The organism is Pseudoalteromonas sp. SIMBA_162, assembly GCF_046535955.1.
GTDB classification, from domain to species: domain Bacteria; phylum Pseudomonadota; class Gammaproteobacteria; order Enterobacterales; family Alteromonadaceae; genus Pseudoalteromonas; species Pseudoalteromonas marina.
In genome coordinates, this window is sequence record NZ_JAWJBQ010000011.1 from 1 (window position 1) to 57,671 (window position 57,671).

46 protein-coding genes (1 of these 46 running past the window's edge) are annotated in these 57,671 nt (G+C 40.0%); 28 read left to right on the forward strand and 18 right to left on the reverse strand.

What is annotated here, in order from left to right:
* Nucleotides 1–553: 553 nt before the first annotated feature.
* From R0J88_RS09755 to R0J88_RS09770, 4 genes are all read left to right on the forward strand, one after another.
* Nucleotides 554–1,330, forward strand: coding sequence for a VOC family protein (locus tag R0J88_RS09755; RefSeq protein ID WP_410899789.1), 777 nt, complete (start codon nucleotides 554–556; stop codon nucleotides 1,328–1,330).
* A 135-nt stretch (nucleotides 1,331–1,465) separates the two neighbouring features.
* Entirely contained in the window at nucleotides 1,466–1,828 is a 363-nt protein-coding gene (locus R0J88_RS09760; protein WP_203985838.1) for a hypothetical protein, read from the forward strand.
* Nucleotides 1,825–4,155 carry a fatty acid cis/trans isomerase gene (locus tag R0J88_RS09765; protein ID WP_410899790.1) on the forward strand — a complete coding sequence of 777 codons (2,331 nt, stop codon included), beginning with the start codon at nucleotides 1,825–1,827 and terminating at the stop codon, nucleotides 4,153–4,155. Before R0J88_RS09760 ends, R0J88_RS09765 begins: the two co-directional genes overlap by 4 nt.
* Before the next feature lie 109 nt (nucleotides 4,156–4,264).
* On the forward strand, nucleotides 4,265–5,986 hold the full coding sequence (locus tag R0J88_RS09770) for a response regulator (RefSeq protein WP_410899791.1): 1,722 nt from the start codon (nucleotides 4,265–4,267) through the stop codon (nucleotides 5,984–5,986).
* Between the two features lie 392 nt (nucleotides 5,987–6,378).
* Here R0J88_RS09770 and R0J88_RS09775 read toward each other — a convergent pair whose 3' ends face one another.
* Nucleotides 6,379–7,257: a TraB/GumN family protein gene (locus R0J88_RS09775; protein WP_410899792.1), complete on the reverse strand. Its 879-nt coding sequence runs from the start codon at nucleotides 7,255–7,257 to the stop codon at nucleotides 6,379–6,381.
* A gap of 669 nt (nucleotides 7,258–7,926) precedes the next feature.
* Here R0J88_RS09775 and ilvG point away from each other — a divergent pair.
* From ilvG to R0J88_RS09815, 8 genes are all read left to right on the forward strand, one after another.
* On the forward strand, nucleotides 7,927–9,576 hold the full coding sequence (gene ilvG / locus R0J88_RS09780) for an acetolactate synthase 2 catalytic subunit (RefSeq protein ID WP_276753544.1): 1,650 nt from the start codon (nucleotides 7,927–7,929) through the stop codon (nucleotides 9,574–9,576).
* The gene (gene ilvM, locus R0J88_RS09785) at nucleotides 9,573–9,815 is read left to right on the forward strand and encodes an acetolactate synthase 2 small subunit (RefSeq protein ID WP_006793049.1); all 243 of its coding nucleotides are present in this window, start codon (nucleotides 9,573–9,575) and stop codon (nucleotides 9,813–9,815) included. The genes ilvG and ilvM overlap by 4 nt, the downstream gene beginning before the upstream one ends.
* A 98-nt stretch (nucleotides 9,816–9,913) precedes the next feature.
* Nucleotides 9,914–11,770, forward strand: coding sequence for a dihydroxy-acid dehydratase (gene ilvD / locus R0J88_RS09790; protein WP_008133264.1), 1,857 nt, complete (start codon nucleotides 9,914–9,916; stop codon nucleotides 11,768–11,770).
* A 2-nt stretch (nucleotides 11,771–11,772) separates the two neighbouring features.
* Entirely contained in the window at nucleotides 11,773–13,326 is a 1,554-nt protein-coding gene (ilvA, locus tag R0J88_RS09795; protein WP_203985843.1) for a threonine ammonia-lyase, biosynthetic, read from the forward strand.
* Between the two features lie 95 nt (nucleotides 13,327–13,421).
* Entirely contained in the window at nucleotides 13,422–14,465 is a 1,044-nt protein-coding gene (locus R0J88_RS09800) for an ABC transporter substrate-binding protein (RefSeq protein WP_006793052.1), read from the forward strand.
* A 53-nt stretch (nucleotides 14,466–14,518) separates the two neighbouring features.
* On the forward strand, nucleotides 14,519–15,709 hold the full coding sequence (locus R0J88_RS09805; protein WP_410899793.1) for a methyltransferase: 1,191 nt from the start codon (nucleotides 14,519–14,521) through the stop codon (nucleotides 15,707–15,709).
* Between the two features lie 25 nt (nucleotides 15,710–15,734).
* On the forward strand, nucleotides 15,735–16,394 hold the full coding sequence (gene can / locus R0J88_RS09810) for a carbonate dehydratase (RefSeq protein WP_039036235.1): 660 nt from the start codon (nucleotides 15,735–15,737) through the stop codon (nucleotides 16,392–16,394).
* 4 nt (nucleotides 16,395–16,398) lie between these two features.
* Nucleotides 16,399–17,043 carry a short chain dehydrogenase gene (locus tag R0J88_RS09815; RefSeq protein ID WP_410899794.1) on the forward strand — a complete coding sequence of 215 codons (645 nt, stop codon included), beginning with the start codon at nucleotides 16,399–16,401 and terminating at the stop codon, nucleotides 17,041–17,043.
* A 55-nt stretch (nucleotides 17,044–17,098) separates the two neighbouring features.
* Here the strand turns inward: R0J88_RS09815 and ubiK are convergent, their stop codons facing one another.
* Nucleotides 17,099–17,362 (reverse strand): ubiquinone biosynthesis accessory factor UbiK, encoded by a 264-nt coding sequence (gene ubiK, locus R0J88_RS09820; protein WP_006793056.1) that lies wholly within the window; start codon nucleotides 17,360–17,362, stop codon nucleotides 17,099–17,101.
* 161 nt (nucleotides 17,363–17,523) lie between these two features.
* Between ubiK and rep the strand changes: the two genes are divergently transcribed.
* A complete protein-coding gene (gene rep / locus R0J88_RS09825) occupies nucleotides 17,524–19,542 on the forward strand; it encodes a DNA helicase Rep (protein ID WP_010557996.1) in 2,019 nt (672 codons plus the stop codon).
* Between the two features lie 9 nt (nucleotides 19,543–19,551).
* Here the strand turns inward: rep and R0J88_RS09830 are convergent, their stop codons facing one another.
* From R0J88_RS09830 to elbB, 3 genes are all read right to left on the reverse strand, one after another.
* Nucleotides 19,552–22,116 carry a diguanylate cyclase domain-containing protein gene (locus R0J88_RS09830; protein ID WP_410899795.1) on the reverse strand — a complete coding sequence of 855 codons (2,565 nt, stop codon included), beginning with the start codon at nucleotides 22,114–22,116 and terminating at the stop codon, nucleotides 19,552–19,554.
* Nucleotides 22,117–22,277: 161 nt separating this feature from the next.
* Nucleotides 22,278–22,673 carry a c-type cytochrome gene (locus tag R0J88_RS09835; protein ID WP_006793059.1) on the reverse strand — a complete coding sequence of 132 codons (396 nt, stop codon included), beginning with the start codon at nucleotides 22,671–22,673 and terminating at the stop codon, nucleotides 22,278–22,280.
* A 216-nt stretch (nucleotides 22,674–22,889) separates the two neighbouring features.
* Nucleotides 22,890–23,537, reverse strand: a complete 648-nt coding sequence (gene elbB / locus R0J88_RS09840) for an isoprenoid biosynthesis glyoxalase ElbB (RefSeq protein WP_410899796.1) — start codon at nucleotides 23,535–23,537, stop codon at nucleotides 22,890–22,892.
* Between the two features lie 523 nt (nucleotides 23,538–24,060).
* Between elbB and polA the strand changes: the two genes are divergently transcribed.
* From polA to R0J88_RS09855, 3 genes are all read left to right on the forward strand, one after another.
* Nucleotides 24,061–26,796, forward strand: a complete 2,736-nt coding sequence (gene polA, locus R0J88_RS09845) for a DNA polymerase I (protein ID WP_410899797.1) — start codon at nucleotides 24,061–24,063, stop codon at nucleotides 26,794–26,796.
* Nucleotides 26,797–27,313: 517 nt separating this feature from the next.
* Entirely contained in the window at nucleotides 27,314–27,901 is a 588-nt protein-coding gene (locus tag R0J88_RS09850; protein WP_410899798.1) for a YceI family protein, read from the forward strand.
* Nucleotides 27,898–28,416: a DUF1285 domain-containing protein gene (locus R0J88_RS09855; RefSeq protein WP_410899799.1), complete on the forward strand. Its 519-nt coding sequence runs from the start codon at nucleotides 27,898–27,900 to the stop codon at nucleotides 28,414–28,416. The genes R0J88_RS09850 and R0J88_RS09855 overlap by 4 nt, the downstream gene beginning before the upstream one ends.
* Here the strand turns inward: R0J88_RS09855 and yihA are convergent.
* Nucleotides 28,413–29,084 (reverse strand): ribosome biogenesis GTP-binding protein YihA/YsxC, encoded by a 672-nt coding sequence (gene yihA / locus R0J88_RS09860; RefSeq protein WP_410899800.1) that lies wholly within the window; start codon nucleotides 29,082–29,084, stop codon nucleotides 28,413–28,415. The two genes, R0J88_RS09855 and yihA, sit on opposite strands and share 4 nt — an antisense overlap.
* Nucleotides 29,085–29,364: 280 nt before the next feature.
* Between yihA and R0J88_RS09865 the strand changes: the two genes are divergently transcribed.
* The 3 genes from R0J88_RS09865 (at nucleotide 29,365) to R0J88_RS09875 (ending at nucleotide 31,861) form a co-directional block, all read left to right on the forward strand.
* Nucleotides 29,365–29,997: a c-type cytochrome gene (locus tag R0J88_RS09865; RefSeq protein WP_006793065.1), complete on the forward strand. Its 633-nt coding sequence runs from the start codon at nucleotides 29,365–29,367 to the stop codon at nucleotides 29,995–29,997.
* A gap of 741 nt (nucleotides 29,998–30,738) precedes the next feature.
* The gene (gene yihI / locus R0J88_RS09870) at nucleotides 30,739–31,332 is read left to right on the forward strand and encodes a Der GTPase-activating protein YihI (protein WP_008133239.1); all 594 of its coding nucleotides are present in this window, start codon (nucleotides 30,739–30,741) and stop codon (nucleotides 31,330–31,332) included.
* Between the two features lie 13 nt (nucleotides 31,333–31,345).
* A complete protein-coding gene (locus R0J88_RS09875) occupies nucleotides 31,346–31,861 on the forward strand; it encodes a DUF2489 domain-containing protein (RefSeq protein WP_058428231.1) in 516 nt (171 codons plus the stop codon).
* 73 nt (nucleotides 31,862–31,934) lie between these two features.
* Here R0J88_RS09875 and hemN read toward each other — a convergent pair whose 3' ends face one another.
* Both hemN and yjgA read right to left on the reverse strand, forming a co-directional pair.
* Nucleotides 31,935–33,308, reverse strand: coding sequence for an oxygen-independent coproporphyrinogen III oxidase (hemN, locus tag R0J88_RS09880; protein WP_410899801.1), 1,374 nt, complete (start codon nucleotides 33,306–33,308; stop codon nucleotides 31,935–31,937).
* 114 nt (nucleotides 33,309–33,422) lie between these two features.
* The gene (gene yjgA / locus R0J88_RS09885) at nucleotides 33,423–33,956 is read right to left on the reverse strand and encodes a ribosome biogenesis factor YjgA (RefSeq protein WP_006793069.1); all 534 of its coding nucleotides are present in this window, start codon (nucleotides 33,954–33,956) and stop codon (nucleotides 33,423–33,425) included.
* 144 nt (nucleotides 33,957–34,100) lie between these two features.
* Here yjgA and pmbA point away from each other — a divergent pair, with 144 nt between their 5' ends.
* The 3 genes from pmbA (at nucleotide 34,101) to R0J88_RS09900 (ending at nucleotide 38,339) form a co-directional block, all read left to right on the forward strand.
* Nucleotides 34,101–35,450 (forward strand): metalloprotease PmbA, encoded by a 1,350-nt coding sequence (gene pmbA, locus R0J88_RS09890; RefSeq protein ID WP_203985863.1) that lies wholly within the window; start codon nucleotides 34,101–34,103, stop codon nucleotides 35,448–35,450.
* A 91-nt stretch (nucleotides 35,451–35,541) separates the two neighbouring features.
* Nucleotides 35,542–36,021 (forward strand): DUF721 domain-containing protein, encoded by a 480-nt coding sequence (locus tag R0J88_RS09895; protein ID WP_006793071.1) that lies wholly within the window; start codon nucleotides 35,542–35,544, stop codon nucleotides 36,019–36,021.
* 242 nt (nucleotides 36,022–36,263) lie between these two features.
* Nucleotides 36,264–38,339 (forward strand): M13 family metallopeptidase, encoded by a 2,076-nt coding sequence (locus tag R0J88_RS09900; RefSeq protein WP_008133226.1) that lies wholly within the window; start codon nucleotides 36,264–36,266, stop codon nucleotides 38,337–38,339.
* A gap of 256 nt (nucleotides 38,340–38,595) precedes the next feature.
* Here R0J88_RS09900 and R0J88_RS09905 read toward each other — a convergent pair whose 3' ends face one another.
* Genes R0J88_RS09905 through secA form a run of 3 tightly spaced genes read right to left on the reverse strand, consistent with a single transcriptional unit; the run spans nucleotide 38,596 to nucleotide 42,848 of the window.
* Nucleotides 38,596–39,666 carry a phosphotransferase enzyme family protein gene (locus tag R0J88_RS09905; protein WP_410899802.1) on the reverse strand — a complete coding sequence of 357 codons (1,071 nt, stop codon included), beginning with the start codon at nucleotides 39,664–39,666 and terminating at the stop codon, nucleotides 38,596–38,598.
* 14 nt (nucleotides 39,667–39,680) lie between these two features.
* On the reverse strand, nucleotides 39,681–40,079 hold the full coding sequence (mutT, locus tag R0J88_RS09910) for an 8-oxo-dGTP diphosphatase MutT (protein ID WP_008128201.1): 399 nt from the start codon (nucleotides 40,077–40,079) through the stop codon (nucleotides 39,681–39,683).
* Between the two features lie 60 nt (nucleotides 40,080–40,139).
* Nucleotides 40,140–42,848 carry a preprotein translocase subunit SecA gene (secA, locus tag R0J88_RS09915; RefSeq protein ID WP_410899803.1) on the reverse strand — a complete coding sequence of 903 codons (2,709 nt, stop codon included), beginning with the start codon at nucleotides 42,846–42,848 and terminating at the stop codon, nucleotides 40,140–40,142.
* 406 nt (nucleotides 42,849–43,254) lie between these two features.
* On the opposite strand from secA, the gene R0J88_RS09920 reads away from it, so the two are divergent.
* Complete coding sequence (locus tag R0J88_RS09920) at nucleotides 43,255–44,025, forward strand: NADP-binding protein (protein ID WP_410899804.1); 771 nt, start codon at nucleotides 43,255–43,257, stop codon at nucleotides 44,023–44,025.
* Nucleotides 44,026–44,033: 8 nt separating this feature from the next.
* On the opposite strand, the gene hutH is transcribed toward R0J88_RS09920, so the two are convergent.
* The 3 genes from hutH to hutC all read right to left on the reverse strand — a co-directional run bounded on the left by hutH (nucleotide 44,034) and on the right by hutC (nucleotide 48,020).
* On the reverse strand, nucleotides 44,034–45,566 hold the full coding sequence (gene hutH, locus R0J88_RS09925; RefSeq protein WP_410899805.1) for a histidine ammonia-lyase: 1,533 nt from the start codon (nucleotides 45,564–45,566) through the stop codon (nucleotides 44,034–44,036).
* A gap of 2 nt (nucleotides 45,567–45,568) precedes the next feature.
* Complete coding sequence (gene hutU / locus R0J88_RS09930) at nucleotides 45,569–47,242, reverse strand: urocanate hydratase (protein ID WP_006793078.1); 1,674 nt, start codon at nucleotides 47,240–47,242, stop codon at nucleotides 45,569–45,571.
* Between the two features lie 70 nt (nucleotides 47,243–47,312).
* Nucleotides 47,313–48,020 (reverse strand): histidine utilization repressor, encoded by a 708-nt coding sequence (gene hutC / locus R0J88_RS09935; protein ID WP_203985887.1) that lies wholly within the window; start codon nucleotides 48,018–48,020, stop codon nucleotides 47,313–47,315.
* Between the two features lie 120 nt (nucleotides 48,021–48,140).
* Between hutC and hutI the strand changes: the two genes are divergently transcribed.
* Together hutI and R0J88_RS09945 are read left to right on the forward strand one after the other, a co-directional pair.
* Nucleotides 48,141–49,388 (forward strand): imidazolonepropionase, encoded by a 1,248-nt coding sequence (gene hutI, locus R0J88_RS09940; RefSeq protein ID WP_410899806.1) that lies wholly within the window; start codon nucleotides 48,141–48,143, stop codon nucleotides 49,386–49,388.
* Nucleotides 49,389–49,512: 124 nt separating this feature from the next.
* The gene (locus R0J88_RS09945) at nucleotides 49,513–51,174 is read left to right on the forward strand and encodes an EAL domain-containing protein (RefSeq protein WP_410899807.1); all 1,662 of its coding nucleotides are present in this window, start codon (nucleotides 49,513–49,515) and stop codon (nucleotides 51,172–51,174) included.
* Between the two features lie 125 nt (nucleotides 51,175–51,299).
* Here R0J88_RS09945 and R0J88_RS09950 read toward each other — a convergent pair whose 3' ends face one another.
* Nucleotides 51,300–52,361: a formimidoylglutamase gene (locus R0J88_RS09950; RefSeq protein WP_410899808.1), complete on the reverse strand. Its 1,062-nt coding sequence runs from the start codon at nucleotides 52,359–52,361 to the stop codon at nucleotides 51,300–51,302.
* Nucleotide 52,362: 1 nt separating this feature from the next.
* Nucleotides 52,363–52,860, reverse strand: a complete 498-nt coding sequence (gene rraA, locus R0J88_RS09955) for a ribonuclease E activity regulator RraA (RefSeq protein ID WP_006793083.1) — start codon at nucleotides 52,858–52,860, stop codon at nucleotides 52,363–52,365.
* Between the two features lie 205 nt (nucleotides 52,861–53,065).
* On the opposite strand from rraA, the gene R0J88_RS09960 reads away from it, so the two are divergent.
* The 3 genes from R0J88_RS09960 to R0J88_RS09970 all read left to right on the forward strand — a co-directional run bounded on the left by R0J88_RS09960 (nucleotide 53,066) and on the right by R0J88_RS09970 (nucleotide 56,622).
* Nucleotides 53,066–53,605, forward strand: coding sequence for a phosphatase PAP2 family protein (locus tag R0J88_RS09960; protein WP_006793084.1), 540 nt, complete (start codon nucleotides 53,066–53,068; stop codon nucleotides 53,603–53,605).
* A complete protein-coding gene (locus R0J88_RS09965) occupies nucleotides 53,602–54,633 on the forward strand; it encodes an MJ1255/VC2487 family glycosyltransferase (RefSeq protein ID WP_006793085.1) in 1,032 nt (343 codons plus the stop codon). The genes R0J88_RS09960 and R0J88_RS09965 overlap by 4 nt, the downstream gene beginning before the upstream one ends.
* A gap of 108 nt (nucleotides 54,634–54,741) precedes the next feature.
* Nucleotides 54,742–56,622 (forward strand): methyl-accepting chemotaxis protein, encoded by a 1,881-nt coding sequence (locus R0J88_RS09970; protein ID WP_410899809.1) that lies wholly within the window; start codon nucleotides 54,742–54,744, stop codon nucleotides 56,620–56,622.
* 23 nt (nucleotides 56,623–56,645) lie between these two features.
* Here the strand turns inward: R0J88_RS09970 and R0J88_RS09975 are convergent, their stop codons facing one another.
* Together R0J88_RS09975 and hslU are read right to left on the reverse strand one after the other, a co-directional pair.
* The gene (locus tag R0J88_RS09975; protein WP_058428244.1) at nucleotides 56,646–57,020 is read right to left on the reverse strand and encodes a gamma-butyrobetaine hydroxylase-like domain-containing protein; all 375 of its coding nucleotides are present in this window, start codon (nucleotides 57,018–57,020) and stop codon (nucleotides 56,646–56,648) included.
* Between the two features lie 64 nt (nucleotides 57,021–57,084).
* Nucleotides 57,085–57,671 carry the end of an HslU--HslV peptidase ATPase subunit gene (hslU, locus tag R0J88_RS09980; RefSeq protein ID WP_006793088.1) on the reverse strand. It continues 742 nt past the right edge of the window, so only the last 587 of its 1,329 coding nucleotides appear in the window; the start codon falls outside the window, past its right edge; the stop codon is at nucleotides 57,085–57,087.

The following is a 57,671-nucleotide window of genomic DNA, read 5'->3' on the forward strand; positions in this document are numbered from 1 at the left end:
ACGAAACAGCGCCGATGATAGTGTAGCATTTGCTATGTGAAAGTAGGACATTACCAGGCTTCAAATTGTAGAAAGCCGCTTCAGAGATGAAGCGGCTTTTTTACGTCTGCAGAAAAGTAATCTTCAGTATTCCCTTCTCTAAAGCGAAGCGCCTCTTTGTGAACAGTGTTTTGGTTATTAGTAGCACACCGACTTCAAATAAGAAAAACTCGTTAAATCAATGTGATGTTTTTTACTGTCTGGGGTTTAGTAAATTCACTATCCCTATACTTGATCAACTATTTTTTCATGGCTATCTGATAAATAACGTAATTAGATATACAGTATTACCCTAGTAAGCTCATTTTGCCCAATTTTCTTAATACACGGAGCTAATAACCTAGATGGTATTCAGAAATACAGCCCCTGTTTTAGATCGCATCATTTAGATTTCAGCAAGTTCCTTATATCTCTCATCGACTCTTAATAGTTATTGATCTAAGCTAATTAAAAGATAATCTTGCGTACTATATTTCAAGAGTATGTTTAATATAAAAATAACAAAGGCTTTAATATGGATAATTATCCTCAGGGTATTTTTTGTTGGTCAGAACTTTGCACACATAATTGGAAAGAAGGTAAAGCTTTTTATACCTCTTTATTTGATTGGGGTCATGATGATCAGCCAATTGGCGATGGTATTTTTTACACTATGCTCCAGAAAGAGGGTGACGACATTGCCGCTATGTACGAAATGCCAAAAGAGCAAATTCAGGAGGGTGTTCCAAGCAGTTGGTTAACTTACATTGCTGTAGATGATGTAGAGCATTGTGCAATTAAAGCAAAAGAGCTTGGTGCTAAAATAATTGCGGGTCCGCACAATGTTATGGATGCAGGTCGTATGCTGATGTTTACTGATCCGGGGGGAGCAACCGTTGCATTATGGCAAGGAAAAGATCATAAAGGATGTAAACGTTTATCAGAGCTATCAACGCCTTATTGGCATGAGTTAGCGACGCGAAATAGCAAAGTAAGTAATGAGTTTTACTGTGCTTTACTAGGTTGGAAGAGCGAAGTAAAACCTATGGACAACATGGAATATACTTTATTTTTGGTAGACGGTAAGCCAATTGCTGGAATGCTGGAAATGAGTAGCGAATGGCCTGATGATGTCCCACCTCATTGGATGATTTACTTTGCAGTTGACGACTGTGATTCTGCCCTTAATAAGGCGAAAAAGCTGGGAGCCCAAGTATGTGTACCTTCTACTACAGTACCAGACGTTGGCCGATTTGGTGTTCTTTGTGATCCTCAAGGTGCTGTTTTTTCGGTGATCCAAACGAAGGATTAAAGCGTTTACAACATGCTGATAAGTGCATGAGAGAGTTGTCTTGCACTTAGCTACTTTGGTTATTGGCATTAACGTTTAATTTTTTGTTATTTTGTTATAATGCCAGTTATATAAATTATGCATGTTGAGTAGACCATGGAATTTGAACAAGATAGCAATTTAACGCTGCCGTTATTTTTATTAAACGAGTCCTTAAGTGAAAGGGATGTAGAGCAGCCTGATTTTGAAATATCAGTAGCGCTCGATGATGAGTTACTTGCTCAAATTTGCCAAAATCCCTCAGAAGACAGCAGCATAGCTATTACAATAACAAGTTATGAGCTGTTAATAGCCGATCCTTCTTACAAATATATGTTAGAACAATCACACCACGCGCAAATAACTTTAAATCATGGCCCTCTATTGAGTGTTGTACTAAATACTGAGAATCAAGATGTATTTATATCTCCGCAAATGGATATGATGCCGACCTTTGATTTAGGTGATGAAGGCGAATGAATAAACTCATAGGCATCGTTACATTAGTTGTTTTAAGTGGTTGTGCATACTTAGGTAATGCTCATTACAATGAGCTATTTGGCACTGAGCAGGCCCAGCAGCGTATCGTATCTCATACTACTGGCGAAGGGGCTAATTTTTTACAGAATGTGAAGCCGGTGCTCGATACTCGTTGTGTTGTGTGTCATGGTTGTTACGATGCACCTTGTCAGTTAAAGCTATCATCCCCTGAAGGAATAGATAGAGGGGTAAGCAAAGACCTTGTCTACGACGGAACTCGTTTACTTGCTACAAAGCCGAGTCGATTGTTATTTGATGCTACAACCACAGAGCAATGGCGAGAAAAGAACTTTACTCCTGTTTTAAATGAGCGAGTACAAACTGAGGAAGCTAACTTAGCTGGTAGCGTCTTGTTTAATAGTTTAGTACTGAAACAAAGCCATGAATTGCCTGCAAATGAAATATTAAATAATGAATTTGATTTTTCGCTGAGCCGCTCTCAAACCTGTGCCACTATGGGAGAATTTGATCAATTAGCGGGTGAGCAACCTCATGCTGGTATGCCTTATGGATTACCGGGCGTATCCCGTGATGAATTTAATCATTTGCAGAAGTGGCTCAAAGCAGGCGGTAAAATGGCGCATATTGACCCGCCAACAGAGTTTGAACTTGAGCAGGTTAAGCGTTGGGAAGCATTTTTAAACCAAGATGATTTGAAGTATCAGTTATCGGCTCGCTATATATACGAGCATTGGTTTTTAGCTCACATATATTTTGATCAAAAGACCCCTGATAACTTTTTTAAGCTCGTCCGTTCGAACACACCTCCAGGCGAAAAAATAAAATTAATAAGCACACGTCGACCTTATGACGACCCTAAAGTTAACCGTGTTTACTACCGATTTTTGCATGATCGCAGCACTGTTTTATCTAAAACTCACTTACCTCTTAAGCTAAATGATGAAAAGTTGACGCGCTTGTACCAACAGTTCATTGCACCAGAGTATACGGTTAAAAGTATGCCTAGCTACAAGGCAGAGTCTGCATCTAATCCGTTTAAAACGTTTGAAGTGATCCCAATTAATTCTAAATATCAGTTTATGCTTGATGAAGCGGAGTTGATTATTATGGGCTTTATTAAAGGGCCTGTCTGTCGTGGTCAGATAGCGTTAAATGTGATTAACGACCACTTTTGGGTTGCTTTTGCTGATCCAAATAAAGTGGCCACCCCAGCGGTTGGACAAATGATAATGCAGCATGAAGACGCACTTGAATTACCAGCTGCAGAAGAAAGTAATGCGTTCCCTATTGCTAATTGGGTTAAATACTCAGCTCTGGAGCAAAAATATTTAAAAGCAAAGGTCAATTTAGCGAATGAGATGTTTAAAGGCGGTGAGCATTTAACTACAGATTTATTGTGGAAAGGAGATGGCCATAATAAAAATGCAGCACTGACTATTTTTCGTCATTTTGACAGTGCCACTGTGGTGAAGGGTTTCATTGGCCAAGAGCCAAAAACAACTTGGATTTTAGATTATGCCTTATTCGAGCGTATACATTATTTACTGGTTGCTGGTTTTGATGTTTACGGCAATATTGGGCACCAGTTAGTTACGCGTTTATATATGGACTTTTTACGCCTAGAAGGAGAACAAAACTTCTTAGCATTATTACCAGAAAACAAACGAGATAAAATCAAAGGCCAGTGGTATCGCAAATCACCACCAAGTCTTGCTGAGTTTTTTAAAAATAACCGTGAGTTTAGTCAGCCAAGCGGAATAACTTATAAAACAAACACCCCTCAAAAAGAATTGTATGCATTAATGAAAGAGGCGCTAAGTCCAGTGCTAAGTGAGCACTACGATTATAAGCAAGTACCTAAATCGTTAAGTGCCATTAATGCTATGCCGGCAAAAGCAGTAAATTTATTACCGCAGTTATCGTTTGTATTAGTAAAGAAAGATGACGATAGCCATAAGGCTTACACGATTATTCATCATAACGCGCATTACAATATTTCGAGCTTATTAAATGAAGACGGCCAACGAGCTTTTGAAGAAGACACTGCAACAATCGTCCCTGGTTTTATAGGTGACTACCCAGCCTCTATTTGGTATTTAAATAATGAACAACAGGTTGAGGCTTTTGCTGAACAGTTACCTATGATGCAAGTAGAAGCTGATTACGCAGCCTTAAAAACTAAATTTGGAATTAGACGTTCTCATCCACAGTTTTGGCAATACAGCGATATTTTACACGCTACAGCAAAAAAATACCGTGGTGTTGAATATGGCTTGTTCGATTACAACCGTTTAGAAAATAGATAGTAAACCCTCTTATATAGCCCAGCTTTGAGTTGGGCTTTTTTATATTTATAGATTAAGTATAGATATTGATGTAATTGGACTACACTTAAACCAAAAAGTTAGGCTAACTATGTTTGAAGTTGTCGCAAATATTCGCCTACGTAATCGGTGGGCATTAATCGCTATTGCGCTATTAATTAGTGTTTCTGTATCACTAATGCAGTACTTTTTTTCAGTACAAAAAAATGATGCAAACATTATTAACATTGCTGGTAAACAGCGAATGCTGTCGCAAAAAATTGCATGGCATGGTGATAAGTTATTAACCTCGCAAGTTCCTAGTACTAGTCATCAGCAGTCTTTAGATGCATCGCTCAGTCTATTTAAAGCAAACCATCAATATTTATTGTTAAAAAACGATAATGGTCAATATAAATACCTCAGCCCTGAGCTTATAAAGCTATATATACAATCACCTATTGAGCTAGATTTGCGCGTGCAAAAATTTATCCAACAGGTAGAAGGGCTGCTGTATAAACAGGAAAAAATAAACCCCAATGTGTTTTCTGTTAAGCGCATGGAAGAGTTACTAAAGTATTTAGATCAAGCTGTTGGCTTATTTGAAAAAGCGTCCGTTAAAAAAGTGGCGTGGGTGTCTTCAGCCGAGCTATTTTTTTGGTTGCTAACTATGTTATTGCTTATTGGTGTATTACGTTTTGTGTTCATACCGATGGAAAAGCAGATCACTAAGGCGTTATCAAAGTATCAACAGCAAAAAGATTTTGCGCAGCAAGTGAGTAAAAATAAAGAACACTTTATAGCTCGAGCAAGTCATGAGTTTAGAACGCCCCTACAAGGTTTTGTTACCTCGATTGATTCGTTAGAGGTCAGTCATAGCCAAAAATCGATTAAAACACAGGCCTCTTATTGCGCATCAAGAATAATAGCAATGCTTGACGAACTTCAAGATTTACAGGCGCTTAGTTTGGGCCGTTGGGCATTAAAACCGTCAAATGAAAACTTACTTCAGTCATTCAATAAAGTGCTTTTAGGGTATGAATTTGGTTACAACCAAAAAGGCATTGCCTTAGTTAGAGCACTTGATTCGACACTTGACCAAGCTATAAAACTAGATCATCAACGCTTTCAGCAAGTGTTAGCTGAGTTAGTTGGCAACGCATTAAAGTTTACAGAAGAGGGTTCTGTTACTGTTAAGGCTTGTGTTAACAATAAGCAATTAACAGTAACAATAACGGATACAGGTTCAGGATTAACCAAGCCAGTCAGCAGGTTAACCTTTGATTCATCTAATCAAAATAATCACTTTCAAGGGTTAAGAACAGGCCTTGCAAGGGTGCAGTACATTGTTGATGCTTTTGACGGAAATATTGTGTTTGAAAATACATCGCCAAATGGGGTGTGCGTTACGCTGAAAATGCCCGTTGTGATTGATGAAAGTGCACCTTCGTTAAGTGCACTGTTACCTAAAAATATGCATTGTTTAGTTGTTGAAGATAACCCGTTAAACATGCACATTTTAACCCGTATTCTTTCACAGCTTAACTACAGCTATGAATGTGCAAAAAACGGAAAGGTCGCATGCGAGATGGCAACTAAAAACGAATACCAAGTCATTTTTATGGATTTAAATATGCCAATAATGGATGGCTTTGAGGCTATTAAAAAAATACGCATTTTTGACGCTAATACGCCTATTATTGTGGTTACCGCTAATACATCAGAAAGTGATATTGCAATTACCACTCAATTAGGTGCAAATGGGCATGTTTTTAAACCTATCAGCACGCAAGCGTTAGCTGAAGTGTTAATAGGTAGCTTAAACCCTAAATAATAAATTGATTATATAGCGTTATTTTCAGCGTTAATTTAGTAAAAATTATTTGCAATAGGTAATCTAAAACGCTCAATTGGTCTTTTTCAAAGAGAGGTTCTATTTGAGAAAATTACATGTATTTTTTCTGTAAGTGGGATACCAATCCGCCATCGTACTTAATCATCTTGTGGGGCTAAGCGTGTCGCCTTCTGCGCTATAAAACGCCTATTTAGAAAAATTGAACAACGAAAACTCAACTTGTTATCAACAGTGTTTTTTAAATCAAAATCGGTTTCTTAATTAGTATTTGTTGAACTTAGCGCATTGATTTACGTTTTTTAATAGAGCTTAAACTAATAATATTAGCAACCCTTAGGGTAATTAATATCACCCTAGGTATAACAATGAGGTTAGAGTCGAGTAACACTGAAACCTTTATCTTTTAACTGCTTTATTAAACCATGCTGCTCTGGTAAGTGCAGCGCGCCTACTGCAATAAATAGCTTTTCGTTATTTAAGCGAGGAACTAGTTGCTCTACCCATTTGTTATTACGGTTTATTAGCATGACTTGCTCGCTTATTTCACCATAATTACTCTCGTCAAAACTCATGTTGTAGTAATCGGTAAGGGTATCCATATCGCCATTTTTCCATGCGTTTACTAGCTTAATAAAGTATGTATTAATATCGCTAAGCTGTTCAAAGGTTTCTTCAATCATTTCATTACTTAATAGCGCCATACCATCAAACATTTGTAACTGCTGCTCTAGGGTTTCTAGTTCACCAATTTTAATGTTGTGCTCTTTAGCGTAAGCAAGTACTTGCTTGTCTATGCCTGTTTGATCAGAAAAGCCTGCACTTTGAAACTCAATTTGCATCATAGTCACCATTACAGCCCAAGGTTTGAAGTTGCTAAACATAGCAATATCAATCGATTTTTTTGCAAAGTAATTTTTAAGCTTATTGTAATTTTGTTTTGATAGTTCTGTTTGTAATGTTTTACCATTTTTTAGCATCATTAATGGCATTGAGCGCTGTTGCATTTGAAATGGAGTCAGTTTGCTAATATCCACTTCTACAATAACGTGTTCGCTCTCATCAATCGCTTTGGTAACGTTTGCTGGTAAGCCTTTCATGCTGGCGTCACCTACGTGTACGGTGCCAAACAAATACGAGCTAGTGCCATTTTTTTCTACTTTATATAAAGCTGGTGCCGCAACGTTATTAAAACTAACTACTGTAAATAGCACCATAATAAAAAAATGACTAATACGAGGTATCGCTTTCATGGTTTGTCCTTCAAATCCTGTTGTTGAGTTACACAAATACTAACCTAAATTTGCCTATACAGCAGTGCTAAATTTAGTATTTATCAATCGTCTTTTGTGAGGTTATTGGTACTAATATGTGCGCTCAGTGGAGTATTTGTTCTATTTACGTTTTTTGATTTAGTACAGTCGCAAACCATGATTATTAAAACTATTCGGAAGGTCTAAATACTATCTGTATAAAAAAATTAATTTAATTTTTACTAAAACTCAAAAATTAATCAAACCATAAATGGGGAATATAAGAATAGTGAATTTCTATACTTTAAATTAAAACATAAAAATTCCTTTATGGTTGCATTTAGTGAATTTTAAAACCACTTAATTTGGTTTTTCGTGCTTTTTTTGAATTGAGTTTGGTGTTGACTTAAGCCGCTTAGCGCGGTACTAATACATAACAGAGCGAAAGATGAACTTTCGCAACAGATTATTTAAATTTGGTGTCAATTACATGCTTACAACTGCACTTAAACTAGTCCTGATTATTATCGTGGTGATTATTCCCGCGAGGGCTTTGTAGTGCTATAAACTTGAGCATTAAAAAGCCCTCCGCACTTAACAGTTCGGAGGGCTTTTTAGTTTTAAGGTTAAAAATTAATTAGGTTGTCACTGAAGAATGAGGATTTATTAATGACAGGCGCAGAACTCACAATCGACTTATTAGCCAAACACGGCGTAAAAGAGGTATTTGGCTACCCTGGTGGAGCCATTATGCCAATTTACGATGCGCTGTATGGTGCGCCAGTCAAGCATTACCTCACTCGCCACGAGCAAGGTGCTGGTTTTGCTGCTGTAGGTTATGCCCGCAGCACAGGTAAATTAGGTGTATGTTTAGCAACATCAGGCCCTGGGGCTACTAACTTAATAACAGCACTTGCAGATGCAATGATGGACTCAGTGCCATTATTAGCAATTACCGGCCAAGTACCGACTGCCGCTATTGGCTCAGACGCATTTCAAGAAGTCGATGTACTAGGTATGTCGCTTTCATGTACTAAACACAGTTACATGGTGGAGCGAGCAGAAGATTTAGCCGAAATACTACAAGAGGCCATGCACTTAGCCCAAAGTGGTCGCCCAGGTCCTGTGCTTGTTGATATTCCAAAAGATATTCAAATGGCGCAAGTGCCGTTTAAACCTTGGTTAGCCGCTGATGAGTATTTACCGCAGCTTGATTTAAACCAAGTAGCCATTGCCAATCAGTTATTAAGCGAAGCAAAGCAACCTGTGGCGTATGTAGGTGGTGGTGTACAAGCCGCTGATGCGCAAAATGAGTTAATGCAGTTTTTAAATAAAACGCAGATGCCTGCGGTATCAACACTTAAAGCGTTAGGTAGCGTATTACCAGATTACGAACACTACCTAGGCATGCTAGGCATGCACGGTACACAAGCCGCTAATATAGCGGTGCAAGAGTGTGATGTTTTAGTGTGTATAGGCGCTCGCTTTGATGACCGCGTAACAGGTAACTTAGCTAAATTTGCAGCCAAAGCAAAAGTAATCCATTTAGATATTGACGCGGCTGAAGTAGGTAAACGTAAACCAGCTAAAGCCTCATTAATTGCTGACTTAAAAACGTCATTACCGGCACTTGAGTGCTTTGTAACCTCTAAAGCATGGTGCGATATAAATAAGCAGTTAAGCGTAAAACATGCGTGGCGCTACGATTACCCAGGCGAAAAAGTATTTGCCCCGTATTTATTGAACCAATTAAGCCAGCGTATGCCAAAAACAGGCGTAGTGTGCTGTGATGTGGGTCAGCATCAAATGTGGGTAGCGCAACACATGAAATTTAGCCACCCGAGCAACCATTTAAGTAGTGGTGGCGCAGGCACTATGGGCTTTGGTTTACCAGCGGCTATTGGCGCACAAATAGCACGCCCAGACGATTTTGTAATAACGGTGTCGGGTGATGGCTCAATCATGATGAACATTCAAGAGCTTGCGACTATTCGCCGTAACAATTTACCAGTAAAAATACTAATATTAGATAACCAACGCTTAGGTATGGTTCGCCAATGGCAGGAGCTATTTTTTGAAGGACGTTACTCTGAAACAAACCTTTCAGATAACCCTGATTTTGTTCAGTTAGCCGCTGTATTTGGTATTCCTGGGCAAACAATTACCCATGCCAATCAAGTTGATGATGCAATAACAGCATTAGTTAACAGCAAAGGGCCGTACATAGTACATGCCTGCATAGACGATAAAGAAAACGTATGGCCACTTGTACCACCAGGGGCTGCAAATGACGAAATGATTACGGAGAAAGCACAATGAAACACAGCCTAACTATTGCATTAAAGAGCCAAAGTATAGCGGTCGAGCGTTTTTTACGTGTAGTGCGTCACCGTGGTTTTGATCTTACGCATTTTCAGCTCAATATGGATGATGGCCACTACAATGTTGCAATGACGGTAGACAGCGATAAACCAATCCATCTTTTAACAAGCCAGTTAAATAAGCTGGTGGACGTTAAAGAAATCACTTTACAAAATTTACAGCAACAAGCTGTGTAATTGCTAACAACACAAATTTACGAGTAATTGAATAACTGTTACTCACCAATTTTAGAATGAGGAATGCCCGCTTACACAGCGGCAAAACAGAGGTAACTATGGCTAAATTAAGAAGTGCAACAACAACTGAAGGACGTAAACGCGCAGGCGCACGTGCATTATGGCGCGCAACAGGCATGACCGACACCGACTTTGGTAAACCAATTATTGCTGTAGTTAACTCGTTTACGCAATTTGTGCCAGGGCACGTACACCTTAATCAGCTAAGTGAGCTAATGGCTGAAACAATCACGCAAGCGGGTGGTGTACCAAAAGAATTTAATACTATTGCAATTGATGACGGTATCGCAATGGGCCACGGGGGTATGCTTTACTCACTGCCTTCGCGCGATCTCATTGCCGACTCTGTTGAGTACATGGTTAACGGCCACTGCGCCGATGCGATGATCTGTATTTCTAACTGTGACAAAATTACCCCAGGGATGATGCTTGCAGCGCTACGCTTAAACATACCGGTTATTTTTGTATCGGGCGGACCAATGGAAGCGGGTAAAACGAAACTTGCTAACATTGATATCAAATTAGATTTAGTCGATGCCATGGTAAAAGGCGCTGATGAAACAGTAAGTGATGCAGATTCAGAGCAAGTAGAGCGCTCTGCGTGTCCTACTTGTGGGTCGTGTTCAGGTATGTTTACTGCAAACTCAATGAACTGTTTATTAGAAGCTATTGGCCTTGCACTACCGGGTAACGGTACAACGCTTGCAACCCATAAAGATCGTAAGCAACTGTATGTAGAAGCGGGTGCTCGCATTGTTGATTTATGCCGTGAGTACTACCAAAAAGATAACCAAGACGTATTGCCACGCGCTATTGCTAACAAAACAGCCTTTATGAACTCTATGGTTGTTGATATTGCCATGGGTGGTTCATCTAACACCGTACTGCATTTACTAGCAGCCGCACAAGAAGCTGGCGTAGATTTTGACATGTCGCACATTGACGAGCTATCTCGTAAAACCCCATTTTTATGTAAAGTAGCTCCAGCAACAGCACAGTACCATATTGAAGATGTTCACCGCGCTGGTGGCATGATGGCAATTGTGCGTGAGCTAGGCAAAGCCGGTTTAGTTGATTTATCGGTAAACCACGTTGCAGGTATGACTATGGGTGAGCTTGTTAAAAAATGGGATGCGACGGATCCTAAAAACGAAGCGGCACAAAAGTTTTACCGCGCGGGACCAGCTGGCATTCGTACTACAAAAGCAATGAGCCAAGAGTGTCGTTGGGATGAAGGCGATAACGACCGCGAACATGGTTGTATTCGAAGTGTTGAACACGCATTTAGACAAGATGGTGGCTTAGCTGTACTTTCAGGAAACTTAGCGGTTGATGGCTGTATTGTTAAAAGCGCAGGCGTAGTTGACGAAATGCTGCATTTTGAAGGCACTGCAGTGGTATACGAATCGCAAGATGATTCAGTAGAAGGCATTTTAAACGACGAAGTGAAAGCTGGTGATGTTGTGGTTATTCGTTACGAAGGCCCTAAAGGCGGTCCTGGTATGCAAGAAATGCTTTACCCAACGAGCTACTTAAAATCAAAAGGTTTAGCTGAAAAGTGTGCGCTGATCACAGATGGACGCTTTTCGGGCGGCACGTCTGGTTTATCTATTGGCCACGTATCGCCAGAGGCGGCAAGCGGTGGTGCTATTGCGTACGTTGAAAATGGCGACAAAATTATTATTGATATTGCAACGCGTGAGATCACGCTTGCATTAAGCGAGGAAGAGCTTGAAGCGCGTAAGCAAAAGCAATTAGCGCGTGGTAAACAGGCGTATAAGCCCCTTGACCGTGAGCGTTATGTTTCGTCGGCATTAAAAGCCTATGCACTACTTGCAACAAGTGCAGATAAGGGCGCAGTGCGTGATTTAGAGAAACTGGAGGAGCTGAGCTAATTATGGTTTCTCAAGAGCTCGATTATTTTCGTGCAATTATTCAAGCAAATATGGAGCCCTTGGCTAAAGTCACTGAGGTCAGTGAAATGCCTGACCTCAGCGCTAAACTTGGCAACCATGTATGGCTTAAACGTGAAGATCAACAGCCCGTGTATTCGTTTAAATTACGCGGCGCATACAATAAATTAAATAAGTTGCCAAAAGGGTCTGTTGTAATTACTGCATCGGCTGGTAACCATGCTCAGGGTGTTGCATTAAGTGCTTCGCATTTAGGGCATAAGGCAACGATTGTAATGCCTGTTACAACGCCAGAAATAAAAGTTAACGCCGTACGCGCTTTAGGTGGTGAGGTCGTATTGCATGGACATCAGTTTGATGTAGCTAAAGCGCACGCGCTTGAGCTCACAGAGCAGCGTAATGGCATTTTTGTCCCACCATTTGACGATCCTGATGTTATTGTTGGGCAAGGTACTGTAGCGCGAGAACTCATGCAACAGCTCAATGAGCTTGACGCGGTATTTATTCCCGTTGGAGGCGGTGGCTTACTAGCAGGCATGGCTGTTTATATAAAGTCACTTCGTCCTGATATCAAAGTCATTGGCGTAGAAGCCGATGAGAGCGCCTGTTTACAAGCTGCACTTGAAGCGGGTGAACCGGTAGAGCTTGACCGAGTAGGCAGTTTTGCCGATGGTGTAGCGGTTAAAATTATTGGCAAAGAAACATTTCGCTTGGCACAAAAGTTTTGCGATGAAGTAATCACTGTGACTAGCGATGAAATTTGCGCCGCCATGCAAGATATTTTTGTGTCTACTCGTGCAATTGCAGAGCCTTCTGGCGCTCTTGCAACGGCAGGGCTTAAAAAGTGGAGCCAACAATCGCTCTTAAAAGGGTTGCATTTAGCAGCTGTGCTTTCGGGCGCAAATTTAAACTTTGATCGCTTACGTTATGTCGCTGAGCGCACTGCGCTAGGTGAAAAAAACGAAGCGTTATTAGCCGTTACCATCAAAGAAGAAAAAGGCAGTTTTAAACAGTTTTGTGCGTCTTTAGGTGGCCGTGCTATTACTGAGTTTAACTACCGTTATGCAGGGCCTGGTGAAGCGCAAATATTTGTAGGTATTGCTCTGCGCCAAGGAGAGCAGGAGCTCAATGAGCTCAAGCAGGACCTAACTCAAAACGATTACACATTTTGCGACTTATCAGATAATGAACTTGCTAAATTGCACGTGCGCTATATGGTTGGCGGTAAAGCACCCGAAAAACTGCATGAACGTTTGTTACGTTTTGAGTTTCCAGAATACCCCGGCGCACTAGCGCGCTTTTTAGATACGCTAGGCAACGATTGGAATATCACATTATTTCATTATCGGAGTCAAGGCGGCTCAATGGGTTATGTATTAGCCGGTTTTGCTATTGAACCTGAGCAATTTGAGACTTTTAACGAGCATCTCAATGACTTAGGCTATAGCGTGCAAGATGAAACGCATAATCCGTGTTTTACACAGTTTTTAACGACGCAACCTCTTTCAGAGAAAACCGCAAAGCTCGCTTCAGTTTAACAGCCATTAAAGAGCAAGTACCTTACAAGGGTGCTTGCTTTATCATTTGTTTTACATATAGTTACTGATACCGTCATTAACTTGAGGAAACTTGGTTGTTACTTAAAGGATTAATACTTGGATTGTGTTGTTTTTGTGGCCAAATTGCGGCGCAAGAATCGGTCACTCTACAATTAAAATGGACGCATCAGTTTCAGTTTGCTGGTTACTACATGGCCAAAGAAAAAGGGTTTTATAAAGATGTGGGTCTTGATGTAACCATAAATCCAGCAGATCTAACAATGCCCGATGCGTTTAGTGCTGTGGCTAATGGCGACGCCGAGTTTGGTGTAGGTCACTCGGGTATTTTACAGGAACGTATAAACGGCCAATCTTTTGTAGCAATGGCGCCTATCTTGCAATATTCACCTTATTGCTGGATGGTCAAAGACACCTCTGATATTTTTCACCCTCGTGATTTTGTAAATAAGCGTATTAGTAAAGTGAGTCACAATGATAGCAATGAGTTAATGGCTATGCTGACTCGCAGCGGAGTTAATACGCGTTTGCTTAGTGTATACAACGGTGACAACCCAAGCCAAGCCTGGATTGAAAACAGGCTCGATGCGATGCAAGTTTATCTATCTACAGAGCCCTACAATATGACTCAAAGAGGTATATCACATCGCCTAATATGTCCTCAGCGTTACGGCATAGACGTTTATGCAGATATCTTATATACCACTGGGAAAATGTTAAGCACATCCCCTGAAACCGTTGAAAAATTTTACCAAGCCAGCCTAAAGGGGTGGCGCTACGCAATGATGAATATGGATGAGGCCATTGCGGTTACCCAAATACTTTACGCACCTAACAAAAGTTTCCATGAATTAGCATACGAGGCTGAAGTATTAAAAGAGTACATTATGCCAGCAACAACTAGCCTGGGGCATATGTCTATTCCAAAATGGCGCCTAATTGCAGACTTGTACGGTATTCACCAAACTGAGTTTGATAAGGTTAAAGCCAGTTTTATTTATAAATATCAGCGACCAGAAAAAATGGAATTATCGTGGATGTTAATTGCAGCGATGATTGTGAGTGTTATCTCTATACCGTTGTATTTGCGCTTAATGTTTAGTAAAAAAATAACCGTTTAATGGCTGTTAATGTTACTGATACAATTGGCTTCCTTTCAATAAATTAAGCTGTTATGACGTTAGCCGAGCAATTTACTTCACTTGACTCTATTTTAAAGCGTACTCGTACCTATTGGCAGTGCACCGCTTTTGATTTTGATGCGATCCCTTGGCCTGAACTGCGAGGTATATTAAATAGTTTAACAGATGAGCAAGTAGCAACGCTTGATACCAAGCAGAATGAGTTAATAGACTTCTTTAATCCACACATTAAGTTACTTGATGAATTACAGCTATTATGTGAATTACCTCAGGCAAATACCCTCCGATATAATTACCCTTTTTGGATTAGTAACGGCATAAAAGGGCGTAAGTTCGAACAACTCCAAGACTTTGTATCTGCGTTGCCAAACACAAAATTACCGGTATTAGAATGGTGTGCGGGTAAAGGGCACTTAGGCCGTATGCTCGCATTTAACGGTGCCACGCAGGTCAGCAGTGTTGAGTTGCAATCAACATTATGCGAACAAGGCCAAAAAGCAGCACTGCAACAAGGCTTGGCAATGCAATTTAGCCAAGTTGATGTATTAAAAGATGATACTACATCACTTTTTAATACACAGATGCATGCTGTGGCGCTTCATGCATGCGGCGCTTTACATCAGGCTATGATGCGCAAAGCAATAGCTGCAAACGTGCAGCAAATTAGCTTTTCACCTTGTTGCTATCATTTATTCACACCTAACAATTACTTACCAATGAGCGAGCTTGCCAAGCAAAGTCAGCTTAGGTTAACTCACCGCGATTTAAAACTAGCTTTGCAAGAAACAGTAACTGCGCCAACTCGTGTTGATAAAATACGAAAAACAGAACTTGAGTGGCGATTGGGCTTTGATGCACTCAGGAGGTCAATTACTAATGAATTGCACTATGTTAGTGTTCCCTCTGTTAATAAGGCCATGTTCTCAGGTTCATTTAAATCATTTTGTGAGTGGGCGGGCGATAAAAAAGCTTTAAAAATACCGCAAGATATTGATTATGAATATTTTTTATCTGTGGGTATGGCTCGAAAAAAGGTCACTGACAGAGTTGAACTGGTTCGACATGTGTTCAGAAGAGCAATTGAGGTTTGGCTTGTGCTCGATCGTGCTTTATATTTGCAACAGCATGGCTATCAAGTAAGTATTAAAACCTTTTGTGAAAAGCAGTTAACGCCTCGGAATATTTTAATTCTTGCCAATACTAACCCTTCAACCAATAACTAGTCGTTTTGGCTTAATAAGAGATGCAATGAGAAAATTAAAAAATTTGTTCGATAATAATAAAAACTGGGCTGCGCGAACAAGCGAAGCGAATCCAGAGTTTTTTAAAATTTTATCTATGCAGCAAAACCCTGAGTACTTATGGATTGGTTGTTCAGACTCTCGTGTACCCGCAAACCAAATAGTTGATTTATTACCCGGAGAATTATTTGTACACCGTAATGTAGCAAATGTCGTTGTACATACCGATCATAACTGTTTATCTGTTATGCAGTATGCGGTAGAAGTACTAAAAGTTAAACACATAATGGTCGTTGGCCATTATGGGTGCGGTGGCGTTCAAGCTGTACTAAGCGATGCAAAGTTTGGTTTTATTGATAACTGGCTTCGACATGTTGGCGATGTAAAAGAAAAGCACATAGAGCAACTTAACAGCATTGACGAAGAGCAGCGCTTAAGTCGCCTTATTGAGCTTAATGTAATAGAACAAGTACGCAATGTATGCCGTACCAATATTGTGCAAGATGCATGGGAGCGCGGCCAAGATTTAACAATACATGGTTGGGTTTATGGTTTAGAAAACGGCCACTTACATGATTTAGAAGCCGTTGTTACGTGCGCGGAAGAAGAGTCGGACAGTTATAAACGTGCAATACAACATGTTTTTAAAAAAGCTGGTTGTGAGTAAATAAATGACAAAAAAGGCGGTTGTTATTGGCGCAACAGGTTTAGTTGGGTCTGAGCTTTTAACGGCATTACTCAGTTGCGCTGAGTATAGTCAGGTTGTCGCGATAACACGCCGAGCGTTACCATTTTCCCATCCTCAGTTAACTAATCACCTTATTGATTTTGGAAAGTTGACTCAATACCGCGATTTCTTTAAAGGCGATGTGTTTTTTTCGTGCTTAGGGACAACGCTTAAGCAAGCGGGCTCTGTAGATGCGCAGCGTAAAGTGGATTTTGACTATCAATTTATCGCCGCACAACTTGCAGCATGCAATGGCATAAGCCATTATTGTTTAGTGTCATCAAGTGGTGCTAACGCAAACAGCAATAGCGCTTATTTAAAAATGAAGGGGCAGCTAGAGCAACAGGTTGTGCCATTAGCATTTAATAAAATAAGTATTTTTCAACCGTCGTTGTTAATAGGTGAGCGAGATCACTTTAGATTAGCTGAAAAAATAGGCAGTGTGATTTTACCATTGCTTACAAAAATTGGTTTTTTAAAGCGTTATAAACCTATAACAGGAAAGCAAGTTGCTTTAAAAATGTTAGCGGTAAGCTTAGAGCAAAAAGAGGCGCAAAAATATTATGTGCTTGATGAGTTATTTATCTAGATTTTTGTTAGACATAAAAAAGCAGCTCAGGCTGCTTTTTTATGTGTTGAATTAATTATTCTGCGTTTGTATTTTCGTTTAGTTGCTGTTCAAGAATAGCGACTTTAGCTTCTAGCTCAGTTAGTTTTTCGCGTGTACGAATAAGTACTTGGCTTTGAATATCAAATTCTTCTCGGCTAACAAAGTCCATCTCAGCAAGTTTGTTTTGTAAAACTTGCTTTGTTTTACCTTCTAGCGTGTCTGCTAAATTTTTTACACCTTGTGGCATATTACTCGTAATTTGCTTAGCAATTTCTTCTAGTTTTGCTGGGTTGATCATAATTGTCCCTTCGGCCTTGCCTAAAATGAATATAACTAATATTACCTTATACCCACTTCATTTAACACATGATCATGTTTAGGTAATTAATTATGGCAATTGCTATGCCTGTAGTAATGGTTACGTTAAAATTGCGCGTCTTTTAAATCTTTCTGGTCGTTATGAAACTCAATCCAAAACAAGATGAAGCAGTAAAATACATTAGTGGTCCATGTTTAGTACTTGCTGGTGCCGGTTCTGGAAAAACCCGCGTTATTACAAATAAAATTGCTTACTTAGTGCAAAAATGTGAATACAAAGCACGTAATATTGCAGCGGTTACCTTTACTAATAAAGCGGCCAAAGAGATGCGTGAGCGTGTATTACAAACGCTTGGCAAGCAAGAAGCAAAAGGATTATGGGTATCAACGTTTCATACACTGGGTTTAGAAATAATAAAAAAAGAAATAAGTACACTTGGCTTTAAACCTGGTTTTTCGTTGTTTGACGATCAAGATACCAACCAGCTGTTGTCGGAGCTCACTGAAGATGAATTAAAAAAAGACAAAGATTTACTCAAGCTACTTAAAATGGAAATTGGTAGCTGGAAAAACGAATTAGTATTGCCAGAGCAAGCAATACGTGAAGCGCGTGACGCGCAAAAGGCGTTATTCGCGCAGCTATATGCGCGCTATCAAACACAATTACGTGCTTATAATGCATTAGATTTTGACGATCTAATAATGATCCCTACGTTACTACTTACTAGCAATGCAACATCTCGTGAGCGTTGGCAGCAACGCTTTAAGTATTTGCTGGTGGATGAATACCAAGATACCAACACCAGCCAGTATCAGCTTGTAAAGCTACTCGTGGGTGAGAGAGCACGCTTTACTGTAGTGGGCGACGATGACCAATCGATTTACTCATGGCGTGGTGCACGTCCGCAAAACCTTGTTCTTTTGAGTAAAGATTACCCCGGGCTTAGGCTTATAAAGCTTGAGCAAAATTACCGAAGCGCGCAGCGAATACTTAAATCTGCCAATATACTCATTGCTAACAACCCGCACGATATAGAAAAAAAACTATTTAGTGAATTAGGGTACGGTGAGCCGATAAAAGTTATTGGGTGTCGTGATGAAGAGCATGAGTCGGAGCGTGTAGTTGCTGAAATTATTTCGCATAAATTTATGAAGCGCACCAGCTACAAAGACTACGCTATATTGTATCGTGGTAATCACCAAGCACGTGGCTTTGAAAAGTCATTAATGAGCAACCGCATACCCTATAAAATAAGTGGCGGTATGTCGTTTTTTGCGCGTTCAGAAATTAAAGACATCATGGCGTACTTGCGCTTGCTCGTAAACCAAGACGACGATAACGCATTTTTACGTATAGTAAACACACCTAGACGAGAAATAGGCACGGTAACACTTGAAAAACTGGGCACTTTAGCCAACGAAAAACATCAAAGTTTGTTTGCTACTTGTTTTGATAACGACCTGAGTTACAGGCTAAAAGGGCGTGGTTTTAACGCTTTAGCTGGGTTTGCTCGATGGATTGTCGAATTGTCAGATAACGCGGTACGCAGTGATACGTTAGAGGCAGTGAAAGACTTAGTGCGTAATATTAATTACGAAGCCTACCTTTACGAATCATCGCCCAGTGCTAAAGCGGCCGAAATGAGAATGAAAAACGTCTCTGAATTATATCGTTGGATCACAGACATGCTAACCGGAGACGCTGACAACGAGCCGATGACGCTTGCCGAGGTGGTTAGTAAACTCACACTGCGCGATATGCTTGAGCGCAACGAGGAAGAAGATGAGTCCGATGCAGTTCAGCTACTTACATTGCATGCTTCTAAAGGCTTAGAATATCCGTATGTGTTTATGGTTGGCATGGAAGAAGGGTTATTACCTCATCAGGTAAGTATTGATGAAGACAATGTGGATGAAGAGCGCCGACTCGCTTACGTTGGTATTACGCGTGCTCAGCAAGAGTTAACACTAACTTATGCAAAAATTCGTCGTCAATTTGGTGAAACTTCTGAAACAGAGTTAAGTCGATTTGTGCAAGAGTTACCGCAAGATGATTTGGCATTTGAAAACAAAAAAGCGCCTAGTTCACAGGCAGAGCGAATGGAAAAAGGGCAGGCCAGGGTAGCAAACTTACGTGCTATGTTTAAAAAGCCTGAGTAATACTCAGGCTTAAATAGACTGGCTGAGGTGTCCTTGATTTGGCTTAGAGCACGTTAGTGTATGCTGTTTGCCAACAAAATATGACAAGCCATGTTTCTCCAATAAGGCTCTAAAATTAAGAATAGAGGGTCCTTTTGCAATGACCTTCATTTTTTTGAGCTTAGTGATAGGAAGCACACCTTGTAGTTGCAGGTCGTAACTATCTTGTTGCAATATTCGCTTGCTAAAGGTGGAGCTAAGCAATAGATAGTCAAAATTTACATCGGTTAATAGGTTAAGTTCACATCTGTCTTTAGCAAAATTATTTAAGCCAATTGAGTAGCCTAACAAAGATAATTGCTTAAGATTTTCTAGCTGAGTAGCACATGCATGGCGAATTTCTTGCTCATCAAAAAGTAAACAAAGTTGGCTTGGGCCACGTTGTTTATTTAACACATCAACAAATAAAGTAAATTCGTGTTTTTCAAGTAATAAACAAGAGCATGGTACTAATGCCATTGCCACATTTGCATTTATGGCCTGCGTGTAAGCACACGCTAGCAGTTGCAACTCTACTTTTAAGTGTTGCTCTTTGTCGGTAGCAAATTTTTTCAAAACCTCAAAACTGGTAAACCCTAAAATTGGGTGCTCACCGAACGCTTCAAATAGCGATTCAGATTGCTGTTGCTCGTTTAGTGTAATAATTTCTGAGCTTCTAAAGCTCATTGGCATGACATCAAGATGATGCAGTGCTTTTTGCCCTACATCAGCTATTGATTGAGTGAGTAACGGATGAAACAGCTCGTAACGATTTTTTCCAGAATTTTTTGCATGATACATCGCGGCATCAGCATCACGAATAATTTCGTCGGTATGTTTATAGGTTTGTTTTGAGTAGTTTATCCCAATGCTAGCACCGCTTTGCAGCAAAGTGCCTTTAATATTAAAAGGCTTTTTCATTAAATCGATAATACGATTAGCCACATCTTCGGCCTGTTGTGGTTCGGTTAAATGCGTTAGTAAAATAACGAATTCATCTCCACCTAAACGGGCTAATAAATCGTGCTCACGAATACATTGTGAAAATAGCTCACTCACATTAATTAAGAACTGATCGCCAGCTTGGTGACCTAGTTGGTCGTTAATATCTTTAAACTTATCTAAATCAATAAACAGAACAGCAAATTGACGCTCTGGAAAACGCTGAAAGTGTTGAAGCGTTTTTTCTAATTGGGTTAAAAATAAACTGCGGTTTGGCAAGCTTGTTAACGAATCGTGATGGGCGTCATGATAAAGCTGCTGCTCTATTTTTTTTCGTTCTTCAATTTGCATTTGCAAATGCAAATTAGTTTGTTGCAGTTCTTTTGTTTTTTCGTTTACTCTAAATTCAAGCTCTTGGTGACTTTTAGCTATAGCCTGATTTGCTAGCTTAGTTTGTAAAACAGCCGCTATTTGGTGCGATACAAACGTAATTAATTCGTTATCGTCTTGACTAAAAATATGTTTATTGTTGTATGCTTGGCACACAATAAGGCCAATAACACCCTGCGATGTTTTTAAAGGTGCACCTAGCCAGCTCGTCGCTTTTTGTTTGTTAGGAACGGGGGCTGAACGTTGTACCACGCCACTATTTAATAATGCTTGTGCTTTTTCTGGGTTAATAAGCTGCGTTTCTTCGGTGCTTATTACTAATTCGCTGTAGCCTTTGGCAAACTGACGGGGCTGAGTATTTTCCTTATATTCATCAACACAGTAAGGGAATGTTATCCAGCCTGAGTCTTTGTCATAGAGTGCAATATAAAGATTTTCTGCGTAGGTAATTGTTTTTATTATGCCATGTATTTTAACGTAAGCATCATCAAGGTTTTTAGCTTGAGTGGCGATTTCAGATACTTTAAATAAAATTTGTTGACGTTGCAGCGCGCGTTTACGATTAGCTACTTCAAGATTAAGTGCATCGTTACTTTGAGTCAGTGCTCGAGTACGAATTTTTACTTCTGACTCTAAATACTCTCGTTTTTTTACACGTTCTATCGCCGTCGCTAAATACAGCGACATCACTTCAAGAAGTTGTATTTGCTGGGAGTTATAACTTTGATTTACGTCATAGCTTTGAGCGGCTAACACACCAATAATATTTTTTTCTTGGTACACAGGTACACCTACCCAATGTTCGGCGGGTGTGCCTAGCGCTTTGAATAAGCCATTAGCGGCTGCCTCTTGCATTTGCTGTTTTGTAAAGTATGTGGTTTTACCTTCTTTAAATACGTAACCGGTAGCACCTTCATCAAAACTATTAGAGTGATTTAGTGGTACTGCAATGCCATCTTTTTCATCTGAAAAATAAGAAAGCTCTAATGTTTGGCACTGCTGGTTTTGTAAAACAACGTAAAAGCTTTTACTGGGGACATACTTTTGTAAAATATCGTGTATAGCGGGATAAAGTAGTGTTAACTCCGCAACCGTACTCGCGCGCTCAGAAAGTTGGATAAGCGCATTTTGCAAATGGTGTGATTGCTTGTACTTTTCGAGTAGGGTTTTGAGGCGTTTATTTTGATACGCTAATCTACGCGATGAAGGGAGTTTATCTTCCAATGATGTAACCGATATTATTATTGTATAGTTATTAGACTTATACTTTCACTTTTAGTGCTTAGCGTCAAGCTGATATTCTAATAAAAATAATGGTTAACGCGGTATTTTGAGCATAAAAAAAGGCTTAACAAGTTAAGCCTTTTTTTATGTATAACTGAGCGTTATTCTGCTGTCATGAAGTCGATTGCTGCGCTTATTTCATCGTCAGAACAATCCATGCATGTGCCTCTAGCTGGCATTGCATTAAAGCCGTTAATTGCATGCTCAAGTAGCGTATCTTTGCCTTTGGCAATACGCGGTGCCCAATCGTCTGCAGATTTAGGTGCACCTAATGCGCCTGTACCATGACATGCAAAGCACGCAGCCTGGTAAACTTGCTCACCAGAGCGAGGCCCTGTTGGCGCGGCAGCTACTGCAGCTTTATCACCTTCAAGGTACACAGCACCAACAGGTGCTAAACGCTTTTTAATTGCATCTTCAGTCATAGAGTTATCATATGGCTGTGCGTATGCTGTAGTTGCTAACACTAATAATGCTAATGCTGTTAATTTTTTCATTTTGCCTTGCTCACTTCGATTTGAACGTGATCAATCACGATATAGATGACGGAAATTACGCCGATTATAACTCTCTGAGGCAATTTATAAAATGCTAAGAGGTATTTTTATTACTAAAAACTGGCTACTTTTTGCGTTAGCTCAACAAAAATAAGTGCCTTGGCGTATTTATTTAGCCAATATACCTGCTCATCTAATAAATAACCTTTGTTACAATCAATTTAATGCTAATACGGATTTAACAAGTTTTTCGATCCCCGCATCTGCTTCAACAATCGATTGCGCTAGCATGTAAGCAGGTGTAGTCACAATTTTATTGTGTTGATCAATTACAACGTCATCAACGTCACAATTTAAGTGTGTTGCGCCAAGCTTAGTGAGTGCGGCTGCTGTTTCTTTATCGTTGCCAATAGTGATTTTTGCATCGTCGTAAATAAATGGAATTAACGCAGGCGCGATACACATATAGCCGACTGGTTTATTGGTATTAGCGAATTTTTTACAGGCGTTTAATACGTCGTTGTTAATGGTCGCTTGTGCGCCTTTGACCGCAAAGTCACATAAGTTTTTCGCAGCACCAAAACCACCTGGAACTATTAATGCGTCAAATTGATCACTATTAAGGTGGTTAAGCGCTTTTATATCACCTCGGGCAATACGTGCAGCTTCTACTAATACATTACGCTTTTCACTCATTTCCTCACCCGTTAGATGATTAATAGTGTGAAGTTGCTCTATGTCTGGTGCAAAACACTGGTAGGTTGCACCATTTTTAGCTATGTGTAAAAGAGTCAAAATGGCTTCATTAATTTCGGCACCATCGTATACACCATTTCCAGCTAATAACACGGCTACTTTTTTCATGCTTTTGTGCTCCTTGATTTAATTTATTCAGTCTATAGTTTGAAGTTTAACACGGACGAAATTGCCTATTTAAATTAATTTTTGTGTGAAAATTATCCGCTAAGTAAGTTGCAATGCGGCATATGCCATTTCACAATTAGCACCAATAAAAAAAAGTATAAAGGATCGCTATGATCTTCGATCCATTATGCTAGAATACTCCTCCGGTTATTTAATTGGACACGAATAACCAAAGTAGATGATGGCACTAGTAGCCATACAAAACCTTTTTCCACATTGGTTTAAAAATAATAAAAAAAGAACTTCGTATTATCTTTTTTAAATTAAAACATATAGTTAATCATTTTTCTAGGCGTTTAAATAGGCCTTGGAAGAATTATTTGTGCCTGTTATCTACATACTTATCCACAGCTTGCTCTTATTTTAATAAAATACCGAATATCAATTGATAGTCGTTTTATTTTAACCCTTATGGCATGCTTACAATTATCATAATTTTTAGCATTTAGGATCCAAATTCACCATGGCTCAGATCCCCGAAAATCCACTTATTTTAGTTGATGGTTCGTCGTATTTATTTCGTGCTTATCATTCTCCTCCACATCTAACTAATTCTAAGGGTGAGGCTACGGGCGCTATTTATGGCGTTATTAATATGCTGAAAAGCTTGATCAGACAGTATGATCCCTCGCATATGGTGGTTGTATTTGACGCCAAAGGTAAAACATTCCGTAACGACATGTACAGCGAATACAAAGCTAATCGCCCACCTATGCCTGACGACTTACGCACCCAAATAGCACCTATCCACAGTATTATTAAAGCAATGGGGTTTCCGCTTATTAGTATTGAAGGGGTTGAAGCAGACGATGTCATAGGAACCTTTGCGCGAATTGCCTCTGAGCAAAAACGCCATGTACTGGTTTCGACCGGCGATAAAGATATGGCCCAGCTTGTGAATGAGCATGTGACACTCATTAATACGATGACCGACACTATTTCAGATCCTGACACTGTTGTTGAAAAGTTTGGTGTGGGCCCAGATCTTATAATTGATTACCTAGCACTGATGGGCGATAAGGTTGATAACATTCCTGGCGTAGAAGGCTGTGGCCCTAAAACAGCTGTAAAATGGTTACAAAAATATGGATCTCTGCAAGGTGTAATGGATAACGCAGGCGAAATTAAAGGTAAAATTGGTGAAAAATTAGCAAATGCATTAGATCATTTACCTTTAAGCTATGAGTTGGCGACCATTAAGTGTGACGTTGAGGTTGAGTCAGATCTTGATACGTTTAAATTGCAGGAGCCAAATAAAGACGAGCTAATTGCTTTATATGGTGAATGCGAATTTCGTCGTTGGTTAGCTGAGCTACTAGATAACCCAAGTGATGCACAAACTCACTTAGCAGTTCCATCGCAAGAGACAGAATTACCAAAAGTTGAAGAGGCTCATTACGAGACTATTTTAACAGAGGCGCAGTTTGATACGTTAATAGAGCAACTTATTGGCGCTGATCTTTTTGCATTTGATACAGAAACAACTAGCCTCGATTATATGCAAGCGCAATTAGTAGGCATGAGTTTTAGCGTTAAAGCAGGAGAAGCTGCATATTTACCTGTTGCGCACGATTACCCCGATGCACCAGAACAGCTAAGCCTTGAATTTGTGATGCAAAAGCTTGGGCCAATTTTAGCTGACGCTAATAAAGCAAAAGTAGGGCAGAATCTTAAATACGACAAAAGCGTATTAGCTAATGCCGGCTATGAACTCAATGGTATTAAATTTGACACTATGCTTGAGTCTTACGTATTTAACAGCGTAGGTACGCGCCACGATATGGATTCGTTGGCATTAAAGTATTTAGGTCATAAAAATATTAGTTTTGAAGATATTGCAGGCAAGGGTAAAAAGCAGCTGACGTTTAATCAAATTGAACTCGACAAAGCAGCGCCTTATGCAGCAGAAGACGCGGACATAACACTTCGCTTACACGAAGTACTGTGGCCTAAAATTGAGGCAGATGAAAAGCTTAAATCAGTATTTGAAGAGATTGAAATGCCATTGGTAAGCGTCATTTCAGATATTGAGCGCACAGGGGTTGCGATTGATAGCAACATGCTTGGCGCGCATAGCCAACGTTTAGGTGAGCGCTTAATTGAACTTGAAAAAGAGGCGTTTGAAATTGCAGGTGAACCTTTTAATTTAAGTTCACCAAAACAGTTACAAGTATTATTGTTTGAAAAGCTAGAGCTGCCAATAATTAAAAAAACGCCTAAAGGTGCACCTTCAACCGCAGAAGAAGTACTTCAAGAACTCGCTCATGATTACCCGTTACCTAAGGTTATTATTGAACACCGTGGTTTATCAAAACTTAAATCAACATATACCGATAAACTACCGCTTATGGTTAATGAAAAAACACAGCGTATACATACGTCATATCATCAAGCTGTAACAGCGACAGGGCGTTTAAGTTCTACTGATCCTAATCTGCAAAATATTCCTATTCGCTCAGAAGAGGGTCGTCGTATTCGAGAGGCCTTCATTGCTGCCGATGGTTATAAAATAGTGGCAGCCGATTACAGCCAAATTGAATTACGCATAATGGCGCATCTTTCACAAGATAAAGGTTTGCTTAATGCTTTTGCAAACGGTTTAGATGTTCATAGTGCGACCGCGGCCGAGGTGTTTGGTGTTGATTTAGATGACGTAACAACAGACATGCGCCGTAAAGCAAAAGCCGTAAACTTTGGTCTTATTTATGGTATGTCGGCTTTTGGTTTAGCCCGCCAGTTAGATGTACCACGCCATGAAGCTCAACATTATATTGATAAATATTTTGAACGTTTTCCAGGCGTATTAGAGTACATGGAAACAACACGCGAAAAAGCAGCAGAAAATGGATATGTTGAAACAATATTTGGACGCAGATTGCATTTACCTGAAATAAATGCCCGTAACGGAGCCCGTCGTAAAGGCGCGGAGCGTGCTGCTATAAATGCGCCTATGCAAGGCACTGCTGCTGATATAATTAAAAAGGCTATGTTAAGTGTTAATCAGTGGGTGTACGAACAAGCTCCAAATACCGTGAAGCTGCTTATGCAAGTGCACGATGAATTAGTATTTGAGATTAAAACTGATTGTGCAGAGGCTTACACAAAACAAATTTGCGAGTTAATGTCACAAGCTGCTTCACTCGATGTACCGCTAATAGTAGAGGCTGACGAAGGTGAAAACTGGGAACAAGCCCACTAAACTTTATAAATAATAAAAGCGCCAATAGGCGCTTTTTTTATGTGTATTAAAAATAGTAGTACCTTAACGGTCAATTTTATATATACAGAATTTAGTTAATAATTGGTTAAAATAGGTAATTATTTATGCCAAATGGTTACATGTTCGTCAATTCTAACTATTAATGCAGAATATGATTGTATTTTTATGCGCGCTTTTGTTAAAGTCCCGCCCGTCCTACTCTGTAGGACATCCTGTTGATGATGCGTCTGTAAAGATGCAACAAATTGTTAGCGACTCCCCAGTTTGCTATATCGGCCTAATAACCTTTTATTAGGCCGTTTTTTATTCCGCACTTTTCAGTATTCTCGACCTAATTATTACTTCTATTGTGATCATCTTTACGTTTAAATTCCGTAATTATAGCGAGTATTAGTTGCGATATTACAATCTCATATTTTAGTATGGTTTATGTTATTTCTAAATGATAGTATTCAATGAGGTTTTACCTTCATCTATGTATTTAAAGGAGTGCGTTATGTTTAAAGCGTTAGTGATTACAGGCCTTTCGTTATCAAGTTTACTTATGTCTAATTTTGCCTTTGCTAATTGGCTGCTAGACAACGATAAAAGCCAGGTAAGTTTTGTTTCTATAAAGAAAGACACGATTGCTGAAGCCCATCACTTCACTGCAATCGAAGGTAAGCTTAACGATAAAGGTGAGTTTAATGTTTATATAGATTTAGCATCAGCAGAAACGTATATACCTATTCGTAATCAAAGGCTTACAAGCCTTTTGTTTGAAGTAAATACATTCCCAAAAGCCGTGCTAACAGCTAATTTGAAGCAGTCGTTAGTAATAATTAAAAAACCGGGTAGTCACGTATTAAAAGGTATTAGCGCAGAGCTTGATTTTCATGGTAACAAAAAATCACTATCAATTGATGTGCTGGTAAATAGCAATAAAAGTGGTGATTTGACGCTTGCTTCATTCACGCCAGTCATCATAAATAGTGGCGACTTTGGTGTGACAGAGGGAGTTAAACAGTTACAAGAGCTTGCTGGTTTGCCTTCGATTGCAACGGCTATCCCAGTTTCATTTGCATTAACGCTTAATAAACAGTGATTTCGCTTAATGAGCTCAGTAAACAGTTAAGTGAGCCGAGTAAGCCCTTTGATAGTTGGCAACCCTCTCATTGTGGTGAGTTGCCAATCGTTATTAACGACCAAGGGGAATGGTTTTACGATGGTAGTAAAATAACAAGACTACCTATGGTCAAATTGTTTGCTTCTGTATTGTGCAAAGAGGGTGCACATTTTTATTTAAAAACACCTATCGAAAAAGTAACGATTACAGTAGAAGATGCGCCGTTTATTATTGTTGATTGGTTTTTAAAGCAAACTAATGAAGGCGAGGCTTTGTGTTGTATCGATAATTTAGCCAGGCAGTGGATTGTTTGCCAGCAGCAGCCTTTGCAGGTAAAAAATTATAAGGGCGCTAAAGTACCTTATTTAATATTACCTTTTGGTTGTAGTGCACGTATAGCAAGAAGTGTGTTTTATCAGTGGGCAGAAAAAGCCGAGTCTGATGAGCTCGGCTATTTTATTCAATCTGCAGGTGAGGTGTTTTACTTAAGTTAGCTTGCAGTGTCTGAACTGCTTTCGTCAGATACTTTTTCTGCAGGTGGTATCGCGATAACGGGGCCTAAATACCACTCGTCTAGTTTTTTAGCTACTTCTGGTAATCCAGTGCCTTTTAAAGATGAAAATGCATGGACAGTAATATCACCGTCCAGCTCGCTTAGTTCGCGGCGAACTTTTAGTACTTGTGCCTTTCTTGCACCTTGCTTTAATTTATCAGCTTTTGTTAGCAGGGCCAATACTGGAATCTCGCTTCCAATCGCCCAATTAATTAAGTCGCGGTCTAAATCTTTTAACGGATGACGAATATCCATTAAAACAACTATTCCTTTTAAGCTTTGGCGTTTTTGAAGATATTCACCTAATGACTTTTGCCATTTCTTCTTCATTTCAATTGGTACTTTGGCAAAACCGTAGCCTGGTAAATCTATGAGGCGCATGTTATCAACATCAGCTAACTCAAAGGTATTAATTAACTGAGTTCGCCCAGGGGTTTTACTCGTACGTGCTAATTTTTGATCGGTTAATGCATTTAGCGCACTTGATTTACCAGCATTAGAACGACCCGCAAACGCAACTTCAATTCCCGTATCAGCAGGTAATTTAGTAATGTCTGGAGCGCTTGTAACGAAAGACGCGGTATTATATTTGATACGAGATTTGAGCACAGGCTCTCCTAAAACTTTAAAAATAACATTAAGTAAACCAAATTTACTTAGGGCACGTATTTTATACTATAAAAGATGTATTAAAAAGCGTATTTAAATACCTTAAATCAGTGTCTGTGGTACATTTAAAGCATATTAAAGCTTCACCTTAGTCAAAACCCTGTAAATTATAAGCTTAATATGTGTAGAAAACGTGCCAGAGAATTTATTATCGTGTAGAATATATGTATTGCAACATCATGATTGTAGATGATACAGGGTCGGGAACAGAGAATTCACCATGAAAAAAATAGCACTATCTTTAACAATATTGCTTGGTGCGTTGTCAGCAAGCAACGCAACAGCATTTGATGGCGATGTAAACGCAGGTAAACAAAAATCAGCAACGTGTGCGGCATGTCACGGCCCAGACGGTAATGCACCGATTACTATTTACCCTAAAATTGCAGGCCAACACCCAGATTATATCCTAAAGCAACTTCAGGATTTGAAACTAGGTATGACATCAGGCGGGAAAGAAGGCCGTATGGATCCTGTAATGAGCGCAATGGCAATGCCACTAAGCGAACAAGACATGAAAGATCTGGCAGCTTACTTTTCGTCACTAAACATGTCAGAGGGTTCAACACCTAAAGACGTCGTTGAAGTCGGCGCTATGCTCTATAAAGCGGGTGATGCAGAGCGAGGAATTCCTTCATGTGCTTCGTGTCATGGTCCTCGTGGTAACGGCTCATCGTTAGCTAAGTTTCCAAAAGTGTCTTTTCAGCACCCAGAGTACATAAAGTCTCAGCTTGAAAAGTTTCGTAATGGTACACGCCATAATGACCTAAACGGTATGATGGGTGACATCGCTAAAAAGCTAACAGACAAAGACATTGAAGTGCTTTCTAAGTACTTAGGCGGTTTACACTAAAGTCGTATTTATCTAAATTTAGATACCAACTACAGTGTAATATGAAAAAAAAGCAGCCTCGGTTGCTTTTTTTGTGTCTGAAATTCGCGATATCGTCTTTCACTTTGTAAGACATTGACCATACGGATGTATGGTAAAAGTCTTATTTTAAATGTCTTTTATTTGTTAAGTTGTTGTTATTTAAATAGGCTTTTATTTATGTATGGCTGTAATGTAAGAAAAAAGATATAAACCAGTTGTAACAAAATTATTAACGAGTAAATTAACAGCTGTCGCAAAAAACAATAAAAAAATGGAAACAGCTATAAGGAAAGTAGCGCGGCACGACTACATAGCACAAAGATTGTGCTACTAAAGGAAATACTACAAAAGAGTCAGGATGACCGAAAATAATAAAATAACTCATGGAAGTTTAATAATAAAAACAAAATGGAATGAAACAAGGAACGTAAAAATAATAACAATACGGACTGATAATAATAAAAATAACAAAGACTAAAAAAGTCGAAGGGAGAAGTGTCCATTTTATGGCGCTCAGATTAGTAGGCGGTAGAGATGTTTTCTCTACCGCCTTTTTATTTGTCCTGTTACAATACCCACCGTTTAGCAATATGCTAGTGCGTCATGTTAAAGAGAAGCCCAACCTCTAAAGCGCAAACTGAATTCTTCTGGCTATGCCAGCATTGCGATGCCTATTAATATACGCCTCGCTCAAAACCTCTTAAGTGAGATGATCAAGATATGAGTAGAAAGAAAAAGTCACGCAAAATCCCATCAAATGGACCTGTTCGCTTAAGCCAAGATAAGCTTAAAGAAATGCGTGCGTTAAAAGAGCAGCGTGTTAAAAAAACCAAAGGTGCTAAGCCTGGTTCTCGTAATGCGCCAGATTTGGTTGAAGAACAAAACCAAACATCGCATTCAGGTTCAAGAGATAAACGTATTGGTAGTAAAAAGCCGGTGTCTTTAGTGCCTGTTGCTGCTGAACCAAAAGTAGAAATGAAACGTAACTTAAAACCAGTGGTTGAACTTAAAAAAGTAGTTCAGCCAGAGCTTACACCAGAACAAGAGCTTGAAGAGCTTGAAAATGATGTACGCTTACTTAAGTTGGTTGAGCGTCATGAAGGCGGTGAGATGCTGACTGGTAAAGATGCTAAGTACTTTAATAGTCGAATTGCTCGCCATCAGGTTCTATGCAAATTATTAGGCCTTGAGGATGAAGACGAGTTTGATGATGAAGATGACTTTGGCGAAGAGAGTAATTCAGACTTCGACCAGTATTTATCAAACGATCTTGCCAGTGAATGGCTAGACGATGATGAAGACGAAGATAAGTAATTAAGGGTAATCAATGAGTACTGCTGTGATCATAGCCTTGTGTTTAGGCGCTATTATTATAGCTGGTTTGGCATTTTATGCGGGTCAGTTGTTGTACAAGTTAAGTGCACAAAAAAAGTTAATAGCTAAAAAGCAAGCAGAGCAAAAGCAAAAGCTTGCAGCATCTCGTTTAAAGCGAAATGCTAAGCTCGCCGACAGTATTCATCTAATTGCGCGCGCAATGAAAGAAGAACAATGTGAGTTTTCAGAGGGATGTTTGCGCGTGTGGGTGCTTATGTCGCAATATGGCTTTGAAGACGAGCGAGATTTAACCATACAGTACCCTGGCATTTATAAGATGTACCAAGTGGTAAAAGAAATGCCGACACACGATGCCCGAAAAAAATATTCTAAAAAAGAAATATTTAAGCAAGACACGGCGCGTTGGCGTGCAGAAGAAAGCTACAGTGATGAGATTAAGGCCGATTGCGTTAAGATTATCTCTGAGTTCAAAGCTGCTCCAGGTAGTGAAAACGTAGTTTTTAACTAAATCTCGTACATAACATTAAAAAAGCATACCTAGGTATGCTTTTTTTGTGCCCAAATAATATTTAATTAGGGGGCTAAATGACTCGAGAAAAACGCGTTGCGTTGATTTTATTTTGTAAGTGGGCATCAAAACACATACAAATTATACGAATGAATAAGTTACCCCGTGGTGTGACACTGACGTGATTGTTTTCAATAATCACCATGTTATCGTCTATAAGTGGTTTAAGAGAAACCAATGCCTCCGCAAAGTAGGTATCAAATTCAATATGATACTTTTTAGCAAACTCGTCTATATTTAGTTCAAACTGACAAATAAGCTGCTTAATAGCATCCGCTCGAATAACATCATCATGGGTTAAATGCATACCTTTACTAAGTGCGCAGCCGCTTTGCGTTTCAATGCTGTGGTAGTAATGCTTTAGCTCTTTTTTATTTTGTAAAATAGCGGTGCCAATTTGTGAAATAGACGATGCACCCAGCCCTAATAAATCACAATTACCATGCGTTGTATAACCTTGAAAGTTTCGATGCAATTGGCCTTCATTTTGTGCGATAGCCAGCTCGTTGTCTGCTTTCGCGAAGTGATCCATACCAATAAACTGATAACCTGCTTGTGTCATCTGCTCTAAGGTATTTTTAAACATGGTTAACTTGTCGTGAGCGTTTGGTAAGTCGTGCTCTTTTATTTTACGTTGTGCGGCAAATCGCTCTGGTAAGTGAGCGTAGTTAAATACCGAAACACGATCGGGGCTAAGCTCAATGAGTTGCTCTATTGTTTGTTTAAAGCTTTCGGGGGTTTGCAGTGGAAGCCCGTAAATCATATCGGCGTTAATTGATTTGAAGCCCAATTCACGTGCCTGAGTAATTAACCGCTTAACGGTATCGGCATTTTGAGGGCGATTAACTGCAAGTTGCACGTCGTCATTAAAGTCTTGAATCCCAAACGACACTCGGTTAAAACCAAGCATTCTTAAATCAACCAACATATTTTCAGCAAGCGATCGTGGGTCAACTTCAATACCGCGCTCTGTTGTGCTGGTAAAATTAAAGTGCTGTTCGAGCAGGGTAATTAAGCGTTTCATTTGTTGAGGGGTTAAAAAGGTAGGAGTGCCTCCACCTAAATGCAGTTGCTCAACGCTGTAGTGCTTAAACAAAGGTGCTTGTGCGGCAATTTCTTTTGCTAAAAAGTCTATATATGTATCGGCTTTAGATTGGTGGCGAGTGATTATTTTATTACAACCACAGTAGTAGCAAAGCTGACTGCAAAATGGAATATGAACATATAGAGAAAGCGAACGAGATTGAGATGATTCTACAGCGCTGATTAAATCGTGTTTATCGTATCCCTCATTCAAAGATAATGCGGTAGGGTAGGATGTATACCGCGGACCAGACACATTGTATTTATTAATGAGAGCTTGGTCCCATTGAGGAAGTTTTATCATCACGCGCACCTAAGTTTTAACTAGAGCCGTGATTATAAAAAAGTAACTAAGGAGATATGTTGATCTATAACAAAAAAGGTGCCGAAGCACCTTTTTATCACAACGTATTACGCGTTAATACGTGACGGTATGCGCATCTTTTAAATACTGAAAAAGCTCTTTATAGCCTTTACCTGGCTTTTCGGCTTTGACTTCTTTTGCTGCATTACGGACTAATTGACGCATTTTTTGACGATCAAGCGATGGGAACTGCTCAATAGTCTCGTTTATAAGACTATCACCTTGTTCTATTAGGTCTGAGCGCAGTTGCTCTATTTTTTTAACCAATACTTCAGCTTGGTTATTTTTATTAAGCATTACATCGATAATAGCTTTAATATCTTCAATGTTTTCTACTGTGCGAAGCGTTTTTGCAATGTAATTTAAATGACGACGGTATGCATCACTTTTGTTACTAATTTTATCAGCAACAACCATCGCTTCTTTTAAATCGTCATTTAATGGTAGGCGCTCACGCTGCTTTTTACCCATTTTGGCAATTTCAGAACCTAACTGATGAAATTCTTGTGCTTCGCGCTTAAGCTCTGTTCTTGATACGTATTCAATTTCTTCTTCAATTTCAGCAGGCTTGCCTTTTTTCTTCGCCATGGGGTGCTCTTAAATAAAAATAACTGGCGACATTATACGCCATTCTTTTAGTGATTAATATTAGCTGATGTGGTGCAGTGAGTGTGTTAGCATTTAACTATAAGAAATGCATGCATTATGCCTCTAAGGCTCAGGACTTAATTTATGAAAAGCCAACAAAACGATCCAATTTATTCTCAAATATCGCAGGTTAAAGATGCGGTAGCCGAAGTACTCGAACATGCTAAAAAATTAGGTGCTACAGCAGCTGAAGCAGCAATGTCTAGCACGTCGGGTTTATCGGTGAGTACACGAATGGGTGAAGTAGAAACCATTGAGTTTAACCAAGATGGTGGCCTGGGGATTAGTGTTTATGTTGGCAATAATAAAGGGTCTGCCTCAACGGCTGATTTAAACCCTAAAACATTGCGCACAGTGGTAGAGAAAGCGATTGATATTGCAAAGTTCACATCAGACGATCCTTTCAATGGGGTCGCCGATAAAGAGCTACTTGAGTTTAATCCACAAGATCTCGATTTATACCACCCTTGGGATATAAACCCAGAACAAGGTATTGAGCTTTGCCATACTGCCGAGCAAGCGGCATTAAATGCTGATGAACGTATTGTAAATTCTGATGGTGCGAGTTTTTCATCGCATCAAGGGCTTCGTGTTTATGGAAACAGCCATGGTTTAATTGCTGGCTTTCCTCGCACTCGTCATAGCATCAGCACCATGGTAATTGGTAAAGATGGTGAACAAATGCAACGCGACTCAGCATACACGGTTGCCCGCGATCAAGCAGGTCTGACTGATGCAGCAGCGGTTGGGCTTGAAGCCGCATCAGAAACATTGGCTAAATTAAACAGCCAAAAATTAGGAACAATGAAAGTCCCGGTTATATTTAGGGCTGATATTGCAAACTCATTATTTGGTCATTTAGTGTCAGCGATTGGCGGTGGCGCACTTTATCGTAAGTCGAGCTTTTTACTCGATAGTTTAGGTACGCAAGTATTTAGTCATTGTGTAAATATTGCTGAACGCCCGCATATTTTAAAAGGATTAGCTTCATCACCGTTTGATAGCGAAGGTGTTAAAACGGTTGATCGTGAAATAATTCAAGGTGGTGAGTTACAAACTTATTTATTAGCAAGTTACGCCGCGCGTAAAATGAATATGACCCCTACAGGTCATGCCGGCGGTATTCACAACTGGTTAGTAGAACAAACGCATAATGATTTAAAAGCATTGTTAAAAACAATGGGTACCGGCTTGTTAGTTACCGAGCTTATGGGGCAAGGCGTAAACACAGTAACAGGTGATTACTCTCGAGGTGCTGGTGGTTTTTGGGTTGAAAATGGAGAGATCCAATATCCAGTAAGTGAAATTACGATTGCCGGTAATTTAAAAGATATGTTTAAAGGAATTTCTGCTATCGGTGGTGATATTGAGCGCAGAGGCGGCATTCAAACTGGCTCTGTTCTAATCGAGCAAATGCAAATAGCGGGTGCTTAATACCTGATTTATGCTTAATTATGGACACACTTAAGTTTACTCTGATGGTGCTAAATTTAAGTGTGTAAATAAGTACGAGTTGAGATATTTAATGGCTAAAGATAGATACGCACCAAAACCACTCACCGATATTATGGCGGGCCTAAACAACCGTCTGTCGGCTTACGCTGGTAAAAGCCAAGCTCTTGATACTCAGCAAACTTTACTTAAAGATTTTTTAGGCCCTAAATTAGGGGATAAGTGCCGCGTAAGTAATTATCGCGATGGTACTTTAATGATTGAAGCGGTATCGGCCCCGATAGCGCTTCGACTTAATTATTTAAAAATGGATATGCTTTCGCACTTTAGAGCGGCAGGTATGGCTGAACTAGGGCAAATTAAAATTACAGCTAATCCACAGGCAACTCAGCGATTAAGTTCGGCCAACAAACCCGCATCAGCCGCCGTCACAAATTCACGTAAAATGAGTGAACAAACAGCCGATTATTTAAATGCGATTGCCGACTCAGCACCACCTTCATTAAAAGAGAAGTTACAACGTTTGGCCCTGCACGGTAAAAATAAGGGTTAATTGCCGGCTGTTTTATTAAGGTATTGATAGGGCAATTTAGAACGTTTATCTCATTCAAAATACTTTGTTACATAATCTATTTCAATGTTCTCAAAATCAGGTTTATTATAGCGTTATTGCACTCAATAATTAGTGTAAGTTGATGCCCATTCCATTAAGTAATAGCTGACTGCTATCTTGTTAAAGAGCTTAATGGAGTTGGTATGAGCAATTTATAAAATTGACTAACAAATGGATTAATTATGAATAAAGTAACAATGGCCGCTGCAAGTATTGCACTTGCGCTTGGCTTGGTGGGCTGTGGCGAAAAACAACAAGAAACCCAAGTAGCTGACACTCAAGCAGCAACAGCACCGGCAGAAAAACCGTTAGAGCTAGGTATTGAATTGGCTAATATGGACAGCTCAGTTCGCCCGCAGGATGACTTTTACTACCATGTAAATGGCACTTGGTTAGCAACAACCGAAATTCCAGGTGACAAGTCTAACTATGGTTCTTTTTCGCAATTATATGATGAGTCGCAAAAAGCGATGAAAACGGCGCTTGAAAACGCAGCGGCCAATAAGTCGGCTGAAAAAGGCAGCGACGAGTACAAAATTGGCGCGTTTTATAAAAGCTATATGAATAAAAACGCCCGTAATGAGCTTGGTGTTACACCGCTGCAACCGTCGCTAGATAGTATTGATAGTGTAAAATCTAAGTCTGATCTAATTAGCCTTATGGCGTCTATTCAACAGCAAGGCGGCACTCTACCGTTTGGTTGGTTTATCAATAACGATGCTAAAAATTCAAGCGAATATGCTTTGTATTTATCTCAATCTGGCTTGGGTTTACCTGATCGCGATTACTACTTAAAAGACGATGAGAAATTTACTAAAATTCGCGCCTCTTATGAGCAATACATAACTGATGTATTAGCTAAAGCGGGTGTCAAAGAGGCCGCACAAGCAGCAGCAAGCGTACTTGCCTTTGAAAAAACCATTGCTGATGCGCAGTGGAGCCGTGTACAAAGCCGTGATGCAACTAAGTCATACAATAAAATGACCCTAGCAGAGGCTGATAAACTTGCTGGAGAGCTTGATTTATCTACGTTTTTTAAAGAGGCAGGTGTAAACACCGCTGATATTATTGTGCGCCAACCAAGCTTTTTAGAAGCGCTGGGTGGTATTTATCAAAACACCGACTTAGCAACCTGGAAAAACTACCTTAAGTTTCATTTTGTGAGTGGCTATGCGCAGCTATTAAATGATGATTTGGTTGACCTTAAATTTAACTTTTACAGTACGACATTACGTGGTGTAGAAGAGCAAGCACCACTTTGGAAAAAAGCCGTAGATGCGTCTAACAGTGTGTTAGGTGAAATTTTAGGTAAAGTGTACGTTAAAGACAATTTTCCGCCTGAAGCTAAAGCACGTATGGAAGAGCTAGTTGATAACGTAATTAAAGGTTACAGCGTTGCAATTGAAGGTCTTGATTGGATGGGGCCTGAAACAAAAATTGCAGCACAGGAAAAACTAGACAAATTTATTCCTAAAATTGGCTACCCAGATAAGTGGAAGGATTACTCTGAGCTTGAAATTAATTCAGACGAGCTAGTAGGTAACTACATTCGTTACAGTCAATGGGCGTATAAAGACATGATTGCCAAATTAGGCAAACCTGTTGACCGTTCAGAGTGGTACATGACACCGCAAACAGTGAATGCCTACTACAACCCGGTAAACAACGAAATTGTATTCCCTGCTGCTATTTTACAACCGCCATTCTTTAACTTAGAAGCGGATGATGCGGTAAACTATGGTGCTATTGGTGCGGTAATTGGACACGAGCTAGGCCATGGTTTTGACGACCAAGGCTCTAAATACGACGGCGATGGTAATTTACGTAACTGGTGGACTGAAAGTGACCTTAAACAGTTTGAGGAGCGTTCAGGTGCGTTAGTTGAGCAATTTAACAAGTACAAACCGTTTGACGATGCGAATGTAAATGGTGAGCTTACGCTTGGCGAAAATATTGGTGACCTAGGTGGGTTAACAGTCGCATATAAGGCATATCAGCTATCATTAGGTGATAATAAAGCACCAGTTATTGATGGTTACACAGGCGATCAACGCTTCTTTATGGGGTGGTCGCAAATTTGGCGTCGTAACTACCGCGATGAAGAATTACGTAACCGTTTAATGACCGACTCGCATTCACCAAGCCATTATCGTGTCATTGGTATTTTGTCTAATATGCCAGAGTTTTACGAAGCGTTTGATGTAAAAGAAGGCGACAAAATGTATATCAAACCAGAAGATCGCGTAAAAATTTGGTAATCAGATAATGTTATACCAATTCGCAATAATACTTGATTATTTTTAGGGGCTAAAAGTGTCGTTATCTGCGTTAAAAAATTCTCATTTAGAATAACTAAATAACGAATTTTTTGCCTAGCTATCAACACGTTTATCTATCCTCAAAATAGATCACTTAATTAAGCAGATTGGTATTAGTTAACTAAAAACCAGTGAATAAAAAAGCCAGTAAGTTTAACTTACTGGCTTTTTTGATACGAAATTTTAAACGCTTACTTTATTGTTTCATTAGGGTTTCGTACATCCATGCTTCGTTAACTAAAATGTTTTTATATAAAGCGAGTTGGTTTTGAGTGCGTACTAAATTGTGTTCGGGGTATGCGGTTTTAAAGTACACGTCGTTATTTAAGTAATCTGTTAAAAAGCGCACACTGAGCATCAGGGGCATTATTTTAGCGCCTAAAAGTAAACTGAGCTGTTCTTGTTTACTCAATATTGGTTTGAGTGGTGCTAAGTAACCTTTAACGAGTGCTTCAAAAACCTCTTTTCTAATAACAACCTTATCAAGACGTGTCGAATCCTCTGCTTCTGCACAGCAAAATGTACGTACCATATCGCCAAAATCGTGTAATAAAAAACCAGGCATGCAGGTGTCTAAATCAATAACAGCTTTCGCTTTATGAGTTTTACTGCAGTAGAGCATATTATTGATTTTAGTGTCGTTGTGGCAAACTCGAATAGGTAAATGCTGAGTTATAGCTTTAAGTTCATCAACTAAGTGTTGTTGCGATAAGCAAAATTCAATGTCTTTTTTACTGCGGTTAAGCCTGCTTTCATCACTATGCGTCATTGCTGTGTTTAGCTGCTCAAAGCGCATAGCCAAGTTATGAAAATCATCAATCACAGTATGCAGTGTGGCTGTGTCAAAATCGTGTAAGGCACTTGCAAAAGTACCAAAGGCCAAAGCAGCTTGATGCGCTTGCTCTGGGTTTTTAACAACATCCTCGCTGTAACTGTGCTCAATATAGTTAAGTACGCGATATGGCTCTTCATTAAGTATGGTTAAATACTCGTTGTTGCCTGTGTTAATGTGTTTAACAATATCGAGCGGATAGTTGTTTTGCTTCTGCTTAGTATTTAGGTGTTGCTCAATAAGTTGTGCGTTACTGACAATTTGAGCTGGGTACTTAAATACATGAGTGTTAAGTTTTTGCACAATAAATCGCTGATCAAAATGTGTTAGTAGCCATGTGCTATTTATATGGCCGCTGCTGATGGTACTCAACTGAGTTGTTTCAGGGTTGAGTTTTAGCAGTTTACTCAACGTATTTTGTACAGTGTTATTCATTGTAACTCACTTAATCAAGCGTATCGAGATTGCAGTTTTTCAATTATTTCAGCATTAGCGGCAGGGAAGTCATAGTGAGTTAACTCACTAATATTTACCCATTCACTAGGTTGCCCTTCAGCGCCATGCGCTTCACCGCTAAAGTTACTGACAACGTGAATATCGAGTTTTACGCATTTGTCGCCATAATCATGTTCGATCACCATGAGTTGGCTAGAGCTGTGAATAGTAATACCTACTTCTTCAGTCAACTCACGTTTAAGCGCTGCAAATACACTTTCATTCGCTTCAACTTTACCACCAGGAAACTCCCATAAGCCACCTTGATGTTGCTCATCGGCACGTTTGCAGATAAATATTGCATTATTTTTTTTAATTACACCAACGGCTACATTTACTATTTTTATTGTCATATTTTTATCCCATAAAAAAAGCGACGCAAGCGCCGCTTTTTAATTACTTACAATGCGTGGTTATTTTAATTTACCACAACATTGCTTGAATTTTTGACCTGAACCACAAGGACACGGATCGTTACGACCAACTTTTGGCTCTGTTCTGGCCATTACCGTCGCACTTGGAGGTGCTTCGCCGCCTACGTGCTCAGCTTCTTCATGTTGGTACTCGCGAGGGGCATTTTCACTCTTACGGTGTTGCTCTTCTACTTTTTCAACATCTTCTTCTGCACGTACTTGTACTTTACTTAAAATGCTAACTACATCAACTTTTAAGTTTTCAAGCATTTCAGAGAACAGTTCAAACGACTCGCGTTTGTACTCTTGCTTTGGATTCTTTTGCGCGTAGCCACGTAAGTGAATACCTTGGCGTAAATGATCCATCGCCGCAAGGTGATCTTTCCAATGTTGGTCAAGACTTTGAAGCATAATTGCTTTTTCGAATTGACGTAGAACTGAATCACCAACTTGCTGCTCTTTTTGCTTGTAAGCTTGGTCAACAGCTTCTTCAATACGCTCACGAAGTTTTTCTTCGTATAGTTTATTGTCGTCTGCTAACCATTGAGTAATTGGTAGCTCAATTAAGAAGTCTTGTTTTAAGCGCTCTTCAAGACCTGGTACATCCCACATTTCAGCAAGGCTTTGTGGAGCGATGTATTGATCTATTGTATTGCTTAGTACGTCACCACGAATTGCAGTGATAGTTTCTGAAATATCACCTTCTTCAAGTAATTCATTACGCTGAGAGTAAACAACACGACGTTGATCGTTTGCTACGTCATCGTATTCAAGTAGCTGTTTACGAACATCAAAGTTACGTGCTTCTACTTTACGCTGTGCATTTTCAATTGCGCGGTTAACCCATGGGTGTTCAATTGCTTCACCGCGTTGCATACCTAGTTTACGCATCATGTTAGTCATGCGTTCGCCGGCAAATATACGCATAAGCGCATCGTCCATCGAAAGGTAAAAACGGCTAGAACCAGCATCACCTTGACGGCCAGAACGACCACGTAATTGGTTATCTATACGGCGCGATTCATGGCGCTCAGTACCAATAATGTGCAAACCGCCAGCATCAATAACTGCATCGTGGCGAAGTTTCCATGCAGCTTTAATTTCAGCAATTTTTTCATCAGTTGGATTTTCTAGTTTTTCAACTTCGCTATTCCAGTTACCACCTAGCACAATATCGGTACCACGACCGGCCATGTTAGTTGCAATGGTAACAGTACCAGGTAAACCTGCATCTGAGACGATATCAGCTTCTTGTGCGTGGAATTTAGCATTAAGTACATTGTGCTTAATTTTTTCTTTGCGTAAAAACTGTGATAAGTACTCAGAGCTTTCAATTGAGATAGTACCTACTAGTACAGGCTGTCCGCGTTCTTGACAGTCTTTAATATCAACTAAAATAGCTTCGTACTTTTCTTCTTGCGTTAGGTAAACTAAATCAGCGCGATCATCACGGATCATAGGCTTATTAGTTGGCATAACAACCGTATCTAGGCCATAAATTGACTGAAACTCAAATGCTTCGGTGTCGGCTGTACCTGTCATACCCGCTAATGTTTCGTACAAACGGAAGTAGTTTTGGAACGTAATAGACGCCAATGTTTGGTTTTCGTTTTGAATTTTAACACCTTCTTTAGCTTCTACAGCTTGGTGTAAACCTTCAGACCAACGACGACCTTCCATTGAGCGACCAGTGTGCTCGTCAATGATGATAACTTCGTTTTCTTTAACAACGTAATCAACATCTTTTTGATATAATTTGTGCGCGCGAAGTGCAGCATATACATGGCTTAACAAGGTAATACTTGCGGCAGAGTACAGCGAATCGCCTTCTTCAATTAAGCCGCGCTCGCTAAGTAAATCTTCTACTTTAACTTGGCCGCGCTCAGTTAAATGAACTTGCTTAGACTTTTCATCGATTGTGTAATCGCCGTCACCTTCAACACCTTCCTCGTCTTCTTTTTCTTGTAGTTCAAGTAAAGGAACGATGGTATTTATTTCAGTGTATAGCTGTGAGCTGTCCTCGGCTGGGCCTGAGATGATAAGCGGTGTACGCGCTTCATCAATTAGGATTGAATCAACTTCATCGACTACAGCGTAAAACAATGGACGCTGAACGCGCTCATCAATACTAAATGCCATGTTGTCGCGAAGGTAATCAAAACCAAACTCGTTGTTTGTACCGTAGGTAATGTCAGCGGCATACGCTTGCTTTTTTTGTTGTGGCATCATGCCAGGAACATTGCAGCCAACCGTTAGGCCTAAAAATTCAAATAACGGACGGTTAGTTTCAGCATCGCGCTTTGCAAGATAGTCATTCACGGTAATAACGTGAACGCCTTTACCTGTTAAGCCATTTAAGTAAGCAGGTAAGGTTGCTGTAAGTGTTTTACCTTCACCGGTACGCATTTCTGCAATACGGCCTTCGTGTAAAACCATGCCGCCTAGTAACTGTACGTCAAAGTGGCGCATGCCATTAACGCGTTTAGATGCTTCACGAACTACTGCAAATGCTTCAGGTAGAATATCGTCAAGGCTTTGTCCGTTATCGTAACGTTCTCTGAATTCTGCTGTTTTAGCGCGTAAATCTTCATCAGAAAGGGCTTCTAACTGTGTTTCTAGCGCATTGATTAGCGCGACCGTCTTTCTAAAGTTTTTAATAGTGCGGTCGTTGCGACTACCAAAAATCTTGGTAAATAAATTAGATATCATGATAAAACCGTTACAATCAATTCGTTGTTAGCCGCGTATCGGCTAACCCATTTTTAACAATTGGTAATTAATATGTGCTTTTAAGTAACACTTAGTACATATTAATTAGCAATTTTGTATTAAACCATTCAAAAAGCACTGTTTATTACGTGCGCTACTATACCAGACTCTGCCAAACAACAAACTATCTCAGCCAAAAGATCTGTATATAAAATAGAAAAATTTGATCTGCATTCTAAAAAAGCCGTGGTATTAACTCATTACTATAAAAATAGTAATGAACTGTGAATATATGGTGCTTAAAAAATTAAAAACAAGGGGGGCGTTACATTTGTGAACTTTAGAAAATTATGCTCAGATAACAGCATTAAACAATGGTGCGCTTAACGCGAAGGTGTGTGTCAACATGCAAAATAAGGTAAATAAATTAGTTGTATTGGGTGCTGGCTGGTTAGGTCATGCGCTATGTGTTAATGCACAACAGGCAGGTTGGAAGGTGCAGGGTACTCATCGGTCTAATACACGAGAATTTGATTTTGAACGCCAGTTTAAATTAGAAGGTAATCAGCTAATACATCAGGTTGATTTAGACAATGCGTTTTGGGTCTGTGCTATTCCACCACGAAGTCGTCATAGCGAGAGTAATTACCCAGAAACACTTACTGCAGCCTTGGCGTTGTCTAAAAAGTTAAATGCAAAAGGGTTTTTATTATGTTCATCCACAGGGGTTTACGACCAAGAACCCGGTGTATACAGTGAAAGTAGCGATATTGCTTGCGCCAATCCAAGGCAAACAAAATTATATCAGGCCGAAGAGCAAGTCCTTGAGCAAAACGGTAAGGTACTGCGTTTAGCAGGATTACTTGGCCCAAACAGAGAGCCGGGTAAGTTTGTTGCGGGTAAAGAGCTTAATACTTCAAGTCAGCAAGTGGTTAACATGGTGCATCAGCAAGATGTAATAAATGCTATTTTTGCGGTAATAGCGCATTGGCAAGTAGGACAAAATATTTACAATATCGTTAACCCCGAGCACCCAACAAAAGCCGATTACTATGCATTAAAGTGTAAGCAGAATGGTGGCGAAATGCCAAAATTTACGAGCGATGAAAAAGCTGAGCGCAAGGTTATTGGCTCAGCGATAGAGGCGTTAGACTTTACTTACCAGTACGGTATTTAACACTTATTTTAATAAGAAGGGAGTGGGTTGTGGTCAATAAAGTCGCACAATTTACCTTCGCTCAATAGGGCGTTAGTTTGTTCTATATCGGGTGCAAAATAGCGATCTTTATCGTAGTAGGTCACGTATTCGCGTAGTAAATTTTTTGCCTTTAATACTTTTTCACACGGGCTTAGCGGTTTTCTAAATTCTAAGCCCTGTACTGATGCAAGCCACTCTATAGCCAAAACACCTTGTGTATTATTTGCCATCTCTTGTAACCGCCTCGCGGCAAACGTAGCCATTGAAACGTGATCTTCTTGGTTGGCCGATGTTGGTAAGCTATCTACAGACGCGGGATGCGCAAGCGATTTATTTTCAGATGCCAATGCTGCTGCTGTTACTTGAGCAATCATAAAGCCAGAGTTTACGCCACCGTTTTCAACTAAAAAGGGCGGTAATTTTGATAAGTTAGAATCAATAAGTAGAGCAATTCTGCGCTCTGCTAAAGCGCCAATTTCAGCAATTGCAACAGCGAGGTTGTCGGCGGCCATAGCGACAGGTTCAGCGTGAAAGTTTCCGCCAGAAATAATATCGCCCACATCGGCAAATACGAGTGGGTTGTCGGTTACACCATTTGATTCGCACAGCAATACGTCAGCCGCTTGGCGTATTTGTGTTAAACACGCACCTAATACTTGAGGTTGGCAACGTAAACAATAAGGGTCTTGTACTTTTTCACAGTTTACATGGGAGTCGCTAATTTGTGATTGAGTATCAAGCAAATCTCTAAACACTTGTGCGGTATCTATTTGACCACGTTGCCCACGAATTTCGTGAATACGTGAGTCAAATGGAGCGCGGCTACCCATTGCTGCCTCAATACTTATAGAGCCTATTACACAGCTTTGCGCATATAAATCTTCTGCTCTAAATAACCCCTGTAATGCAAAAGCGGTAGACGCTTGAGTACCGTTAAGCAGCGCTAAACCTTCTTTTGCTGCAAGCGTAAGCGGTTCAAGCCCTGCTATTTTCAAACCTTCAGCCGCACTGATTATTTTACCCTGATGGCGCATCTGGCCTTCGCTTAGCAAGGGTAAGCACATATGTGCAAGTGGAGCTAAGTCACCCGAAGCGCCAACAGAGCCTTTTTTAGGAACGCATGGGTAAACTTCACTATTTAGCAACTGTATAAAGAACTCGATGACTTGTAAGCGAATGCCAGAAAAGCCACGAGAAAGTGAGTTGATTTTTAGTGTAATCATCAATCTTACTGTGCTGTCGTCCATGTACTCGCCAATGCCAGCGGCATGAGAAAGCACAATTGAACGCTGAAGTAGCTCAAGCTCGTCATCGGCAATTTTGGTATTAGCAAGCAGGCCAAACCCGGTGTTAATTCCATACACTGTGCGTTGCTCATTAATGACATTTTGAACGGTTTGTGCGCTGGCAGCGATTTGAGATTCGGCATTTTTTTCAAGGTTTATTTGTACACTTGATGCATTAATCTTTCTTAGACTATTTAAATCAAGCGAGCCGGGCGTGAGAGTTAGTTCGACCATGATTATTCCTCGTTCAGCATTGGTAAGTCTAAGTTTTGCTCTTTGGCACAGTTTTTTGCGATGTCGTAACCGGCATCTGCATGGCGCATTACACCGGTAGCGGGGTCATTCCAAAGCACGCGGCCAACACGTGCTTTCGCTTCGTCTGTACCATCGGCAACAATAACAACACCTGAGTGTTGGCTAAAGCCCATTCCTACACCACCGCCATGGTGAAGTGATACCCACGTAGCACCGCTTGCAGTGTTAAGCAACGCATTAAGCAATGGCCAATCAGAGACGGCATCTGAACCATCTTTCATGCTTTCTGTTTCACGATTAGGGCTTGCTACTGAGCCAGAATCAAGATGATCACGGCCAATAACAATAGGTGCTTTAAGCTCACCATTTTTTACCATTTCATTAAATGCCAGTGCTAGGCGTGCTCTGTCTTTTAAACCCACCCAGCATATACGAGCCGGTAGGCCTTGGAATTGAATGCGTTCGCGCGCCATATCAAGCCAATTGTGCAAATGCGCATCATCAGGGATTAGTTCTTTTACTTTAGCATCTGTTTTATAAATATCTTCTGGATCGCCCGATAAAGCGACCCATCGAAACGGGCCAATACCTTGGCAAAATAATGGGCGGATATAAGCTGGAACAAAGCCAGGGAAATCAAATGCGTTTGTAACACCTTCTTCAAATGCCATTTGGCGGATATTATTACCGTAGTCAGTGGTTGCTGCGCCTGCTTTTTGTAGGGCTAACATGGCATTAACTTGTACAGCCATTGATTGTTTGGCTGCTTTTACAACCGCTTTTGGATTTTGTTCACGCATTTTTGCGGCGTGCTCCATAGTCCAACCTTGTGGTAAGTAACCATTAAGTGGGTCGTGTGCTGATGTTTGGTCAGTCACTATATCGGGTGTAATGCCACTGCTTACAAGTGTGCTAAATATATCTGCAGCGTTGCCCAGCAAACCAACCGAAATTGCTTTGTCGTTAACGCATGCGTCAGTAATTAACTGCAGTGCATGTTCAAGATTTGTGGCTTTTACATCAACGTAGCCAGTTTTAATGCGAAAATCGATGCGGCTTTCGTCACACTCAACAACTAAGGCGCAAAAGCCCGCCATAGTTGCCGCCAGTGGCTGCGCGCCGCCCATGCCACCAAGGCCACCTGTTAACACCCATTTACCTTTAGCTTGACCATTAAAGTGTTGTTTAGCCATAGCTACAAATGTTTCGTATGTGCCTTGTACAATGCCCTGAGAGCCAATATAAATCCAAGATCCAGCCGTCATTTGGCCGTACATCATTAAACCTTTTTTATCTAGCTCGTTGAAGTGCTCCCAGTTAGCCCAGTGGGGTACCAAGTTTGAATTTGCAATTAAAACGCGAGGAGCATTGCTGTGTGTTTTAAATACGCCAACAGGTTTACCTGACTGAACAAGCAATGTTTCGTCATCATTTAATCGGTCTAGGGTTGCTATTATTTTATCAAAACTTGGCCAATCACGTGCCGCTCTACCAATACCACCATAAACAACTAATGCGTGAGGATGCTCTGCAACCTCAGGGTCTAAATTGTTCATGAGCATGCGTTTTGCCGCTTCAGTTTGCCAGCTTTTTGCGCTTATCATATCGCCATGCGGTGCACGTATTACGCGACTTGTGTCGAGTCGGTTAGTCATGTGTTGCTCCTGTTGTATATACAAGGTGATTTGTTACAAAAAAAGCGCATGATGCGCAATTTTGTTTATCTTATTTTTTAAACGTTAAGTGTCCGCCCAAGCGGTATTTGCTACCAGGCGATACAAGTCGTGCAAAACTTACAATACCGTTAACTGACCATGTTCTGCGAATAACTTGCAGGCAAGGCTCTTCGTTATATAGGTTTAACCATTGGCACATTTCGTTGTTGGGCATAATGGCTTCTACTGTGTGTCTAGCTTGGGTGAGAGGTGCAACACTTGAAAGATACTCATGAGGAGTCGTTGCACTAAAATCTTGTTGTAAATAGCCGCTAGCAAGCGCAGGGTTTACAAAGCGTTCTTCAAGCTGTATTGGGCTGTCGTTTTCGTTATGAACCAGTACGCTTCGGTACACGACGCTATCTACTTCTACTCCTAGTGCGATAGCAATAGGGGCCACCGCGTTTATTGATTCAAGTATAAGCACGCTACAGGTGTAGTTGCCGTTACGTTCTTTAACTTCATCGGCAATATTTTTAATTTCAAGTAATGAAGACTGCGACTTAAACGAAGCAACAAATGTTCCAAGGCCTTGGCTACGCGTAAGTATTCCAGATTCTGTTAATTCGCTAAGTGCGCGGCGAGCAGTCATTCTGCTAACGCTAAATTGTGTGCTTAGCTCGTTTTCAGAGGGAACGCGTTGGTTTTCTTGCCACAAACCGCTGCGAATTTTATCAACAATAAATTGTTTTATTTGCGCAAATTTAGGTGTTGTCATTAACTGGGTAGCTGCATTAGGAGTAATTTATATTAAATAAGATGACACAATCCTCTTGTATATACAAGATGTGTTGTTAGACTATATTTCAATCATGTCAGGGTATGTATGGACTGCAATATGCAAAACACTCAGCAAAATAATAACTTAGAAAATATTGATTTAGTTTTAACCGATGCAAATATTGCCACAATGGATCCCACTAGAGATACGCCTTATGGGATCATCAAAAATGCAGCGTTAGCCATTAAAAACGGAGAAATTGTATGGCTAGGTGAGCAAGCATCGCTGCCGTCATTTGACGTTTTCGCAACGCCAACTTTGAGCATAAAAGGGCAATGGCTAACACCTGGTTTAATAGATTGCCATACACATTTGGTATTTGCTGGTTCTCGTGCGCAAGAATTTGAGCAGCGATTACAAGGCGTAAGCTATGAACAAATTGCAGCGCAAGGCGGAGGCATTGCAAGTACAGTAAAAGCAACCAGAGCTGCAGATAGAGAGCAACTATTTGTTGATGCCAAAGACAGGCTCAATACACTGTTAAAAGAAGGCGTAACAACAGTTGAAATTAAGTCGGGTTATGGGCTTGATACCGAAAACGAAATTAAACTATTAGAAGTGGCAAGACTACTGGGTGAGCATCACCCTATTGATATAAAAACAACATTTTTAGGCGCTCATGCATTACCTAAGGAATACAAAGGCCGTGCAGATGAATATATTGACTTGGTGTGCAACGAGATGCTTGAGCAAGTCGTTGCAGGTGAGCTTGCCGACGCCGTTGATGTGTTTTGCGAAAATGTAGGGTTTAGTTATGAGCAAACTAAGCGCGTATTTGCGGCGGCGGCTAAACATAATTTGCCAGTAAAATGCCATGCAGAGCAGTTATCTAATCAGCATGGTGCTGAGCTGGTGGCCGAATTTAATGGATTATCGGCAGATCATATAGAGTACCTTGATGAGCAAGGTGTAGAAGCCATGGCAAAGGCTGGCACTGTGGCTGTGCTGTTACCGGGGGCATTTTATTTTTTAAGAGAAACTAAACAGCCCCCCATAGAGCTACTTAATCAATATAAGGTGCCAATTGCGATTGCGAGCGACTTTAACCCAGGTACTTCACCGCTGTGTTCGGTGCAATTAATGATGAATATGGCATGTACACTCTTTAGATTAACACCAGAGCAAGCACTGGCAGGTGTTACCAGCAACGCAGCTAAAGCACTGGGATTAAATGATAGAGGAGTGTTAAAAGTGGGAGCCAGAGCCGACATTGCACATTGGCAAATAAGCCACCCATCGCAATTAAGTTACCAATTCGGCGTAAATAAACTGTCAAATTTATGGATTTTGGGTAAACTTAATTAGTTTGTATTATTTTTGTTCATATTTAACATGTTGTTGTTAAAGTTTTTTTACGAATACGAGTGCCGTTAACTTGAATATATTAACCGACAGTAATTTTCCGATTTTTTTTAGTGGAGCGCTTTTAATGGCGATGATCACCACTTTATTTTCGGTTAAAAATACCAACATTAAATTTAGTTATTTATGCACAGGTGTTGTAGGTTTAGCTATTTTAAGTAGCGGTGAAGCATGGTTATCTATTTTATTGGCCTTTGGTTTTTGTTTTCATTTATGGCAATCATTCGAACGTAATAATTGGAGTATGATTATTACCAGCTCTGCCGCGGGACTGTTGTTTGTGGTGTTGTTTTCAGCACATTTGTTATTGGATGTGCCGTTATTTTGGGTTGTACTAGCTATATTACTGTGTGCTGTAGTTGGTTTGCTAAATGATGAAAGTGACGAGCCCAAGGTTAGCATGGCCCCAAAGCAGGTCGACGACGCCTTTGTAGAAGAGTCACCCCTTTCAGTATTTGCTAGCAAAAAAGAGTTACGCCAAGGTTACTACGAGTGGTGTGATGATACTCAAGTTGAAGCCGTGCTTATTATTATTCGACTTGAAGGCTTTGAGCAAGTTAATCAGCATATAGGCCGTGGCTTTGGCGATATTTTATTAGCGCAATCAGCAAATAGAATACAAGAACAATTAGAAAGCGAAGAAGTGATTACTTTAGTGGGTAATGAAAAACTTGCTCATTTAGGTGGGTTAAATTTTGCGTTTATTTGCAGCTTAGCCAACCATAAGCATTTACACGAACAGATTATTGACACCATACTCGGTGCAACACTTAAGCCTTTTAATGTCGCCAATTGTACGGTTGAAGTGAAAGCGCGAGCAAGCTACGTTGCCTGTAATGAGCAAGATACTAACTTTGACGATTTAATTTCTTATGCCTACTTAGCCCTTGATAGCCAGCCTACTCAAAAAGTGGTGCCTTATCACCAGCAAATGATGATTGAGCAATTGGAACAGCAAGCGCGCTTAAAAGAGCTTGCTAACATTGACTTTGCAAGTGAGCTTGAGTTGTATTTTCAACCGGTTATTTGTAATAAAAATGGTCAAATTGAATTTTTAGAATTGTTATTGCGTTGGCAGCATCCTAAACAAGGGATTTTATCTGCTAATCGTTTTATTGATGATATTAGAATTGCAGGGCTTGGTTACCCACTTGCTAAGTTTGTTATAGAGCGGGCTGCAGAACTTGCTATGGCACTTAGAATAGAAGGCATAGCCATACCGCTAAGCATTAACGTATTTGGCCCAGAAATGCTTAATGAAGAGTTTGTTGAGTTTGTTGATAATGTAATAACAGAGCACAAATTACAAATGGGGGATTTAATTGTTGAGTGTCCATTACATATATTTACGGGGCTCGATGATAAAGGCAGAGCGATGATCGCAAGGCTGAACAATATTGGCTTAAAGCTTTGTGTTGATGGCTTAGGTGATAACCCTGTACTGCTTTCTAAGTTACCTAGCTTAGCAGTGGAATATATAAAAGTAGCGCCGTCATTAACGGCTGATTTTAGCAACCAAAATAATATCCGCAGTTTAGTTGGCGGTATGGTTGAAATGCATAATCAGCAAAAAACAAAAGTCATTTTTGAAGGGGTGGAAACCCTTGAGCAACTTAAATTTGTTAAAAGTTTAAATGCCTATGCTGCCCAAGGTTATTACTTTGGGCATCCGCTCAGTAGCATAGGCTTAATGAGCTGGTTAAAAGAGTGGCAACAAGCACAAGGTTAATTAGAGTGAGCGCAAAGGGCTTCGTTTTGCGCTACCTTACTGACGTTTCAAGGTTGTAATACAGGAGAGTAATGCAGCTAAGGTTACATTATCTATTAATTTATAGCCCCACATCACGATCAAATTTATTTGAATGAGCACTCGCTTTCTTTTGCCAGTAAATAGCTATTTACCAATGCACTGATCACTTGTCCTACATGCGCCGCGCCTATTTCAGGTCCGTTTGGATGTTGGCTTGGTGATGCCTCACATAAGTGTAAGTATTTAGCGTTTCGGTTACTTGCTGCTTTATATATAAAATGTTCAGTGTCGCTGACACTAAATCCACAGCATGTATAGGCACTTACAGGCATAAATGTAATACTGTCTAGATCTACTTCAATACCAAGGGGTAATGAATCAAAACCGTTAATAGCCTTATCAATAGACTGAGTAAGCGTTATGTCGCGTTTTACTTTGAGTGACTGGTAGCTATCAAACGTGAAGTTTGCCTGCGTCATGGCATCAATAATTGCTTGGTTATTTTTCTGCTCGTGTAGGCCAATAACATGGTAATTATTCAGTAGCTTCTCGTTATAAGCATATCGAAACCCATTGCCACTGTGGCGTCCTTCGCATTCTCTAAAGTCAGCATGAGGGTCAAAGTTTATTGCATTAACTGGTGTATGCTGTGAACTACTAAGTGCACGAATAATCCCTAAGCAGTTATTGTGCCCGCCACCAATCACAATTGGCTCAAGACCCGCTTTAAATATTAGATTTAATACACTTTCTACGCGCTCATCTAACTGTTGGCATAGCAAACGTAATTGCTGAAGTTGTTCGGGGCTTTTGTTGTTTAATTGGTTACTTTGCGCCATTAGGTCATCAACGTGAACTTCGCCAAGTAACAACACTTTTTGAGTGGCAATAAATTGATTATGGGGTTGGTTTAAAAATTTACATAAAAAAGCAGGCCAAGCTTCACTTGCTCCGCTATTGCCTAAATTGGCTTTAGGGCCAATGTCTTCACATATGCCTAAAAGTACGTAGCGCATACCAAACTCAGCGGCATCAACAAGGGCTTGTTGAACATCTACGTGAGTGTCGAGCAAAGACATGGCTTGCCATGCTTTTTTTTCGTTTGCGCGGGAAGAGCATAAAGCTTTAACCGCGCTTTCATCATATACTTTTAACTGAGTGGTCACGTTATACTTCTACAACTTCCAACTCAAGTTCCTCAGCAGATAGCACAATACCCGTGCTATCGGCATAGATGAAGTCGTCATCGAAAAACGACACACCAGCAAAGTTTACACCAATGCCATTTTCGCCAGCGCCTTCGCTGTCGGCAGCCACAGGGATTGATGCTATGGCTTGAATACCTACATCAAGCTCTTCTAGCTCATCTACATGACGGACAGCTCCGTACACAACAATGCCATTCCAATTGTTTTCAAAAGCTAGTTCAGCAAGTTCAATATCAATAAGTGCACGGCGAGTAGAGCCACCACCGTCAATTAATAGCACTTGTTCTGTACCGTCTTGAGATAGTATTTCGCGGATCAGTTCATTATTTTCAAAACATTTAACCGTTTTAATGCGGCCACCAAAACTGTGTCGACCACCAAAGTTGATGAACATTGGCTCTAGCACGTCAACCACGTCAGCAAAGTGGTCACATAAATCAGAAGTGCTGTAATCCATTATTTTATCCTCAAAAGGTACATTAATTTATAACTCAGTATACCTGCCTTATAACCAATAACAACGACTTAATCGTAGTAAATTTAAGCAAAACAAGGAGTAAATCAAGAATGGCAACAATAGTGTCTTAAAAGCGTCACTCAATTGTTATTTACAACACCTAAGCTAAATCAGTGTTCATATATTATGCGATGAGGAATAAGCAATGGGTAATAATAATATACTTAAAAAAGTAGCTCAGTTTGACGAGCGATTATTTTTAACTTTGTTTAATTGTAACTCACCTAAGTGGCTAAAAAAAATGGCGTTTGGATTATCTAAAAGTGGTGACGGCGGATTGTATTTAGTTATATGTGCAGGTGTGTGGTGGCTTAGTAAAAACGAGCTGCACCAGCTATTACCAATCGCAATAATGCTTGGCTTTATTATTGAGCGGCCCATTTACTTTTTAGCTAAAAAGTATTTTGCACGAATAAGGCCATGCGATTGTTTAGTAACCAATGCCTATATAGTACCGAGTGACAAGTTTAGCTTACCGTCAGGTCACAGTGCTGCCGCTTTTTTAGTTGCTATTATTTTGTGTCACTTTTTCCCTCAGTATGTATGGCTATTTTTAGGCTGGGCTGGTGGTGTGGCAATATCGAGAGTGGTATTGGGGGTCCATTATCCTGCTGATATTATTATTGGTGCACTGATAGGTAGTTCATGTGGGTTATTTGCATTGGCACTAGTGGTGCCAGCATGAAAATATTATACGGTATTCAAGGTACTGGGAATGGCCATATAACACGGGCCCGTGTTATGGCTAGCTGCTTTAAAAAACTAAACATTGACGTTGATTATGTTTTTTCAGGACGTGCAAATAAAGATTACTTTGATATGCACGACTTTGCGAACTATAAAAGCTTTAGAGGGCTGTCGTTTAATACTAAAAACGGGCAAGTAAAAAGCCTTCAAACTGTTAAAAATGCGCGTATTTGTAAGTTGGTAAAAGACATTAAATCGTTCGATGTAAAGCAGTATGACTTTGTGCTTAATGACTTCGAGCCAATTACTGCATGGGCAGCTAAACGAGCGGGTGTTCCTGTGGTTGGTATCAGTCACCAGGCGGCTTTTTTATCTAACAGTGTTCCTATGTTTAGCCGAGGTATTTTACGTAAGTCGTTAATAAAATATTATGCACCTGCTGATACGTATTTGGGGGTTCATTGGCAGCCATTTGCTGAAAACATTATTCCACCATTTATTGCACATCATGAACATAGTAATCCTGTTGCGATTATTAACAAAGTGTTGGTGTACTTACCCTTTGAAAACCTTGCTAGCATTATTGACTACCTAAAGGACTTTCCCGAAAAAGAGTTTTATTGTTATCACCCCGATGCGCAAAATAGATCGCTGGGTAATATACATTTACGTTCGCCTTCAAGATCTGACTTTTTAAATGATTTAGCCAATACAAGCGGCGTGATTGGTAATGCCGGGTTTGAACTTGCCAGTGAGGCATTAAAGTTGGGTAAAAAGTTATTACTAAAGCCGTTAGATGGCCAGTTTGAACAAAGTGAAAATGCACAAACATTACTCACTATGGGAATGGCCCATGTAATGAATTACTTAAATCCACAAGCATTAGATGACTGGAATAATGCACCTCAAAACAGGCAAATTAATTACCCTAGCGACCCTGAACCACTTGTAGATTGGTTATTACAAAAACAGTGGCATAAAACTCAATTACTGCACAGAGGTTTATGGGGAAGTGTTAATTTGTAATGCCATACATTTTTCAGGTATGACCAGTTTGCAAAAAGCTAAAAAAAATAAAAGCAGATTAGGACATTAGTCTATAATAAGGTTGCATATTAACCAAAGGTGTTTGAAATGAGTTTTTTAGAAAATTTAACGATTAAGAGGCGATTGCAACTTAATGCTTTGGTAGTTGGTTTAGCAATGGTTATTCTATTATGTGTAATTATTTTTGAGGGAAAGGAAAATCTTAAATTAAATCAGACTATACAGCTAGCGAAAGAGCTGAATATTCAGCAATTAGAGTTAAGAAAGCATGAAAAAAACTTTTTGTTTTACAAAACAGAGAGCTCTTTAGAGTCGTTCGAAAAAGAGTATGCAGTCCTGGATACAAAGTTAGCTGAATTACAGGCTTTAATGGCTAGTTTAAATATAGATACTCAGAAAGCAATTCAGCTAAAAAGCTTAGTTGCTAAATATAATAGCGATTTTAATAACGTAGTCTCTCTTCAAAGAAAAATAGGCTTAAATCCAAAAGACGCTCTTTATGGTGACCTAAGAAGTGCTGTGCATAAAGTAGAAACCTTGCTTAACGAGCAGCAAAGCGATGAGTTGCTCGTGCTTATGTTGCAATTAAGACGTGCTGAAAAGGATTTTATGCTGCGTTTAGATATCAAGTATCTCCCCCGTTTTGACGACACAATTACTAAGCTTGAACAAAGCCTTTCTCGTTCAACGATAGACTCAAACACCAAATCACAACTCAATAGCTTAATTGCTACTTATCAAAGCTCTTTTCAGGCGCTGGTAAAAGCCCAAGTTGAATTAGGGGTAAACTTAGAGTCAGGAGCTCTTGGTAAAATGCGAGAAAGCGTGTCAAAAAGTGACACTGTTGTTAGCCAAATTGTTGAGGAAACAGTAACTCATGTCAAAAACAGCGTAAGTGAGGCACAGTTTTTGGCAATTACTATTTTCGTTATTGCAGGCGTTATTGTTTTAGTATTGGTTTATTTTACTAGCCATTCTATTATTGTGCCTATTGAACGCGTTTATCACAGCATAAATGACATTAGGCGCAATAACGACTTAAGCGTAATGATAGAGCAAACAGGTAAAGATGAAATCACTATCATGACGACTGACTTTAACAGTTTAATAGGTGACTTTAAAAACCTGATTTATGAGGTTAATGGCGCACTAAATACTCTCAATGTAGCAACAGATCATTTATCTGAGAGCACAGCAGCCACAAGCTCAGGTATGCAAGAGCAATTACACGAAGCTGATATGGTTGCTACCGCAGCAACAGAAATGCAAGCGACTATTCAGGATATTTCACACAACACTGAAGCGGCGGCTAAAAAAGCGGAGTCTACAAACTTAAGTGCTCAACAAGGCCGTAGCGAAGTTGAATCAACCGTTAACCATATAAGAGAATTGTCTGGATCTTTAGGCAGTGCATCTGATGTGGTGTCTCAACTAGAAAAAGACGGTGAAACGATTGGCTCGGTGCTTGATGTTATTCGTGGTATTGCAGAACAAACTAACCTACTTGCGCTCAATGCGGCAATTGAAGCTGCTCGTGCTGGTGAGCAAGGCCGAGGCTTTGCGGTGGTTGCTGATGAAGTACGCTCGCTAGCCCAGCGTACGCAAGAATCTACAAGTGAAATCGAAGGGATTATTAATACCCTACAGCAACGCACTCAGGAAGTTGTAAGCATTATGCACCAATGTCGCTCACAAGGTGATGAAAGTGCATCCCAGGCAATTAAAGCGGGCGAGTTGTTGGGTGCTATTACTGAAGATGTACAAACCATTATGGAAATGAGTACACAAATTGCCGTTGCTATTGATGAGCAAAGCCAAGTTGCATCAGAGGTTAATAAAAACGTGGTACGTATTAGAGATATTGCACAAGATGCATCAGAGCATGCATCGCGTAACGCACAAACTAGTGAAGAGGTATCCGAGCAAGGTCGCGTACTATATGCTGCGATAGATAAATTTAAAGTTTAAATTTATTAAAGAGCCAATGAAGCTTAAGGAATAAACTTTATTGGCACACTGTCTTTATTTTTTGTGTTTTCGCTTACACGTTCTAAATATTCATTCCATAACTTAGTCTGCTGTTCTTGCAGCTTGGCAAAATAGTTCCAGCTAAATAACCCGCTATTATGGCCATCGTCAAAATCTAGGCGCAGTGCGTAATGCCCAACTGGGACTATTTTTTTTATCCCGACTGATTGCTTGTTTAAAACCAGCTTCATAGGGCCAGAGCCATGGCCTTGTACCTCTGCTGATGGAGAGTGAACACGTAAAAATTCACAACTAAATACGGCTTTACTATCATCGTCAAAGTAAACATCTAAATTTTTGCTCACGCTATGATAATGCACTTTTGTTACGTGTTTCATGTTTTGTATCCCATTAAAAAGCCCCCAATATGGAGGCTTTTAGTATAACTACTTATAGTACCAATTAAAGAATAAAGCGGCTTAAATCTTCATCTTCAACTAGTGCACCTAAATGTTTTTCAACATAAGCCGCATCAATAACTACCGACGATCCAGCTTGCTCAGACGCATCGTATGAAATTTCTTCCATTAGCTTTTCCATCACGGTATGAAGACGACGAGCACCAATATTTTCGGTTTTCTCGTTAACTTGCCATGCAGCTTTTGCAATACGCTCAATAGCGTCATCACTGTACTGAACATCAACTTGCTCTGTTTTAAGTAGCTCGCGTTGTTGCTCTGTGAGTGATGCATGAGGCTCTGTAAGTATACGTTTAAAGTCGTTTGCAGTAAGAGCTTCAAGCTCAACGCGAATAGGTAAGCGACCTTGTAGTTCAGGGATCATGTCTGATGGTTTAGCCATTTGGAATGCACCAGAGGCAATAAATAGCATGTGGTCAGTTTTAACCATACCGTGCTTAGTATTTACTGTTGAACCTTCAATAAGCGGAAGTAAATCGCGTTGTACACCTTCTCGACTAACATCTGGACCCGATGAATCTCCGCGCTTACAAATTTTGTCTATTTCATCGATAAACACAATACCATTTT

Bases quoted from the DNA above. Each gene is read 5' to 3' on its own strand.
- R0J88_RS09755 (WP_410899789.1), top strand. From the start codon at position 554: ATGGATAATTATCCTCAGGGTATTTTTTGTTGGTCAGAACTTTGCACA.
- R0J88_RS09760 (WP_203985838.1), top strand. From the start codon at position 1,466: ATGGAATTTGAACAAGATAGCAATTTAACGCTGCCGTTATTTTTATTA.
- R0J88_RS09765 (WP_410899790.1), top strand. From the start codon at position 1,825: ATGAATAAACTCATAGGCATCGTTACATTAGTTGTTTTAAGTGGTTGT.
- R0J88_RS09770 (WP_410899791.1), top strand. From the start codon at position 4,265: ATGTTTGAAGTTGTCGCAAATATTCGCCTACGTAATCGGTGGGCATTA.
- R0J88_RS09775 (WP_410899792.1), bottom strand. From the start codon at position 7,257: ATGAAAGCGATACCTCGTATTAGTCATTTTTTTATTATGGTGCTATTT.
- ilvG (WP_276753544.1), top strand. From the start codon at position 7,927: ATGACAGGCGCAGAACTCACAATCGACTTATTAGCCAAACACGGCGTA.
- ilvM (WP_006793049.1), top strand. From the start codon at position 9,573: ATGAAACACAGCCTAACTATTGCATTAAAGAGCCAAAGTATAGCGGTC.
- ilvD (WP_008133264.1), top strand. From the start codon at position 9,914: ATGGCTAAATTAAGAAGTGCAACAACAACTGAAGGACGTAAACGCGCA.
- ilvA (WP_203985843.1), top strand. From the start codon at position 11,773: ATGGTTTCTCAAGAGCTCGATTATTTTCGTGCAATTATTCAAGCAAAT.
- R0J88_RS09805 (WP_410899793.1), top strand. From the start codon at position 14,519: ATGACGTTAGCCGAGCAATTTACTTCACTTGACTCTATTTTAAAGCGT.
- can (WP_039036235.1), top strand. From the start codon at position 15,735: ATGAGAAAATTAAAAAATTTGTTCGATAATAATAAAAACTGGGCTGCG.
- R0J88_RS09815 (WP_410899794.1), top strand. From the start codon at position 16,399: ATGACAAAAAAGGCGGTTGTTATTGGCGCAACAGGTTTAGTTGGGTCT.
- ubiK (WP_006793056.1), bottom strand. From the start codon at position 17,362: ATGATCAACCCAGCAAAACTAGAAGAAATTGCTAAGCAAATTACGAGT.
- rep (WP_010557996.1), top strand. From the start codon at position 17,524: ATGAAACTCAATCCAAAACAAGATGAAGCAGTAAAATACATTAGTGGT.
- R0J88_RS09835 (WP_006793059.1), bottom strand. From the start codon at position 22,673: ATGAAAAAATTAACAGCATTAGCATTATTAGTGTTAGCAACTACAGCA.
- elbB (WP_410899796.1), bottom strand. From the start codon at position 23,537: ATGAAAAAAGTAGCCGTGTTATTAGCTGGAAATGGTGTATACGATGGT.
- polA (WP_410899797.1), top strand. From the start codon at position 24,061: ATGGCTCAGATCCCCGAAAATCCACTTATTTTAGTTGATGGTTCGTCG.
- R0J88_RS09850 (WP_410899798.1), top strand. From the start codon at position 27,314: ATGTTTAAAGCGTTAGTGATTACAGGCCTTTCGTTATCAAGTTTACTT.
- R0J88_RS09865 (WP_006793065.1), top strand. From the start codon at position 29,365: ATGAAAAAAATAGCACTATCTTTAACAATATTGCTTGGTGCGTTGTCA.
- yihI (WP_008133239.1), top strand. From the start codon at position 30,739: ATGAGTAGAAAGAAAAAGTCACGCAAAATCCCATCAAATGGACCTGTT.
- R0J88_RS09875 (WP_058428231.1), top strand. From the start codon at position 31,346: ATGAGTACTGCTGTGATCATAGCCTTGTGTTTAGGCGCTATTATTATA.
- hemN (WP_410899801.1), bottom strand. From the start codon at position 33,308: ATGATAAAACTTCCTCAATGGGACCAAGCTCTCATTAATAAATACAAT.
- yjgA (WP_006793069.1), bottom strand. From the start codon at position 33,956: ATGGCGAAGAAAAAAGGCAAGCCTGCTGAAATTGAAGAAGAAATTGAA.
- pmbA (WP_203985863.1), top strand. From the start codon at position 34,101: ATGAAAAGCCAACAAAACGATCCAATTTATTCTCAAATATCGCAGGTT.
- R0J88_RS09895 (WP_006793071.1), top strand. From the start codon at position 35,542: ATGGCTAAAGATAGATACGCACCAAAACCACTCACCGATATTATGGCG.
- R0J88_RS09900 (WP_008133226.1), top strand. From the start codon at position 36,264: ATGAATAAAGTAACAATGGCCGCTGCAAGTATTGCACTTGCGCTTGGC.
- R0J88_RS09905 (WP_410899802.1), bottom strand. From the start codon at position 39,666: ATGAATAACACTGTACAAAATACGTTGAGTAAACTGCTAAAACTCAAC.
- mutT (WP_008128201.1), bottom strand. From the start codon at position 40,079: ATGACAATAAAAATAGTAAATGTAGCCGTTGGTGTAATTAAAAAAAAT.
- secA (WP_410899803.1), bottom strand. From the start codon at position 42,848: ATGATATCTAATTTATTTACCAAGATTTTTGGTAGTCGCAACGACCGC.
- R0J88_RS09920 (WP_410899804.1), top strand. From the start codon at position 43,255: ATGCAAAATAAGGTAAATAAATTAGTTGTATTGGGTGCTGGCTGGTTA.
- hutH (WP_410899805.1), bottom strand. From the start codon at position 45,566: ATGGTCGAACTAACTCTCACGCCCGGCTCGCTTGATTTAAATAGTCTA.
- hutU (WP_006793078.1), bottom strand. From the start codon at position 47,242: ATGACTAACCGACTCGACACAAGTCGCGTAATACGTGCACCGCATGGC.
- hutC (WP_203985887.1), bottom strand. From the start codon at position 48,020: ATGACAACACCTAAATTTGCGCAAATAAAACAATTTATTGTTGATAAA.
- hutI (WP_410899806.1), top strand. From the start codon at position 48,141: ATGCAAAACACTCAGCAAAATAATAACTTAGAAAATATTGATTTAGTT.
- R0J88_RS09945 (WP_410899807.1), top strand. From the start codon at position 49,513: ATGGCGATGATCACCACTTTATTTTCGGTTAAAAATACCAACATTAAA.
- rraA (WP_006793083.1), bottom strand. From the start codon at position 52,860: ATGGATTACAGCACTTCTGATTTATGTGACCACTTTGCTGACGTGGTT.
- R0J88_RS09960 (WP_006793084.1), top strand. From the start codon at position 53,066: ATGGGTAATAATAATATACTTAAAAAAGTAGCTCAGTTTGACGAGCGA.
- R0J88_RS09965 (WP_006793085.1), top strand. From the start codon at position 53,602: ATGAAAATATTATACGGTATTCAAGGTACTGGGAATGGCCATATAACA.
- R0J88_RS09970 (WP_410899809.1), top strand. From the start codon at position 54,742: ATGAGTTTTTTAGAAAATTTAACGATTAAGAGGCGATTGCAACTTAAT.
- R0J88_RS09975 (WP_058428244.1), bottom strand. From the start codon at position 57,020: ATGAAACACGTAACAAAAGTGCATTATCATAGCGTGAGCAAAAATTTA.